Genomic DNA, 46,200 nt, shown 5'->3' on the forward strand with positions numbered 1-46,200 from the left:
CACCTGCGCGGCCTGCGCACCGATGCTTGCGATCAGCAGTGCGACGGCGAGCAGCACGCGCGCGCTCATGCGGCGTCGCCGATGCTGCGCTGGGCGGTGAGAAAGCGCTGCACGAACGGATCGGCCGGCTGTTCCAGCAGGCTGCGCGCACTGCCCTGCTGCACCACCTGGCCGGCCCGCATCAGCACCAGGGTGTCGGCCAGGTAGGCCGCTTCGGCGACGTCGTGGGTCACCAGTACCACGGTCTTGTGGAGCTGGGCGAACAGCGCACGCATCTGCGCCTGCAGGTCGTAACGCACGATCGGGTCGAGCGCGCCCAGCGGCTCGTCCAGCAACAAGGCCGGTGGATCCAGCATCAGCGCCCGGATCAATCCCACGCGCTGGCGCTGACCACCGGAGAGCTCGGCCGGATAGCGCGCCAGCAGCTCTGCCGGCAACTGGCATAGCGCGCACAAGGTCTGCAGGCGTTGATCGATGCGTTGCCGGGTCCAGCCCAGCGTCTGCGCCAGCAACACCACGTTGCCGCGTGCATCCAGATGCGGAAACAGCCCGCCTTCCTGGATCACATAGCCGATGCGCTGGCGCTGCGCCTGGAGGCTGGCGCGTTGCAGCGGCGCGCCATCGAAGGCGACCGTGCCGCTGTCCGGCCACTCCAGCCCGACCAGCATCCGCAGCACGGTGGACTTGCCGGCGCCGCTGGGGCCGATCAAGGCAGTGGTGATGCCGCTGGCAAAATGCAGCGAAACGGTGTCGAGGGCAATGGCCTGGCCGTAGCGACGGCTGACCTGATCGAGAGTGAACATGCGCTCGAGCTTGCCGAACGCAACGTCAGACGCGCGCGAAGGTGCGCATCAGCGCGGTGGCGCCAGCAATTCGCGTGCGCTCAGGTAGCCGTCGCCATTGGCGTCCTGCCGCGCAAAACGCTCGATCAGCGTGGCGCGATGCGCGGCGCGGGTAATCGGCTTGCCGCGTCGGCCAGGCAGTTCATCGCCCTGCAGCACACCGTCGTGGTCCAGGTCGCGCTGATCGAAGGCGTAGCTCATCCACGCAAGGTATTCATCGCGGCCGACGCGGCCATCGCCATCGGTATCCATGCGCTGCAGATATTGCTGGCTGTCCTGCACCTGCACCTGCGCCTGCGCTTGCGCGAACACGGCCGGCCCGCACACACCACATGCCATTAGCAGGCCACGCGCGATCAAACCAAGCGATCCGCGCGCGCGCATCAGCGCGCGTGCCATCATCCTTACGACCCACTCAGCGCATAACCTTTCAGCCGCGCCGCATAGGCCTGCAACGCGGCATTGCCGCTGGCTTCGGCCTCGTGACACCACTGCTGCAGGTGCTTGAGCCGTTCGGATGCGTCATGGCTGCGCGCCTCCAGCACGGCGGTCAGGCGCGCGCGATACTCCACCAGCGTGCGCATGCGCGGGCGCTCGGCCACCCAGTGCTGCAGTTGCGCACGCGCATCGGGCTTGAGCCAACGCCCGTCATCGACCAGGCCCTTGCGCAGGCGCCGCGGCAGCAACTGCCGCAACTTGGCGCCGGTGGCCGCGGCTTCTTCGCGCAGCGCCGGGGTGAACACATTGCGCTGGTAGTCGGTCATGGCCTGGAAGCGATGCGAGAGCAAGGCCTTGAGCGTGTCGGCATCGGGCACGGCGATGTTGGGACGGATGTCCAGCGACGGCGCCACGCGCAGCACCTTGGCCAGACCGATCGCCTGCAGCCCGCGAATGGCGACCCAGCCGATATCCAGCTCCCAGCGCCGCATCGAGAACCGCGCCGAACTCGGGAACGCATGATGGTTGTTGTGCAATTCTTCGCCACCGATCCACAGCGCCCACGGCGTGAGGTTGGTGGAGGTGTCGGCCGATTCGAAATTGCGATAGCCCCACCAGTGACCCAGGCCGTTGACCACGCCGGCGGCCCAGAACGGAATCCACGCCATCTGGATCGCCCACAGCGCGATGCCGGGCAGGCCGAACAGCACGGCATCGATCACCAGCAACGCGATCGGGCCTGCATTGGCATGCGGGGTGTACAGATGCCGCTCGATCCAGTCGGTGGGAGCGCCCTTGCCGTACTGCTCGATGTCGGCACGCTGCGCGCGCGCTTCGCGGTACAGCTCCACGCCACGCCAGAACACCTGGCCGATGCCCTTGGTCTGCGGGCTGTGCGGGTCTTCCTCGGTCTCGACCTTGGCGTGATGCTTGCGATGGATCGCCACCCATTCGCGGGTGATCATCGAGGTGGTCAGCCAGGTCCAGAAGCGGAAGAAATGCGCCACCACCGGATGGAAGTCCACACCACGATGGGCCTGGCTGCGATGCAGGTACAAGGTCACCGCAAAGATGGTGAGCTGGGTGAACACCAGCAGCACCGCCAGCATGCCCCACACGCCCAGCCCAGCCACGCCGGAGGTCAGAACGTCGATGATCGGGTCGGACAACATCGGCATCTCCACAGCGGCGCCATTGGGTTGGATCGATAGAGACATGATGGGGGCGATGACGGCAAACTTCACCCTCCGGATGCGTAGGGTGCTCCCTACATTTCTAAAGCGGTTCACACGCTCCCTTTCCCCACTGCGCCTGATGTCGCCCGTATGACGGTTACCGCCCAGATGTCCACCGATCCTGCTGCTGTTGCGAACGCCATCCCGTTGATCGAGCTCGACCAGGCCAGCGTGATGCGCGGCCAGGTGCGCGTGCTGCGTGCGCTCAATCTGCGCATTGCGCTGGGGCAGCACACCGCCATCCTCGGCCCCAATGGCTGCGGCAAGTCCTCCTTCATCAAACTGATCACCCGCGAGCTGTATCCGCTGGTGCGCGCCGATGGCCAGCCGGCGGTGAAAGTGCTCGGGCAGACGCGCTGGCAGGTGGATCGCCTGCGCTCGCAGCTGGGCATCGTCACCGGCGACCTCAGCGTCAACCTGGCCGACATGCCGGGGCTGGATGTGGAGAGCGCGGTGCTGTCCGGTTTCTTCGCCAGCTATGTGGTGCCACCGCATCGCGAGATCAGCGACGACATGCGCACCCGGGCACGTGAGGCATTGGCACTGGCGCGCGCCCTGCCGTTGCTGGACCGGCAATTTGCCGAACTGTCGGCCGGCGAAACCCGCCGCGTGCTGATCGCGCGCGCACTGGTGAACCGCCCACAGGCGCTGCTGCTGGACGAGCCGTCCACCGGCCTGGACCTGGTGGCGCGACAGCACCTGCTCGACACCATGCGTCACCTGGCCCGGCAAGGCATCACGCTGATCCTGGTGACCCATCACATCGAGGAAATCGTGCCGGAGATCGCGCGGGTGATCCTGCTGCGGGCCGGCACCGTCGTGGCCGATGGTCCGCGCGATGCGCTGCTCACCGACGCCCGCCTGTCGGACGTGTTCGGCGGCCCGGTGCGGGTGCAGCGCGACGGCGAGCGCTATTGGGCGACGGTAGGCGAGTAAGGGCCACCCGCCGCGCGGTGGCGCGCAGGCCGGTGCCTTGCGCAAGCTGCCCGACGACACCCGGCAGCGATGCGCTCACCGCAGCGAAGGCTCGGTGCTGGGCGGACTGGGCCGGTTGCTGGATGGGGATAACCGGTCTCGATGGCCGGGTCGGGGCGAGGATACGCGGCGAAGCCACGCCTGGAACGCGATGACACCGGGCTTGGCAGGCACCCTCATCCGGCGCTGCGCGCCACCTTCTCCCGGTGGGAGAAGGGACAGCCATTGCTTGCTGCAACTGCAGTCTGCGCACGTTCCAGTCACCTCCAGCGCCGACCAGGCAGCGCAGCCACAGTGACGGCACGCGTGTATTCTCCCTCGCCTTCCATCCAACAGTCCGTCGCCATGACCGCGCTCCGCCGCCCCCGCTTTCTCGCCTCGATGTCCTTGCTCGGTCTGCTCTGCGCCTGCGGCGGCGAGCCGCGTCCGGCGGCACCGGCGCCGGTCGTGCAGGCACCGTCTGCCGGCGCGGCCAAGCCGGTGAAGATCGGCGTGGCGCTCGGTGGCGGCGCGGCCAAGGGCTTTGCGCATATCGGCGTGATCAAGATGCTCGAGGCCAACGGCTTTGCGCCGGTGGTGGTGTCGGGCACCAGCGCCGGCAGCGTGGTCGGGGCGCTGTATGCCAGCGGCATGGATGCATTCCAGATGCAGGAAAAGGCCGTCGCGCTCGACCAAACCAGCATCCGCGATGTGCGGATCTTCTCCGGCGGCCTGGTGCAGGGCCAGAAGCTGCAGGACTACGTCAACGCGCAGCTCGGCGGCAGGCCGATCGACAAATTGCGCAAGCCGTTCGCGGCGGTCGCCACACGGCTGGAAGACGGCGAACGCACCGTGTTCGTGCGTGGCAATGCTGGCCAGGCGGTGCGTGCGTCCAGCAGCATTCCTGGCGTGTTCGAGCCGGTGACCATCGGCCAATATCACTATGTGGACGGCGGCGTGGTCAGCCCGGTGCCGGTGGATGCGGCGCGCCAGCTCGGCGCCGAATTCGTGGTGGCGGTGGACATCTCCAGCAAGGCCAGCGGCAAGAATCCCGGCGATCTGCTCGGCACCGTCAACCAGTCGATCTCGATCATGGGCCAGCGCCTGGGCGAGGCCGAACTCAAGCGTGCCGATGTGGTGATCCGCCCGAAGGTCAGCGACATCGGCTCGGCCGATTTCAACCAGCGTGGTGCGGCCATCCTGGAAGGCGAGCGGGCCGCGATGGCGGCAATGCCGCAGATCCGCGCCAAGATCGCGCAGTTGCAGGCGCAGCGCAGCGGTGCCACCCGCACTGCAGCCGAGCAGGCTGCGGCCGCCAAGGCAGAGGCGTATCGGCGCTGTCTGCAGGAGCGCTCGCGCTGGCAGAAACTGCGCGGCAAGGACGAGGCCTGCGTGGCGCCGTGAGGGCGATGCAGTGCGAGGAAATGCGGAGGTGATGCGGGTACCACGCGCGGCCATGCGGAGCTGAGCGGGGGAGGTGCGCCTGTTGCGAGACGCGCGCTTTTAAAGCCGATGCGTCGGGCAACTGCATTTGTTGATGCCTGGTGCCGATGCACCGAGCGTGTGCCGGACAGGGTCGCGACCAGGTCCGCTCCTACGGTGGCGCGGCGGTTCCTTCGGGTGCGCTGGAGACCTGCCGGACAGGGTCGCGGCCAGGTCCGCTCCTACGGTGGCGCGGCGGTTCCTTCGGGTGCGCTGGAGACCTGCCGGACAGGGTCGCGGCCGGGTCCGCTCCTACGGTGGCGCGGCGATTCCTTCGGGTGCGCTGGGGACCTGCCGGACAGGGTCGCGGCCAGGTCCGCTCCTACGATGGCGGGCGTTTTCGGGTGCAGTGGCCAACGGCACGGCCAGCGCCGCTCTTGTAGGAGCGGCCCTGGCCGCGAGGCGTTACCCGTAGCAGCGCCTGGACTTCATGGGCAACGCCTCAATCCCGGACTTCACCGGCAACGCCTCAATAGCGCCAGCGCAACGACACGCTGACAAACCGCGGCTCGCCGTAGTTCTGGTAATCCAGGTTGGCCCAGTAGGTCTTGTCGAAGGCATTGCGTACCGCCAGCGTGGCGGTCCATTGCTCGCTGATGCGGTAGTTGGCGTTGAAATGCACCAGTGCGTACGGGTTCTGCACCACCGTCACCGGGGTGGTGGCGCCGGTGCCGTCGCCGGTGGGGCGCTCGATGTTGAAGCCGCGCACCGCGCTCTGCCAGCTGACGCCGCCGCCGATGCTCAGGCGCTCCCAGGCACCGGGCAGGCGCAGCTGCGTGGACAGCTGCAGATAATCCTCGGGCAGATTGGCGTAGATCGCAGCGGTGGGCGGGCGCGTCACCTTGACGTGGGTAAAGCCGGCATTGACGGTCCAGCCGGGCAGGATCTCGCCGTTGACATCCATTTCCCAGCCACGGCTCTTGGTGCCGTTGATGCCGATGTAGGCCGAATTGCCGTCCGGCAGCGAGGATTCGGGCTGGGTCATGTCGCGCACGGCGAAGTTGTCCTGCTTGGCCTCGAACACGGCGGCAGTAGCCATCGCATGACCATCGAACAACTGCGCCTTGATGCCGGCCTCCAGGTTGGAGCCTTCCACCGGGGCGAGCAGGTTGTTGTCCTTGTCGCGGTAATTCTGCGGATTGAAGATTTCGGTATAGCTGGCGTAGAGCGACACCTCCGGCACGATGTCGTAGACCAGTCCCACGTATGGGGTGACTTCGTCGCTTACTTCGTAGCGGCCGCTGGTGCCGGTGTAGGCGCCACTGGCGTCGAAGGCCTGGGTGCGGGTCTCCCAGGAACTCAGGCGTGCGCCGGCAATCAGCGACAGCGGGTCGGCCAGACGCAACCGGGTGGAGGCATACACGCCGCGCTGCGTGGTGCGCGCTTCGCTGCGGCGGCCGGTGCGCGCATAGGTCACTTCGGGAATATCCCCATCCCAGTTGCGGATGTCGGGGATGAAATAGCAACGTTCGCCGTCGCAGGTGGCCCAGTCATCGGGATAGGTCTGCGCGACGCCGTAGGAGGTCGACTGCAGATCCTGCCAGCTGCCGCCGACCACCACATCGTGCTGGCGGCCGAACAACGAGAAACCGCCGGACAGGTACACGTCCACGCCATCGCGCGCATCGCTGGTTTCGCCGACGCCGGTGCGCAGGAACATACCGCTGCCGTCGGCGGCCGGATAGCCGGCGCCATAGACGCGCAGGCTCTGTACATCGCCCTTGGTGTGCGCATAGTTGACGCGCAGCAACCAGTCCTCGCCGAAGCGCTGCTCCAGGTTGGCGAAGGCGGTGCTGGTTTCGCGCTGCCAACGGCTCCACTTGGGCGCCAGGTTGGTGGAGCGCGGCAGGTTGGCCGGCGAACCATCGGCGGCGAAGAACGGCACCGTGCCCCAGGTCGAGCCGATCGGGCTGTTGTCCTGCCGCTGATACCCGACGGTGAGCGTGGTGCTGTCGGTCAGGTCGCCTTCCAGCACCGCCATGCCCGACATCTTGTTGTCGTGGTAACGGTCGTAGTAGTAGTCGCGATCCTGCCAGGCGGCCACCACGCGGCTGCGCCAGCGCCCGTCTTCGGTCAGCGGCGCATTGACGTCGGCCTGCATGCGGCGGAAATCCCAGGTGCCCGCGCTCACCGCAAACGAGGCGTCGAAGTCCTTGCCCGGGCGCTTGCGCAGCAGGTTGACCGTGGCCGAGGGGATGCCGGCGCCGGTGAGCAGGCCGTTGGCGCCGCGGATCACCTCGATGCGGTCGTAGAAGACCGTGTCGTATTCCTGGTTGGTCGAACCGCTGTAGGTGGGCAGGCCATCGACCTGGAAGTCGGTGATCTGGAAGCCACGCGCGAAATACAGCGGGCGCTGGGTGTCGTAGAACGACACGTTGACACCGGTGACGTTGCGCATCACGTCGTCAATGCTGAACAGCGATTGCTCTTCCAGCCGCTGCAGCCCGATCACGCTCACCGATTGCGGCGTTTCCTGCAGGGTCAGCGGCAGGCGCGTGGTGGTGGCCGGCTGCGCGCGGCTCACCGCGCCGTTGACGTTGACCTGGTCAAGCGTCTTGGCGTTGCTTGCATCGGCGACGGCATCGTCGGCACGGGCAGCGCAGGGCGTCAGCGCCAACGCGCACAGCAAGGCAGCGGACAACGTGGCCAGAGGAGCGGAAATCGCGGGCATTGGAGGGTTCTCATCGATCGGTGCGGGACGCGTGGCGTCACGGGGCAGGAAAGCGCAGGCATGCGTGGCGCGTCCCACTCGGGCGACGAGCTGGCTGGCCCTGCCGGGCTGGCGGATCGACGAGAAGACATGCCGGACGCGGCCGGATGTTACGCAAATGTAAATCGTTATCGTTTGAGAGGCAAGTCACATTGCGCGCCTGCCTGTCCTGCAACCCGCCCGATCACCCCAGATGCGAAAGCGGCAAACCTTCCGGCGCTTTCACCGTGCGCAGCACGAAGCTGGAATTGACGTCGGACACGCCGGTGGCGTTGAGCAGGCGGTCGAGCAGAAAGCGCGAAAAATGCTCCAGATCGCGCACCTGCACCTGCAGCAGATAATCCATGTCGCCGGTGAGCGCCCAACAGGCCACCACCTCGTCCCAGCCGCGCACGCCATCGGCGAAATGCTCGATATCGGCCTGGCCGTGCTGCTCCAGCTGCACCCGCACGAAGGCCTGCAGCCCCAGCCCCAGCGCCTTGGCATCCAGGCGCGCGCCGTAGCCGGCGATGATGCCGGCCGCCTCCAGCCGCTGGGTGCGGCGCAGGCAGGCCGAGGCCGACAGGTTGACCTGCACCGCCAACTCCGCATTGCTGCTGCGGCCCTGCGTCTGCAGCAGGGCCAGCAGGCGTAGATCGGTGCGGTCCAGGGCGATTGGCTGGTCCATATGTTGCGCAGCAGCAGAGAATGACGCACGAATCTTGCGCCTTGAAGCACTCATCACGCAAGATTCGCAATCCCGTTGCGCGACCATCGGGCTAAGGTGAGCGCTGATCATCGGGAACTGCCGCCGCATGAACACCGCACCGCAACGCGTCGAGAATCAGCTCACCGACAAGGGCTATGTGCCGGTCTACACCACCGCCGTGATCGAGCAGCCGTGGGATGGCTACAGCGCCGACGACCACGCCACCTGGGGCACCCTGTATCGCCGCCAGCGCGCGTTGCTGCTGGACCGCGCCTGCGACGAATTCCTGCAGGCGCAGGATGCGATGGGCATGGACGACACGCACATCCCGCGTTTCGATGCGCTCAATGCGGTGCTGCAGGCGGCCACCGGCTGGACCCTGGTCGGCGTGCAGGGCCTGCTGCCGGAGCTGGATTTCTTCGAGCATCTGGCCAACAAGCGCTTCCCGGTGACGTGGTGGATCCGCCGCCCCGAGCAGATCGACTACATCGCCGAACCAGACCTGTTCCACGACCTGTTCGGGCACGTGCCGCTGCTGATGAATCCGCTGTTTGCCGACTTCATGCAGGCCTACGGCCGTGGCGGGGTCAAGGCGCACGGCATCGGCGCGGACGCGCTGCAGAACCTCACCCGCCTGTACTGGTACACGGTGGAATTCGGCCTGATCGCCACGCCGCAGGGGCTGCGCATCTTTGGTGCCGGCATCGTGTCGTCCAAGGGCGAATCGCTGCATTCGCTGGAATCGCCGGCGCCCAACCGGATCGGCTTCGACCTGCAACGCATCATGCGCACACGCTACCGCATCGACAGCTTCCAGAAGACCTACTTCGTCATCGACAGCTTTGCGCAATTGATGCGCGCCACCGCGCCGGACTTCACCCCGATCTATGCCGATCTTGCGCGGCAGGCACAGGTGCCGGCCGGCGAGGTGCTGGACACCGATCGGGTCCTCCAGCGCGGCAGCGGCGAAGGCTGGAGGACAGACGGCGACGTGTGAGGCGGCACCGACTCGACACCATCGCCGACGCAGACTATGGTCAAACCTCCCCACACCGCCTTCGCGCAATGGACCTGACGCAGCTTCGCATCCGGCGCTTGGAGCTGGACGACACCCGCCTGCTGTTCACCCTGGCCAACGGCATCCGCATCGACGAGCCGATCCAGGCGCATCGGCTGTTGTTCAAGGCATCGCCGCCGCAGCGCGCGCAATGGCAGCTCACCGACGACGGCTTCGGGGTGAACTGGCCGGCGGTGGCGCCGCCCACCGCAGACGGGCTGCTCAACATGCCCGAGCTGTTGTGGCGCCGGCGCAGCGCACGCGCACAAACCAAGCTGAGCGCGCTGCGCGGACGCAGGGATGCCTTGTCGCCGGGCGAGCGCGAGCTGGTGGCCTTGGCACGGCTGGATGCGGACATGAGCGAGAGCGGCTATGCACGCTATTTCGACCGCTGGGATGCCGCCACCCGGCGCGACGCATTGCAGGGGCTGGGCGCGATGGGCGCGGCGCAGGCGCGCCAGGCGATCGAAGGCCTGGGCGCGGTGTTCGAACGCCTGGAAGAAGATCCCGACCTGCTCAGCATCGAAGACATCCTCGATGCCATGAGCGAGACCGACCGCCAGCGCGTGGATGGCTGGGAAGAGGTCTACTACCGCCGCTCCGGCGAACTGGCCCGGCTGGGGCTGACCCACTACGGGGTCGACAAGGCCTAAGCACGCGGGCGCTCGGCGCCGGACAAGCGCGGACGCTATGCAGTGATGCCGCGCATCGACGATGCAAGCGCTGTGAGGTGCATACACCGACTGTCCGTCGTGGGCTTGCGAACGCCGGGCAGACTCACTGGCTGCGCGGCGGTCGTGGGCCACGCGGACGCCGGCCCAATGGCAGGGACAGCGTGAAGGTGCAGCCCCTGCCGATCCCGGCGCTGCTGGCGACGACGCTACCGCCGTGCGCCTGGACGATCTGCCGCACCACCGCCAGGCCGATGCCCAGGCCTGCGCCGTTGAATCCGATCGCGTGACTGTCCTGCATGAACGGCTCGAAGATGCGCTGCAGCGCGTCGCTGCCGATGCCGATGCCGTTGTCGCTGACCACGATGACGGCGCGGCGTCCGTGCAGGCTCAGCTGCAGGCCGATGCTGCCGCCTTCGGGGGTGTATTTGGAGGCGTTGTCCAGCAGGTTGCGCAGCACCTGCGACAGGCGGACACCGTCGCCGCGCAGCAGGGTCGGCTGCGGCGGCAATCGCAGCGTGAACGACTGCTTACGTGCGGTGATCAGTGGCGCACACGCCGCCGCGGCGGCCTCGACAACCGCATGCAGATCGATGGATTGCTTGAGGATGCACAGTTTTCCGGTGCGCACGCGCGACAGGTCGAGCAGATCGCCGATCAGGCGCGTCATGTGGTGCACCTCGTGCTCGATGATGTGCCGCATCCGCAGCAACTCCGCGCTGGGCAAGCTGTTGAGCATCGAACTGGCGAGCAGGATCGGGGTCAGCGGATTACGCAATTCATGCGCGACGAAGGCGAGCATCTGGTTCTGTCGTCGCGCCCCTTGCTCGGCCGCTGCATGCAACTGCTGGGCACTCAGCGCAGCCAGAATCAAGGCGCTGTTGGCCTCACGCAACATGTCGTGCGGATCGTCCGGCAGCGGTCGCGGGTCCGCAGCGGCCAGCGCCGGATCGGGGTGCTCCAGTTCCAAGGCGACGCAATCGCGATAGAACATGAAACGCGCCGCGACATTGCGCTTGGCGCAGTACATCGCATCGTCCGCGTGCTGCAGCAGCGTCATCCCGGTCTCGCCATCGTCCGGATACATGCTGATGCCGATACTCGCGCCCAGGTGCAGCTCGTGCTTGTCGACCAGGCAGGGCGCGTCCAGGCTTTGCACCAGCTCGCTGGTAATCGCCGCAGCCGCGTCGTGGCTGTCGACACCATCCAGCAACACCACGAATTCGTCGCCGCCGTAGCGCGCCACGATGCCCGAGGGCGCCGCTGCCGCAGTGAGCCGCTGCGCGGCCAGACGCAGGAATTCGTCGCCGGTGCTGTGTCCGAACAGATCGTTGATACGCTTGAAATCGTTCAGATCCACAAACAGCAGGGCGATCCGCGTGCCCTGGTGCTGCGCGGCGGCGATGGACTGCTCCAGCCGTTCGAACAGCAGCGCGCGATTCGGCAATTGCGTCAACGGATCGCGGTTGGCGTTGTGCGCCGCCTCGCGCAACGCATGCGCGTGATCGTCCAGCTTGGTGTGCGCCAGCAACGATGACAGCACCAGCTGTTCGTTGGCGGCCTGCAGGTCGGTGTGCAGCGCGGACGGCAATTGGCTCTTCAGACTCGCCAGGTCCTGATGCAGATGCTGCAGTTGCAGCCTGACGCGGCGTGTCTGGCGCCACAGCTCCGACAGCTCGCGCCTGGCGAGATCCGTGTCGGCGTTGCGGGGCGGCTGTTCCATGCTCATCCGCCGTCGGCGGCGCCCGGCTTGCGCGTGGACCTGCCGCTGAGCAGGCCTTCCTGCTGCAGCAACGGCGCACCGAGATGCAGACCGGCCTGATCGATATGGAATTCGCGCAGCTCGTCCGAATGCGCACTGCCCCGCACCTTGACCACCGCCAGGATGCGCCGCAGCCGGCTGTCCACTTCGACGTAGCGTTGCACGATGATCGCGTCGGTCATGAACGCCGTACCGTAGGGGCTGAACCGCAAATCGGTGTAACGGTCCTCCAGTTCTGAGGTCATCAACACGGTCACGCCGGTGCCGGCCAGGGCCACCACCAGGCGCGACAGCGATTCGCGGAAGTCCTCGCGGAAGGTGGGCGCCAGCGCCAGCTCGAATGCGGACAGCGAATCGATCACCACGCGCGTGGCGCCAAGCCGAGCGATTTGCTGCAACAGCAGCGTCAGGATCTCGTCGATCGACAGGTCCGGCGCGCGGCTGTCCACCACCCCGACCTGACCGCTGGCGATCAACGCCGACAGCGCCGGCATGCGCGAACGTGGGCCATGCTGTTCGAATCGCGCCAGTACCCCGGTCTCGCCATTGCGCACGCCTTCGATCAGGAAGGCCGCTGCAAGCAGGCTCTTGCCCGACCCGGACGGCCCGGCCACCAGCAGCGAATAGCCCTGCGGCAATCCGCCACCGAGCATGGCATCGAGCCCGTCGATTCCCATGCCCAGACGCGGTGCCACGCGCGCCGGCAACGCGTCCTGGCGGCCGCTTACACTGGGGATGGGTGCGAACACGCGCAGGCCTGCGCTGTCGATGCGGAAACTGTGCAAGCCCGGCAGGGACGGCCTGCCGCGCATCTTCATGACCTCCAGCTTGCGCACCATCGAGTTGCGCTGCACGCTCTGGCGCAGCCAGATCAGCCCGTCGGCAACCGTGAACACCGGGTTGGCATCGGTCTCCACGAAGTACTCGCCGATCAGGAAGGTGGTGGATTGCCAGCTGGTCATCAGCATGCCCAGCTGCTGCACGAAACGCTGCAGGTTGTTGTGCACGTTGCCGTCGGCATTGCTGGCCAGCACCACCGAACGGAACGAATCCACGAACACCATCGCCGGCCGATGCGCCTGCACCTCGGCCACGATGCGCAGCAGCACCTTGTCCAGATCGCCGGCCAGGGTTTCTTCGGACAGATTGATGAAATGGATCGCGCTGTTGATCGCCTCGGCATCGAAGAAGTCGAACTGCTGCTGATAGCGCAGCATCTTCAAGGGCGGCTCGCCCAGCACGGTGAAATACAGTGCAGGACGCTCGGGCGTTGCCAGTGCGAACATCAGCTGATGCGCCAGCGTGGTCTTGCCGCATCCGGGTGGGCCGGCGATGAGATTGAACGAAAACTCGGGCAGTCCTCCACCCAGCACCTCATCGAGCCCCGGTACGCCGGTCTGCAGGCAATGAATGGCGACTTTGCTGCTCATGGAATGTCCTGCGCGGAAAGTCCGCTGGAAAAAGAGACCCAGACCGAGCGCAACAACCGCTCGGTCAAGGTTGGGCCGATCATGCTGACCAGCACCTCATGGAAGGTGTGCACGAAGGCAGCGCCGCCAGCAGCGGCCACCTCCGTACTCTGTCGACTCAGCACAACGCCGGCGGTCTCGACGGCATTACGGTCATCGGACGCCTCGGCCGCAACGAAGGCCTCGTCCAACCAAGGAAAATCGTCCTTGGTCAGAAACAGCGCACGCCAGAACAGCGCCGCGACACCGCGCTGCCCAAGGATGGGAGTCAGCACCTTTTCGATTTGCTGCAACATCGCCACGACAGTGGACGCGATCGTCGATGCTTCAGCACCCGCAGCGACCTGTCGTTCGAGAATCGCTACGGCTGCGGCTAGTGCAGGATGATCCATGCCTATGCGCGGGCCTGCATGAGTGTCGGTCCACTGTATACCTTTCTCGCAGTCGCAACCCGATTGCGAAACAGGCAGGCGCATGGCCTGCTCGCCCACACGCTGTGCATGCTGCACGCGACAGCGGACCCATGCAGTCTGTCCGGCAATGTGCATCAGCCAGGCTGATGCGCAGTACTCGGACGCCACAACGCAGTGCAGCCGCCTGCTGGCGCCAGCCGTATTCGTGGTCTGATCGTGCTAAACAGCGATTCGTGCGTGCGCGATGAGTTGCGAGGCTTACCTGGCTCGCCGCCTACCCCGCAATGCAGACAACCTGCGGCCGCTGACTACGCGTCTGACGCACTGTCACCGCAATGCATCGGTGCTGACGCTGCAACGGTTGCGTGTGCGTCGCGCAGCGTTCGTCGCGTGCTGGCAAGCGATGATGCGGCTGGCTCACAGCCGGCATTGCGCATCGTCCACGCCCGGGACGCGCTCCCATTGCCAGGTATCCACCTGCTCGCCGCGTGGCAGATGTCCACGTCGACCGCCCTGCCGTCGCGGCGCAAGCGCAAGTGCAGGCGCTGCGTCTGATTGCCCCGGATGCGGTCCTGCGGTACCGGGCGCACGCGCTCAGCGCCATAGCGTACCCCGCCTGCGCAGCCGCCGACGCCGCCGTCAGTCCGCGCACGATGCGCCTGGGTTCGGCCAGCACCGCCGGCTCGAATTCCGGCACATAGCGCCGCAGTGGCTTGCTGGTCGTGCGGAAGCACGGCCCGAAGGCGTCCGATGCCGGCGGCGGCGCAGTTCCGGCCAGGACGGCATGGAAGTCCTGCACCGCCGTGTCGCCGAGCTCTGCCTTCCGCACGGCCTCTCAATCCGCCTGGGTCGCCTCGCGCTGCTGCCCGATCGCCAGCAGCGCACGCAGCAGATCATCCAGCGATCGCTTGCGCAGCGCATCGTTGTGATCTTGTGCGCCTCGGAGATCTGCGAGTGCGTGCAATGACCAACGCGTCGCCACGCGCCTTCAGAAGTGACGCATCGACTGCTTCGCGCTCACCCCAACCCCGCTCCGCGCCCCGGCCCACGCCTTGCAGCGTGGGCGCTCCAAGGCACGCGCGCCGATGGCGCGCCAGCCCTGCCTTTTCACCCCAACGGGTGAGGGGCTCTGGCGTTGCGGGTGCTGGTCAAGCTGCGGCAGCGGCGGCAGCTTCGGGCTTGCCGAGTACACCGGCAACGAAGGCGCGAATCTCGGCATCCTGTGCGTTGTCGAAGAAGCACTGCTGGAAACGCTCGCCACCGACGGCCTGCTTGATCAGTTCCGGGTCGATGGCGCGCAGGCCGTCCAGGTAGGACTTGGCGGTGGCCTGCTTGAGCTGGGTCAGGATGCCGGCGTTGGCGGCCTGCGATTCGCGACGCTCGGCCGGGTAACCCAGGCCGCGCTCGCCGCTGAAGGCCTTTTCGAAGATGTAGCGCACGTTGATTTCCGCGCCCCAGCCGTAGCCCTTGGCGAATGCCAGCGACAGCGCGTTGCCGTTGTTGACCTGGGCGAACAGGTAGGCGTCGGTCGGCTCGATGCAATAGCCGCAGAACACGCCCGGATGCGCGTTGAGCGACATCATCGCGCCCTGGCCGGTGCCGCAGCCGGCGACGACGAAGTCCACGGCCTTGGAGTTCAGCAGCAGGCTGGCGACGATGCCCAGGTGGATATAGGTCAGGCGATGGTCGTCGTCGCCGTGCATGCCGACGTTGAAGACGCTGTGGCCCTGCTCGCCGGCGACGTCGTTGAGCTGCTGCAGGATCACCGGGTTCTTGCCGGCCTGACTGAACTCATTCATGAGTGCGATTTTCATGGGAATGCTCCGATTGGTTTGGGGAAGTTGTTGCGACTGTGGAGTCGGGTGGGTGCGCGGGCCTGGATGCGGTCTTGATTCGCTTCCCGGGTGCCTTGTCGGTGAGGGATCAGGGCTCTGAAGAAGCGTTGCCGGGCATGCGGTGCGCGGTTGATTGATGTACCTGCATACCGGCCCTCATCCGCCCTTCGGGCACCTTCTCCCGGAGGGAGAAGGGACCGGGTGGGTTTGACTCAGCGTGCCAGCCAGCCGCCGTCGACCGGGATGATGGCGCCGTTGACGTAGTCCGAGGCGCTGCTGGCCAGGAACACCGCGGTGCCGCCGAGATCGGCCGGCACGCCCCAGCGCGCGGCCGGGATGCGGTCCAGGATGGCTTTGTTGCGGTCCTGGTCGGCACGCAGCTGGGCGGTGTTGTCGGTGGCCATGTAGCCGGGCGCGATGGCATTGGTGGTCACGCCCTTGCTGGCCCATTCGTTGGCCAGCAGGCGGGTGATGCCGGCGATGCCCGACTTGCTGGCGGTGTAGGACGGCACGCGGATGCCGCCCTGGAACGACAGCATCGAGGCGATGTTGATGATCTTGCCGCTGCCCTGGGCGATGAAATGGCGGCCGGCGGCCTGCGCCATGAAGAAGGCCGATTTCAAATTGACGTTCATCACGTCGTCCCAATCCTGCTCGCTGAAATCCACCGCGTCGGTGCGGCGGATCAGGCCGGCGTTGTTGACCAGGATGTCCAGGCGGCCCAGGCCGTCCAGCGTTTCCTTGAGGATGCGCTCGACCGGTTCGACGCTGATCAGGTTGGCCTGGATGGCGATGAAGCGGCGGCCCAGGCCCTTGACCAGTTCTTCGGTCTCGGTCGGCGCCTGGATGCCGGCAGCGGCGATGTCGGCGCCCGCCTGTGCCAGTGCCAGCGCGATGCCCTGGCCCAAGCCCGTGTTGGCACCGGTGACCAGTGCGACCTTGCCTTCGAGACTGAACGGATTGCTCATTACCTTATCGCTCCTGCTGGGTGTGCCACGTTGGATGAGTGCGCGCGGCCGCGCGATGCGCGGCCGCTGGCATGGGGTGGAGCTGGCGCGTTGATGGCGCTGGCGCATCGACGCGGTGAGTGCGGTGCTGCGCGGCACGCATGGCCTTACTTGAGCTGGCAGATGTCCAGCACGTGCATGTCGGTGTAATCCAGGTTTTCCCCGCCCATCGCCCAGATGAAGGCGTAGTTGCTGGTGCCGGCGCCCATGTGGATGGACCACGGCGGCGACACCACCGCTTCGTTGTTCTGGATCACGATGTGGCGCTGCGCGTGAGGCTCGCCCATGAAGTGATAGACGCGGTCGTTGGCGCCGAGATCGAAGTAGAAATACACCTCGCTGCGGCGGTCGTGCAGATGCGGCGGCATGGTGTTCCAGACGCTGCCCGGCTTGAGCACGGTCAGGCCCAGCAACAGCTGCGAGGACTGGCAGGTGGCCGGCACGATGTACTGGTAGATGGTGCGCTCGTTGCTGGTTTCCAGCGCGCCGCGCTCCAGCGCCACGGCATCCTTGATCGAGAGTTGTTTGGTCTGGAAGCGCGCATGCGCCGGCGTCGACGCCAGATAGAACCTGGCCGGGTTGGCGGCATCGTCCGAGGCGAAGCTGACATCGGTGCTGCCCATCGCCACGTACAGGCCGTCCTTCGGCCCGAGCGTGTAGACGGTGCCGTCCACGGTCACGCTGCCGGTGCCGGCGCCGACATTGAGGATGCCCAGCTCGCGGCGCTCCAGGAACGGATGGCCGGCGGCAGACGCCGGTTCGGTCTGCCTGGGCAGTTCCAGCGTGGTGCCGACCGGTGCTGCGCCACCGAGCACGAAGCGCTCGTAGTGGGTGTATTTGAGCGTGACCGCATCGTCGACGAACAGGCCATCGAGCAGATAGAGCTCGCGCAGGTCGTCGTTGCTGGCGCCCTTGATGGCGTCGGGATGGGTGGCGTAGTGGGTCTTGCAGTACAGGGACATGCGCGATCTCCGGTGCCAAGCGCGGGGGGGGTTGGCTTGCACCGGGCCATTCTACCGGCTCTGGTTAACCGGTGTCATTGCGCAGTGCACGATGGCGGTTTTGGTGGTGCGGCGGCCCCTTCCTCCTCCCTGCGGGAGAAGGTGGCGCGCAGCGCCGGATGAGGGTGCGAGGCCGCGCGCCGTGTTGAAGAGCGCGGCCTGGCGGTCGGTGCGCTTTTGCGCGGTCAGTTCATCCCGAGCTTTTTTCAGATGGCTGTCTGCTGCCGTTTCAGATGGCTGTCTGCCGCCTTGCCCTCACCCCAACCCCTCTCCCGCAGGCGGGAGAGGGGCTTCACGGCAGCGATCGGCGGACTGCCTTCCCCCGCCTGCGGGGGGAGGTGCCCGAAGGGCGGATGGGGCAAGCCGTTGGCCGAACGCGCCAGCTGTTCTCACCTCGACGGCACAATGTCCTGCAAGGTGGAGCGGAAGCCAGCACCGCGTGGGCGCGACGCGCGGCCCTCAAATCTTCCGGCGCGGCACGGCACGGCGCGGCGCGGTGCTCAATCTTCCGGCGGTTGGCAGGAGTCGCGCACGATCAGGTGCGGGCGCACGCTGGCGGTGGGGAGTTGGGGGGCGTTGTCGGGCTGGATCAGCATCGCGGCGGCGGTGCGGCCGGTGTCGCGGGTGTGGCGGCGCACCGAGGTCAGCGGCGGCCACAGCCGGGAGGCCAGCGAGCTGTCGTCGTAGCCGATCACCGAGAGCTGGCGCGGGATGTTGATGCCGGCGCGCAGCGCGACCTTGTAGATACCGGCGGCCATTTCGTCGTTACCGGTGAAGATGGCGGTGGGGCGTTTCTTGCCCAGCAGCAGCTTTTCGGCCGCGGCCACGCCCGATTCGAAGGTGTAGCCGGCTTCGACGATGCGCTCGGGCGGTAGTTCGATGCCGCGCCGGGTCAGCGCGTCGGCAAATCCCGAAGTGCGCTCGATCGAGGAACGGTAGGCGCTGGGGCCGGTGACCAGCGCGATGTCGCGATGGCCGAGCGAGAGCAGGTAATCGGCGGCCTCGGCGGCGCCGTCGCGGTCGTGGGTGATCACCGTCTGCGAGGTGGCGTCCAGCGCGACCGAGGCGATGCGGGTGTAGCGGCAGCCGATCTCGGCCAACATGTCGGCCAGCGCCTGGTCCTCGGAGGCGCGTGGCACCAGGATCACGCCGTGCAGCTTCTGCGCCTGGGCGAAGCGGCGCACGCCTTCGATGTAGCCGGGGCTGCGGCTGTCGCAGGGGTGCACCACCAGCTCGAAGCTGGAGCCACGCAGCGCGTCCAGCGCGCCGTACTGCATGTCCACGATGTACTGCGCGGTGGGGTTGTCGTAGACCATGCCGATCAGGAACGAGCGCCGGAACGCCAGCCCGCGGGCGAGCGGGTCGGGCGCGTAGCCGACCTCGCGCATCAGCGCCTCGACCTTCTCGCGGGTGTCCTGCCGCACCAGCGGCGAGTTGTTGATGATCCGCGAAACGGTCTTCTTGGAGACTCCGGACATCCGGGCGATGTCGTTGATCGTGGCTACCTTGCCCTTCGGCAGGCCAGGCATTCCCTCTTCGGGCATCTTGCGGGCGGGCATAGCGGTCAACCGTTCGAGTTGAATGGATTCTACCGGCCAGCGGGCCGGCAGGCCGTCGCAGGCCTGCCGATGTCCCGCGTCCGCACCATCGAGGCAGGCTGCGGCCCGGTGCGCCGCGGCGTGCCTGGCAGTGCAGAACGGTCAGTCCAGGGCGCGGTAGCGGAAGTTGCGGAACTCCACCTGGCCCTGCCCGGCGGCGTACAGCGCCGGTTTCAGTGCCAGGAACTTGCCGGCCACGTTGTGGTGGTAGCCGGACACCTCCATCTGCACCGGGTACTTGGTCCAGGTGGTGCCGTCGGTGCTGCTGTGAATGGTGACGATGTGGCGGTTGTTGGTGACGCGCAGCCACAAGGTGCCACCGGTCGCACTGGGGGCCAGCGTGCCGGGGCGTTCCTCGCCGTAGCGGTGCATGACGAAGTTCTCGCCGTTGCTGCCGACCCCGGCATAGAGCTTGTCGCTGTAGAACAGCAGCGCCCCGCCCTGCCCGCCCGGTGCCACGGTCATCTGCACCTCGAACTGGTAGGCCTGGTCGGGCGCGATCAGCGTCAGCGGCGAGGCGTCGCGCGGGGCGCTGCCCTTGCCCTGCAGGCGCAGCACGCCATCGCCTACGGTGAGCCGCCTGGCTTCGTCGGCGGCCGGATTGAAGAACGACCACTGCGGGCCCAGCGTGCTGGCGCGGAAGTCGTCCGACAACGCCAGCCCATGCGGCAAGGCCTGCCCGCTGGGCTTTTTCAGCGGCGTGCCCAGGTCGCCGCCCTTGGCGACGAACCAGCCGTCCGGGGTCCACTCGATCGGGTCGAGCAAGGCCTGCCGGCCCAGCGTCCAGTAGCCGTGTTCGTAACCGTGATAGAGCATCCACCAGCGCTGGTCGGTGCCTTCCACCAGGGTGGCGTGGCCGCGCGACCACCACGGCTCGTCGGCGCTCCTGGTGCGGGTGATCGGGTTGTTGGGCGCGTTCTGCCAGGGGCCGTGGATCGAGCGCGAACGCGCGGTGATCACCATGTGCCCGGTCGGCGGGCCGGCGGTGCCGCCCACTGCGGTGGTCATGTAGTACCAGCCGTTGTGGCGGGTGATCTTGGGGCCTTCCTGCGCGTAGCCTTCCACGTCCCAGCTTTCCGGGTACTTCCAACCGTCGTAGACATGCTTGGGCGTGCCGACCACCTTCAGGCCGTCGTCGGAGAGCTGCACGTAATCGCCACCACTCAGGAACAGGTAGCGCTTGCCGTCCTCGCCCACCGCATGGCCGGGGTCGATGTACTTGCCCAGGCCGATGTCGATCGGCTTGCTCCACGGGCCCCTGATGTCGTCGGCCCAGACCACGAAGTTGCTGCGCTCGCCCTGGTCGCCGCGCCGCGCCGGGAAGTAGATGTAATAGCGCTTGCCGTGCTTGATCAGGTCCGGCGCCCAGATCGCGCCGACGTTCTGGCTGATGGCGTGGCCCAGCGGCTGCCAGTTGACCAGATCGCGCGAATGCCAGATCGGCAGTCCCGGATAGGCATCGAACGAGGACAGGGTGAGGTAGTAGTCCTCGCCATCCTTGAGCACCGACGGGTCGGGGTGATCGCCCGCCAGCACCGGGTTGAGGAAGGTGCTGTTGCCCTGGTCGGCGACACGCTGGTGTTCGATGCCGCGCTTCCAGTCGGCCGCGGCACCGAGACCTGCGCACAGCAGCAGGCCGCCGGCCAGCAGCCGACGCAGACACGTTGAAGCGATACGCACACGCATGCTTGCTCCTTGTCCCCGCACGGCGGGGCGATGCGGCGGCCGACGCCTGGAGCGTCGGCCACATGGATGACGGCGAACCACCCGCCAGCAGCGGCGCTGCGAACAGCGCCTGCAGCCTCGCCGGGCGGTTGTCAGGCGAAGGTCGGCGCGCGGACATCGCGCTGCACGCGCGGTGCAGGCCGATGCCGTGCACCGACGACGCCCGCCTGACGGACGCCGTCGGGATCGCGGTCGTTTACGCGCGCAGTGCGCGTGGCAACCACAGCGACAGTTCGGGGAAGAACGCCACGATCAGCAGCACGCACAATGCCGCCAGCCAGAACGGCCAGATGGTGCGCATGCTCTGGGCGATGGTGATCTGCCCGATCGAGGTGCCGATGAACAGCACCGAGCCGATCGGCGGGGTGATCAGGCCGATGCCACCGGCCAGCACCATCACCAGACCGAAATGGATCGGGTCGATGCCGTAGGCCTTGACCACCGGCAGGAAGATCGGCGTGCAGATCAGGATCTTCGGTGCCAGGTCCATGAACATGCCCAGCAGCAACAGCATCACCACGATCATCAGCAGCACGGTGTTCTTGCTGTCGGCGATGGCCTGCAGGAACTTCACCGCCGCCGCCGGCACCTGCAGGTAGGCCAGCAACCAGCCGAATACCGCCGCGGTGGCGATCACGAACAGGATCACGCCGGTGGTGCGCGCCGCATGCGTGACCGCGGCGAAGAACTCGGCCCAGCGCAGCTGCCGATACAACAGCGCGGTGACGATCAAGGCGTACACCACCGCGATCGCCGCGCTCTCCACCGCGGTGAAGATGCCGGCACGGATGCCGATGAAGATCAGCGCCACCAGGCCCAGGCCCGGCAATGCGCCGATCAGGCGCAGCGCCACCGCACGCCAACCGGGGAACGGCTCGGTGCCGTAGCCGCGATGGCGCGCCACCGCATAGCCGGTGACCATCATTGCTGCGGTCATCAGCAGCGCGGGGAAGATACCGGCGGCGAACAGGTCGGCGATCGACAGCCCGCCGCCAGCCGCGGCCGAGAACAAAATCAGGTTATGCGAGGGCGGTACCAGCAACGCCACCAGCGCGGCGGTCATGCTCACGTTGACCGCGTAGTCGCGGTCGTACCCGCGCTTGATCATCTGCGGGATCATGGTGCCGCCAACCGCCGAGACATCGGCGATCGCCGAGCCGGAGACGCCGCCGAAGAACAGCGACGACAACACGCTGACCTGGCCCAGGCCACCACGCACCCGCCCCACCAGCGAGGAGGCCAGCGCGATCAGGCGTTCGGAGATACCGCCGCGCAGCATCAACTCGCCGGCGAAGATAAACAGCGGGATGGCGATCAACGACGCCGAGCCGCTGCCGGCGGAAATCTGCTGCACCAGCACCACCGTGGGCAGGTCCAGATACAGCAGCGTGGCCAGTGCGGCCGCGCCCAGCGCATACGCCACCGGCACGCCGATCAGCAGCAGCACCACGAAGGTTCCCAACAACATGGCGATGCCCATCAGCGCACTCCTCCGGCCTGGATCGGGCGCAGCACACGCCACAGCTTGTACAAGGCAAAGAGCACCATCAGCGCGCCGCCGATCGACAGCGGCAGGTAGTTGATGCTCTGCGGCATCTGCGCGCCGGCCATCTTGATGTCCAGGCCATCGAGCAGCAGCGCCGCGCTCCACCACGCCAGCACCGCACCGATGGACATGATCATCAACGGGCGGATCAGGTCGAACACCCTGCGCACCAGCGGCGGCACGTGTTCGCCCAGCAGGTAGAAGCCGAAGTGGCGGTTGGTATGCACGCCGGCGGCCGCGCCCAGGCTCAAGGCGGTGCTGAGCAACAGCAGCGTCACCGGCTCGGTCCAGCTGGGCGAGTCGTTGAGCACGTAGCGGGTGAACACCTGCCAGCCCTGCACGACCACCAGGCCCAGCAGCGCGATGGAGGCCACGCCAACGGCGGTATCGGAAACGCGGTCCAGCGCGCGCTGCAACGGCGCGACCGGGACGGCGGCGGTCTCGGGTTCGGTCATCGGGTCACCTCTATGCAAAATCGCGGATGCGGCGGTACAGCGCTTCGATCTCCGGCTGCTTGCGGTATTCGGCCAGCAGCGGCGCGGCGGCGGCGCGGAACGCCGGCATGTCGACCTGGTTGAACTTCACGCCATAGTCGATCACCTGCTTGCGCGCGACGGTCTCCGAGGCATCCCACAGAGTGCGCATCACCGGCACCGAGGCGCGTGCCAGTTCCACCACCAGGCCGCGGTCGGCCGGGCGCAGCGATTCGAAACTCTGCCGCGACATCACCAGGATGTCCGGCGCGTAGGAATGCTCGCTCTGCGACCAGTAATGCGCGGCTTCGAAATGCCGGCTGGACTGGAAGCTGCGCAGGTTGTTTTCCGCACCGTCGATCATGTGCGTTTCCATCGCCGAGAACGTCTCGCCCAGCGACATGGGGGTGGGATTGGCGCCCAGCATGCGCATCAGCTTGAGGAAGATGTCCGACGAGGCCACGCGCAGTTTCAGGCCCTTGAGATCTTCCGGGCGGTGCAGCGGATGCTTGGTGTTGTAGAAGCAGCGCGCACCGGAATCGTAGATCGCCAGGCCAACCAGATCGCGCTGCTCGAAGCTGCGCAGCACGCTGTCGCCGACATGGCCGTCGATGGCGCGGCGCAGATGCGGCACCGAGTCGAACACGTACGGCAGGCACAACGCCTGGGTCAGCGGAAAGGCGTTGTTCAATGCGCCCGAGTACACGCGGGTGATGTCGATGGCGCCAAAGCGCGCCATGTCGATCGCCTCAGACTCGCGGCCCAACTGGCCGGAGTGGTACTGGCGCAGCCTGAGCCGGCCGTTGCTGCGTTGCTCCAGCTGCTTGCCGAACCAGCGCACCGCTTCCACGGTGGGGTAGTCGCCGACGTGCACGTCGGTGGCAGTGAGCAGCTGCCCGCCGGGAATCAGCGTGGTGGCACCCGCGCCCAGCCAGGGGCTGGCCGCGGCGGCACCGAGCCCGGCACCGAGGAAATGTCTGCGTGTGATCATTGGCGCCCTCCCAAGCGTCTGGTCACTGGGTCCGGCGTTACTTGGCGGACACAGCCGTACAGGAAATGTCGCCGATGCCGGCGAAGCGAATCAGGGCATGCTGTCCCACTTCGATGTCATGGATACCGGTGGCATTGCCCGTGGCAATGAGATCACCGCGCTTGAGCGGACGCCCACGCTGGGCCGAACGGCTGAGCGCAAACGCGTAGGCGGCGCGCAGTCCGCCCGGCAACGTGGTGGCCCCACCGGTGCCGACCACCTGATCGTCGATCAGGGTTTCGGCGGTCAGCGCGGACTCGTCGCGCGCCAGCCAATCGGTCACTTCCGGGCCCAGAATCAGGCCATTGTTGTTGCCGAAGTCGGAGATCACCACGCGCGGGCCCAGCTTGTTAATGGTGGCCAGCGGGCTGCTGGCGATCTCCACGCCGATGAACAAGGTGGCCGGCAGGTGTGCCGCCTCGTCCGGGGTGAAGTGGGTCTGCCCGGACGGCGCGTCCGCGTCCAGGCGTAGCACGTACTCGGCCTCGACCGCGCCGAAGCCGCCTTCATAGATCGGGAACTCGGTTGTTCCACCGGTAGCATTCCAGAGCTTGTGCGAGAAGATCGGGCCAAGCAGGCGCTCGTCGCCGGAATGGTCGCGGCGCTCGGCGGCGATATAGCCCACTTTCCAGCCGATCACCTGGTCGTCCCACTGGCTGATGGCGATATCCTGCACCTGGTAAGCAGTGACCAGATCGTCGGGGATCTGCCCGGGAAAGTCCGGCAGCGATGCCCCTGCACGGCGTGCCTCCACAAAGCGCTGCGCGATCTGCGACAGCGAGGATGTGGATGTTGGTGGGGTGGCGGCGTCGTTGCTCAAGGGTGTCTCCCTGATAGGTGTTTTTGTTGCACTGCCAATCGACAGTGGCACGGTGTGCTGTATATGGTAAACCGGTGTCATTGGCAATGTGCAGTGCGGCAAAACTGGCCGCAGGAACGAAGCAACCCTGGGAGGGGTGAATGGAACAGACAAGCCAGACGCGCGTGTTTGCCGCGTTTTCGAGCATCGTGCGCCGGTGCATGACCGTGGTGGTCATGGGAACGCTGCTGGCAGGGCCGGTGCTGGCCGCCGAGGCACCCGGCGCCGAGACCGCAGCCGAGCAGGCCAGCCGGATCCCGCTGTGGCCCAAGGGGCTGGCACCGGGTGACCAGGCGCTGCAGCAGCCGCAACGCATCGTCCAACGCAGCGCCGACCCTGCCCTGCCCGATCGCTACATCCAGCAGATCAGCACGCCTTATCTGGTGGTCTACCGGCCCAAGCGGCCGAATGGCACCGCGCTGCTGGTCACCCCCGGCGGCGGCTACCAGCGCATCGTGCTCGACAACGAAGGCAGCGCGCTGGTGCCGAGCTTCGTCGACCAAGCCGGCATCACCCTGTTCGTGCTGCGCTACCGGCTGCCCGGCGAAGGCCACCCGAACGGTGCCGACGTGCCACTGGCCGATGCACAGCGCGCGCTGCGGCTGATCCGCGCCAATGCCGCCCGCTACGGCATCGACACCCAGCGGGTCGGGGTGATGGGCTTTTCGGCCGGCGGCCATGTCGCCGCCAGCCTGGGCACCCGCTACGCCGCGCAGGTCTACTCCAAGGTGGATGCGGCCGATGCGCTGAGCGCGCGGCCGGATTTTGAACTGCTGATCTACCCGGTCATCGACATGGACAGCGCCAACACGCACCCGGGCTCGCGCGAGCGCCTGCTCGGCAGCAGTCCAGGCGCTGAGCAGGTGCGCGCGTATTCGCCGCAACTGCATGTGGATGCACGCACCCCGCCCAGCTTTCTGCTGCATGCGCAGGACGACACCGTGGTGCCGGTGCGCAACAGCCTGCTGATGCACGACGCGCTGCTGCGCGCCGGCGTGGCGAGCGAGCTGCATGTCTTCCCGCAGGGCGGCCATGGCTTCGGCACCGCCAGCGGCACCGGCCTGACCGTGGCCGTATGGCCGCAGCTGGCGCAGGCCTGGATCGCGCATGTCACCAGGGCGCAGGCGCCTGCATCTGCATCTGCACCGGCACCGGCACCGGCACCAGCGCAGGACCTGGCGCGATGACAGCGCGGTCCACGCACGACGCGCGCCGACGCACGCTGCTGCGTGGCGGCCTGCTTGCCACTGCCGCGGCAGCGCTGCCCGGCTTCGCCGGCGCGGCCGCATTGCCGCCGCCACGCGAGGACAGCGCGCCGCTGGCACGCGTGCGTGGCGGTGCGCTACACGGCTATCGCGACCAGGGCATCTGCGTGTTCAAGGGCATCCCGTACGGCGGCGACACCGCCGCGCGGCGCTTTCAGGCACCTGTGCAGGAAATGCCTTGGCAGGACGTGCGCGATGCCGGCGCCTACGGTGCGGCCGCGCCGCAACTCAAGGCCAGCGAACCCACCAGCGAGGACTGCCTGTTTCTCAACGTGTGGACGCCGGGCCTGCGCGATGGCGGCAAGCGGCCGATCCTGTTCTATATCCACGGCGGCGGCTACACCACCGGCTCCGGCAGCGACCCGCTGTACGACGGCGTGCGCCTGTGCAAGCGCGGCGATGTGGTGGTGATCACCGTCAATCACCGGCTCAACCTGTTCGGCTATTTGTCATTGGCGCAGCTGGGCGATGCCGGCTTTGCCGACTCCGGCAATGCCGGGCAGCTGGACCTGATCCAGGCACTGCACTGGGTGCGCCAGCACGCGGGCGAATTCGGCGGCGATGCCGGCAACGTCACCGTGTTCGGCCAGTCCGGTGGCGGCGCCAAGATCGCCACCCTGATGGCGATGACGGCCGCGCACGGCCTGTTCCACCGCGCCTGGACCATGAGCGGGCAACAGGTCACCGTGGCAGGCCCGCGCGCGGCCACCCAGCGTGCGCAGTTGCTGCTGGATGCGTTGAAACTTGCGCCGGGCGCGCTTGCGCGCATCCGCACGCTACCGGTTGCGCAGCTGCTGGCTGCCGCGCAGCTGCGCGATCCCTCGCGGGTGGAAAACAGCGCGCTGTACTTCGGCCCGGTGCTGGATGCACGCAATGTGCCGGTGCATCCGTTCTGGCCGACCGCGCCGCTGCAATCGGCCAGGATTCCGCTGGTGATCGGCAACACCCGCGACGAGACGCGCGCGTTTCTCGGCAACGACGCGAAGAACTTCGCATTGAGCTGGGACGAGCTGCCGGCCAGGCTGGAAAGCCAGCAATACGTCGACCTGCTGCCGCAGGTGGTGATTGCAGAATATCGCCGGCTGTATCCGCAGTACTCGCCCTCTGATGTGTTCTTTGCGGCGACCACCGCCGGCCGCTCGTGGCGCGGCGCGGTCGAGGAGGCCGAAGCGCGTGCACGCCAGGGCGCACCGACCTGGGTGTATCAACTGGACTGGGGCTCGCCGCTGGATGGCGGCAAATTCGGCGCCTTCCACACGCTGGATATTCCGCTGGTCTTCGACACCATTGCGCAGCCCGGCTCGCGCACCGGCGACGATGCGGCCGCGCAGCAGATGGCCGAGCAGATGAGCGAAGCGCTGCTCGCCTTCGCACGCCATGGCGACCCGAATCATCGCGGCCTGCCGCATTGGAAGCCGTATTCGTTGCAATGGCGCGAGACGCTGCTGTTCGATACACCGAGCCGGCTGGAGCACGACCCGCGCGGTGGCGAGCGCAGGCTGTATCAGCAAGCGCCTTTCATTCAACGCGGCACGTTCTGAGCGCTTTGGTGGTCAGGCGCGACCTCGAGCGCGGGCTGATTGCCATCCCCGGCGGCACGGTCTGGCGTTGCTTGTTTGCGCCGATCAATGCGCGGCTCGGGTTGTCGTGCTTGAGGTCTTCTGACCGCCTTTGGTCCTCCGACTGACTTTCGTTCTTTGATCACTCTTCGTCTCTGGTGACTCATGCGCTTCCCGTCTCTTGCACCGCTGGTCCTGCTGGCAGCAACCGCTACACCCGCTGCACACGCTGTTGAGGCACCGCCTGCCGAGGCATCACCTGCAACCGTGCCCGCGTCCGGCATGCCAGCGACCGGCAAGCCGTTGGCCGCCAGCAAGATCGTGCTGGTCGGCGATTCCACCACCGCCGTGCAAGGTGGCTGGGGGCCGAGCTTCTGCGCGCAGCATGTGACCTCGTTCCTGAGCTGCCTCAATCTGGCGCGCGGCGGCCGCAGCACCTCCAACTACCGTACCGAAGGGTCGTGGCAGATCGCGCTGAAGGAGCTGCGCAGTGGCGGTTATCGAGAGGTCTATGTGCTGATCCAGTTCGGTCACAACGACCAACCCGGCAAACCGGGGCGTTCCACCGACCTGACGACCGAATTCCCCGCCAACCTGCGCCGGTATGTGGCCGAGGCGCGCGCCGCCGGTGCGATTCCGGTGCTGGTCACGCCATTGACGCGGCGGCAGTTCGAGCGCGGCCAATTAGTGGATGACCTTGGCCCGTGGGCGGAGGCCACGCGCAAGGTTGCGCAGGAACTACAGGTGCCGCTGATCGACCTGCATGCGCGCAGTCGTGCGCTGGTGCAGGGCATGGGCCCTGTCTTGGCGATGCGGCTGGCGCAGCGGCCTGCCGATCCCGCGCAAGTGCTTGCAGCGCAATCGGGCACCACGATTGGCAAGACGCCGGTGCAGGCATTGCATGCGTCGTCGTCGTCGTCGTCAAAGATTGCGGCAGCGGGCAGCGTCCCTGCCGCCGCACAGGACAATGCCAGCGCCGAGCCGATGGGCCAGGCCAAACTCGCGTTCGACTACACCCATCTTGGTGCGGACGGCGCGGATCTGTTCGCGGCGATTGTTGCCGACGAGTTGGCAAAGCACGTACCTGGGTTACGGCCGCTGTTGATTCCGTAATGTGTAACTTGTCTGGTTTGTGATCTTTCTGGATAACGAGCGCTGAGAATGTTCGCGCTGGATGTTGTCTTACTGGTGGCGTGGCCCGAAATGCGCTTCGCCTGCAAGGGCGTTGTCCGCCTTTAGCCTTGGCTTTTCGCTTGGCCCGTACCCTCACCCCAACCCCTCTCCCGCAGGGAGAGGGGCTTTGTTCCCTTCTCCCGACGGGAGAAGGTGGCGCGCAGCACCGGATGAGGGTGCGGGCGGAGCCTGGTGTCTTCCATCACTCGGGACTATTTCGCCCCGCATCGCGACTACACGTCGTCGCTCACGCTTGCTGCCTTCCATCGCACGCGCCCGTGTTCGCACCGGCATCCTCACCACGCACCGCTCCATAGCTCAAGCAGGCACTGGCGCATCCGCTTCGATCACCTGCTCGCGCTTGAGCTCTTCCCACACCGCTGCCGGAATCGCCACGCGCATCGAGGCCGCATTCGCATGCGCCTGCTCGGGCGTGCGCGCACCCGGAATTACCGCGGACACCACCTTCGGCGCGGCGGCAAATTGCAGCGACACCGTGCGCAGATCCACGCCGTGGCGCTCGCAGATGGCCAGCGCTTTCTGGCGCTTGGCCGGCGCCCATTCCGGCACGGTGCCGTCGTAGAGATACCGCTCGCGGCCGGCCAGATAGCCCGCCAACAGCGGCGCACCGACGACGACCGAGGCGCCATGCTTTGCGATCTTCGGGAAGGTGTCGTGCAGCGCATGCGCGTGGTCGAGCAGCGAATACTGGCAGGCCAGCAGGAAGATGTCCGGATCGGCTTCTTCGATCGCACGCAAGGCCGGCTCGGGGCGATTGACGCCAAAGCCCCAGGCCTTGATCAGGCCCTCCTTGCGCATCTTGGTCAGCTCGGGCATCGCGCCTTTCACCGCCTCGGCAAAACGCTGTTCCCACGGCATGCCGAGGTCTTTCTCGTTCTCCGGCGACAGGTCGTGGATATAGGCGATATCGATCTGCGACACGCCCAGCCGCTGCAGGCTGTCTTCGATCGAGCGACGCACCCCGGAGGCGCTGTAGTCGTAGCGGTAGTCGAAGGGCGACGGCTGCTGCCACATCGTCTTCGGCGGCTTGTCGGTGGCGGTGAGCAGGCGCCCGACCTTGGTCGACAGCACGTAGTCGTCTCCAGCGTGATTGTGCAGATGGTGACCGGTACGGCGCTCGGACAGGCCCAGGCCGTACCACGGCGAGGTATCGAAGTAACGCACGCCCGACTCCCACGCCGCAGCCAGGGTCGCTTCGCTTTGCGCATCGCTGGTGGGCGCAAACCCGTTGCCGATCGCCACACCGCCAAAGCCAAGTCGGCTCGCGGGCCGATAACGCGCGCCCTTGCTTGCGGGATTGGTCGGCAACGCAGCGGCGGCGGCCTTGCCGCGGGTGGGCATCACGCTGCCGGGCGCGGAGGTCTGCGCCAGCAACGGGGCAGCGGCCAATGCGGCGGTGCCGGCAGCGGCGGCGGAAAGAAACTGGCGACGGGTATTCATGGGGGAAATCCTTGCAACGACTCGATGCACAAGGATGGTCCCGCCTGCGTGCAGACAAGGTCAGCGCAGGGACCGCGAGCCTACACATGCAGGCAACGAATGGCTCGCGTGCAGGTTTGAGCAAGCAGGCACGTCAGCGCAGGTTGTCAGCGGTCGCTGCTGGTGGTCATCGCATGCACCGCACGCTCAGGACATGCAGAAGTTGCCTGCGTGCCGGGCCGGTGCACTTCATCGCATGGCATTGTCTGAGAGCGGCTAACAAAACGTAGCTATCGTCAGGTGGGTGCGGACGGCGCACTCAGAACCGCAGTGCACGCATGGCACATGCCAATTCCGAGCACCGGCCGCGCTCGCCTGAAGGTGGTGCAGTCGCTTTACTAGCCGCTCCAGATCCCTGCGCAAGTCCCTGTTGCACGGATCCAACTTCCATCAGCGTATTTCCAGCAATTGCAGCTGCGCACGCGGCGGGCCATCGCCCAGCCACAGCGTGCCCACACTGACCGGCAAGCTGAAGCGACGCGGCCCGGCGCTGCCAGGATTGATGTACAGCACACCGTCGCGCGTCTGTATCGATGGCTTGTGCGAATGTCCGCTGATGATCACAGCGGCAGCAACATCTGTTGCCAGCGTTTTCAGATCATGCAGCACATGGATGCGCACGCCTGCGATCAGCAGATCCAGCGTCTCCGGAAGCTGCGCTGCCCAGGGCGTGTTATCGATATTGCCGGCGATCGCATGCAACGGTGCCAGCGCGCCCAGCGCGGTGAGGATCTGTGGTTTGCCCACATCGCCGGCATGGATGATCGCCGCGCAGCCCTGCAACGCAGCCACGGCCTCAGGCCGCAGCAGGCCGTGCGTGTCGGAGATCAGGCCAATGCGTAAGGCTGCAGCCGTCATCGGTTGTGGGGGAAGGTAGCAGCGCCGGACCAGCTGTCCGGCGCTGTATGCGCTACCTCAGCCCTGCGGCGTCAGCACGATGACGCCCAGCGGCGGCAACAGCAGCGGCAGCGACTGCCCATGGCCGTGCATGGACTGCTGCTCGGCGCTCACCACACCGCCATTGCCCAGATTCGCGCCACCGTAGATGCCGGCATCGCTGTTGAACACCTCGCGCCACTGGCCGCCCTGCGGCACCCCGATGCGGTAGCCGTGCTGCACGATCGGGGTGAAGTTGATCACCACCAGCACCGGGGCGTCGCCGCGCTTGCCCTTGCGCAGGAACGCGACCACGCTGTTGGCCGCGTCATCGCCCACCACCCACGCAAACCCGGCCGGATCGTCATCCTGCGCGTGCAGCGCGGGGTATTCGACATACAGCCGGTTCAAGTCACGCACCAGGGTCTGCACGCCGCGATGGCGTGGGTCGTCCAGCAGGTGCCAGGGAATGCCGCCGTCGTGGTTCCACTCGGTGGGCTGGCCGAACTCGCAGCCCATGAACAGCAACTTGCGCCCGGGGTGGGTGAACATGTACCCCAGGTAGGCGCGCAGGTTGGCGAAACGCTGCCAATCGTCGCCCGGCATGCGGCCCAGCAACGAGCCCTTGCCGTGCACCACTTCGTCGTGCGAGATCGGCAGCACGAAACGCTCCGAATACGCATAGACCATGCTGAAGGTCAGCTCGCCATGGTGGTAACGGCGGTAGATCGGATCCAGCGCGGCGTAATGCAGGGTGTCGTGCATCCAGCCCATGTTCCACTTGTAGTGGAAGCCCAGGCCGCCGTGCGCCACGTCGGCAGTGACGCCGGGGAACGCGGTGGATTCCTCGGCAATCATCACCGCGCCCGGGGTGTGCTCGCGCACCACTTCGTTGAGCCGGCGCAGGAAGGCGATGGTCTCGTAGTTCTCGCGCCCGCCATGGATATTGGGCACCCACTCGCCGGCATTGCGGCTGTAGTCGCGGTACAGCATCGAGGCCACCGCATCCACGCGCAGGCCATCGACATGGAAGCGCTGCAGGAACTCCAGCGCACTGGCGATCAGGAACCCGGACACCTCGCGCCGCCCGTGGTTGTAGATCAGCGTATTCCAGTCGCGATGGAAGCCTTCGCGCGGGTCGGCATGTTCGTACAGCGCGGTGCCGTCGAAATGCGCCAGGCCGTGGGCGTCGGTGGGGAAATGCGCCGGCACCCAGTCGACGATCACGCCGATGCCTTCGCGGTGGCAGCGATCGACGAAACGGGCAAAGCCATCCGGCGAGCCGAAGCGCGCAGTCGGCGCGAACAGGCCCAGCGGCTGGTAGCCCCACGAGCCGCCGAACGGATGCTCGGTCACCGGCATCAGCTCGACATGGGTGAAGCCCATGTCCGCCACGTACGGAATCAGGCGGTCGGCCAGGCCATCCCAGTCCAGGTCCACGCCTTCCTCGCGCAACCAGGAACCGGCATGGATCTCGTAGATGCTCATCGGTGCGTCGTGCGCCTGACGGCGCGCGCGCGTGGCCATCCAGCCGTCATCGCTCCACTGATGCGGGGTGGGGTCGGCCACGATCGAGGCGGTGCCCGGTGCCAGCTCGGCACGCCGCGCCACCGGGTCGGCCTTGGCCGGCAATTCATTCCCCTGCGGGCCGCGCAGCTGGTACTTGTAGTGCGCCCCCGGGCCGACATCGGGCACGAACAGCTCCCACACGCCGGACTGGTGCCGCAGCCGCATCGGATGCCTGCGTGCGTCCCAGCTGTTGAAGTCGCCCACCACCGCCACGCGCGTGGCATTGGGCGCCCACACCGCAAAGCGCGTGCCGCGTACGCCATCGACCTCGATCACGTTGGCGCCGAGTGCATCGGCCAGCTGCAGGTGGTGGCCCTCGCTGATCAGATGCAGGTCGAAGTCGCTGAGCTGCGGGCCGAACGCATACGGGTCGGCGGTGTCCTGCTCGCCGCCGGGCCAGCCGATGCGCAGGCGGTAGCCGCCTTGCGCCGGCAACGCACCGGCGAACAGGCCCGGCTCCGGGCCCGCGTCCAGCGCGATGACCTGACCATCGTCGAGCACGGCGTTGACGTAGTCGGCACCCGGTTGATAGGTGCGCAGCAGCCGACCGCTGTCGGTCGGGTGCGCGCCAAGAATGGCGAATGCGTCGCCATGGCGTGCCTCGGCCAGGGCGCGGGTCGCGCCGGGATCCCATCGATTGGTCACTGCTGTCATCACTCCACTCATCATGTGTCTCCCGCACCAGCGCGCGCATGGTGCAGGATGCGTCGCAAGCCCTCGATCGGCACCATCAACCAGCCAGGGCGGTTGGCCGCCTCGTAGCGCACCTCGTAACAGGCCTTCTCCACCAGGAACAGCAAGGTGGCCGCATTGAACGCCGCCGGCGCGATCCACGGGTGCGTGCTGGCATCGAGCACGGCATGGTACGCATCCAGAAACGCCTGTGTGGAGCGGCGGCGGAACTGCACCAGGAACTCGTCCAGATGCGTGTCCACGCCCACGCCCGCGCGTGCGGCGGTGCCTTCCTCGCCACGTGCCGACACTTCGCTGGCGTAATCGAGCGAGCGCAGGAAGCCGGCCACATCGCGCAGCGGGCTGGCCTTGGCGCGCCGTTCGGACAGCGGCTTGGCCGGCTCGCCTTCGAAGTCGATCAGCACCACATCGTCGAAGGCCACCAGGATCTGGCCCAGGTGGAAGTCGCCATGCACGCGGGTCAGCAAGGAATCGGCCAGCACGCTCGGCGCCTGGGCAAGCAGGGCATCCAGCTGCGGGCGCTCGGCCAGCACCGCCTGCAGCGCTTCGCGTTCGGTCGCATCGTCGCTGCCGGCCAGACGCGTAGTGACCGTGTCCCACATCTCCTCGACCTGGCGTGCGACGCCGGCCACCACATCGTTGGCGGCCGGCAGGTCGATGCGCTGCGGGGCGAAGTCGGCGTCGTCGGTGTCGCGCGACAAGGCCTCGTGCAACTCGGCCAGGCGCTTGCCGACCACCGCCGCGAAGGCGTCGTAGCCGGCAATGGCTTCGGCGCGCGATTCGTCGGTCTGCGCGGTGGCGTACTCGTCGAAGCTGCGCGCCAGATGGTCCAGCGTCCAGCGCCAGGCATCGCCCTGGTTGCGGATGAAGCCCTGCAGCAGCGCGATCGTGGTGATGGTGCCCTGCGCGTCGATGCGGCTGACGCTGCCCAGCAAGGGCGCGGCGTTGGCGTAGCCCATCTCGGTCAGGCGACGGCCGATCTCGATCTCCGGGTTGGCACCATTGGCCACGTGCCGCAGCAGCTTGAACACCGCCTTGTCGGCAACCACCAGCGAGCTGTTGCTCTGCTCGGCCGACAGCCAGCGGATGTCAGGATCCTGCGGAATATCCAGCGTGGCCAATGCCGGTGTCGCTTCGAAGCGCACCTGTCCCTGCTGCGAGGCATCGTCGCCCTCGCAGAAGTCCAGCGCGGCATTGTCGCGCAAGGCGTCAATCACCCCGCGCACCATCGGCTTGAGTGCGAAGGCATCGGTGAGATACCCCACCTCGCGGCCCTGGCGCACGCGCGCCAGCGCCAGCTGCTCGGCCAGCGTGCTGGGGTGGTCGCGCTCCCACACGATGCCGATCGGCAGCATGTAGCTCTCGTGGCGGCCATCTTCCAGCTCCGCGTCAAGCTCCAGCAGGCTCATCGGCTCATTGCCCGGCAGCGGCGTGCGCCGCGAGATGCGCACGTGCTTCAGTGCCTGATCCTTGGCCGAGAACCAGCGCCGCGCCGACAACCAGGCCGGCAGGATTTCGCTTTCCAACGTGGTCAGATGCGGCAGCAATGCATTGCTCTCGTCGGTATCGCTACGCAACACCAGCGTGCGGTAATCCGGCAACGGTACCGGGCTGGGCACATGCCAATCCGGCAAGGTGCCTTCGCTGACCAGCTGGAACGCGTAGAAGCCGAACGGCGGCACCGTGAGCAAGTAGGTCAGCCGCCCGACCGGCGGGAAGCTGCCGCCGCCGATGATGTCCACCGGCACGCGGCCCTCGAACTCGGACAGGTCCAACTCCACCGCCTGCAGCGTGTGCGACAGGTTGGCCACGCACAGCACCGTCTCGTCCTGGTAGCAACGCAGGTAGGCCAGCATGCGGCGGTTGCCTGGGTACAGGAAGCGCAGGGTGCCGCGGCCGAAGGCCTGGTAGCGCTTGCGCACGCTGAGCACGCGGCGGGTCCAGGTCAGCAGCGAATGCTGGTCGCGGATCTGCGCTTCCACATTCACCGCCTGGAACCCGTACAGCGGGTCCATCACTGGCGGCAACACAAGCTGCGCCGGGTCGGCGCGCGAGAAACCGCCATTGCGGTCGATCGACCACTGCATCGGCGTGCGCACGCCATCGCGGTCGCCCAGATGGATGTTGTCGCCCATGCCGATCTCGTCGCCGTAATACAGCACCGGCGTGCCGGGCATGGTCAGCAACAGGGAGGTCATCAATTCGATGCGGCGGCGGTCGCGCTCCAGCAGCGGCGCCAGCCGGCGCCGGATGCCCAGATTGATGCGTGCGCGGCGATCGGAGGCATAGGTCTGCCACAGATAATCGCGCTCCGAGTCGGTGACCATTTCCAGCGTCAATTCATCGTGGTTGCGCAGGAAGATCGCCCACTGGCAGCTCTCCGGAATCTCCGGGGTCTGGCGCATGATGTCGGTGATCGGGAAGCGGTCTTCGCGCGCGATCGCCATGTACATGCGCGGCATCAGCGGGAAGTGGAACGCCATATGGCATTCGTCGGCGTTCTGGCCGAAGTACTGCTGGGTGTCTTCCGGCCACATGTTGGCCTCGGCCAGCAGCATGCGATCCGGGTATTCGGCATCCAGGGTGGCGCGGATCTTGCGCAGGATCGCGTGGGTTTCCGGCAGGTTTTCGTTGGAGGTGCCCGAGCGCTCGATCAGGTAGGGCACCGCATCCAGACGCAGGCCGTCCACGCCGCGGTCCAGCCAGAAGCGCATCACTTCCAGCACCGCTTCCAGCACGGCCGGGTTGTCGAAGTTCAGGTCCGGCTGGTGCGAATAGAAGCGATGCCAGAAGTACTGCCCGGCCACCGGGTCCCAGGTCCAGTTGGACTTTTCGGTGTCGCAGAAGATGATCCGCGTGCCTTCGTATTCCTGGTCGGTGTCCGACCACACATAGAAGTCGCGCTCCGGCGAGCCAGCCGGCGCGTTGCGTGCGCGCTGGAACCAGGAATGCTGATCGGAGGTGTGGTTGATCACCAGTTCGGTGACAATGCGGATGCCGCGTGCATGTGCCTGCGCAACCAGCTGCTCGAAATCTTCGATGCTGCCGTAGTCCGGATGCACTGCCATGTATTCGGCAATGTCGTAGCCGTCATCGCGGCGTGGGCTGGGGTAGAACGGCAGCAGCCAGATGGTGTCCACGCCGAGTTCGGCGATGTAATCCAGCTTGGAAATCAGCCCCGGGAAATCGCCGATGCCATCGTCGTTGGAGTCGAAGAACGACTTGACGTGCACCTGATAAATGATCGCGTCTTTGTACCAAAGCTGATCTGCCACCACCGCGGACTGTTCCGCGTCGGCTTGTAACGATGGGACTGCATTCATGCGACCTCTCCTGCGCGGATGCGCCATAACGCGAACGGCCGCGTCGCATCTAACCGGATGTGTTGCTGTTTTCCCTGCCATGTGAAGCGATGGCCGTCCCACAGATCGTCCACCGCCACGCTGGCGTGATCGGGCAGGCCCAACTCCCACAATGGAATTTCGATGTCCGCGTCCTGACCCGCCTGCGGATCCAGGTTGATCGCCACCAGCACCATGCTGCGGCTGCGCGACAGGTAGCCGGCATCCAGGAACTTGCCGAAGTACAGCACCTGGTCGTTGTGCGCCTGGTAGAAGCGCGTCCCCAGGTGCGACTGCAGTTCCGGATGCATGCGGCGCAGCTGATTGAAGCGGGTGATCTCATCGACGATGTCGCCGGGCGCACGCTCGGGCCAGGCGCGCAGCTGGAACTTCTCCGAGTCCAGATACTCTTCCTTGCCTGGCGCCAGCGGCGTGGCCTCGCACAGTTCGAAGCCCTGGTACATGCCCCATAGCCCCGACAGCGTGGTCGCCAGCGCGGCGCGGATCAGGTGCCCGTTACGCCCGCTGGTCTGCAGGAACAGCGGATTGATGTCCGGCGTATTGACGAAGAAGTGCGGGCGGAAGCATTCGCGCGGCACGCCCTGGTTCAACTCTTCCACGTATTCCTGCAGCTCGTGCTTGTGGTTGCGCCAGGTGAAGTAGGTGTAGGACTGCGAGAAGCCGCACTTGGCCAGCCGGTACATCATCTTCGGCCGGGTAAAGGCCTCCGACAGGAACACCACGTCCGGCCGGCGCCCGCGAATGTCGGCAATCAACCACTCCCAGAACGGGAACGGCTTGGTATGCGGGTTGTCGACACGGAACAGCGTCACGCCCTCGTTGACCCAGAACAGCACCGCATCGCGCAGCGTGTTCCACAGGTCCGGCACTGCACCGCTGGCGTAGAAATCGACGTTGACGATGTCCTGGTATTTCTTCGGCGGGTTCTCCGCATACGGAATCGAACCATCCGCGCGCCAGGTGAACCAGTCCTTGTGCTCCTTCAACCACGGGTGATCCGGCGCGCACTGGATGGCGAAATCCAGCGCCACTTCCAGCCCATGCGCACGCGCGGCCTGGACCAGGCGGCGAAAGCCGTCGAGCCCGCCGAGCTCGGCATGCACCTCGGTATGCCCGCCATCGCTGGCGCCGATCGCGTACGGGCTACCCGGCTCGCCATCGACCGCAGTGACCGAGTTGTTGCGGCCCTTGCGATTGTTCAACCCGATGGGGTGGATCGGCGGCATGTACAGCACGTCGAAGTGCATCGCGCGGATATGCGCCAGCCGCTCGATCACATCGTCGAAGGTACCGTGCCGTTGCGGGTCGCCACTTTGCGAGCGCGGGAACAATTCGTACCAGCTGGCAAAATGCGCCGCACGCCGCTCCGATTCCACCCGAAAGGTCACCGGGGTTTCGGAGCGGAACGGCTTGTCGTCGGCTGCTGCCATCGCCTGCGCGGTGTCCGGCTCCAGCACGATCGCCAGCTGCTGCAGCGGCTCGCTCTGCGCACCGATGCGGGTCAGGATGGCCTGCAGGCGCTCGGCCAACGCACCGGTGCTGCGTGCGTGCGCGGCCTGCACCACGGCCACCGCTTCCTGCACATCCACCGGCAGTACCATATTGGCGGCGCGCTTCTTTTCCAGATCCGCATGCAGGGTGGCGAACACATCGCGCCAACCTTCGACGCGGAATTCATAGGTGCCGATGCGCTCCAGCGGGAACTCCGCGCGCCAGCGGTCGTTGCCCAACGCACGCATCGGCGCGCTGGCCCAGGTCTTGGCATCGGCCGGGCGCCACAGCACCGCGACCGCGATACGGTCGTGCCCGTCGCAGAACGCATCGGCCTCCACGCAGATGCGGTCGCCCACGGTGCGCTTGACCGGGAAGCGGCCGTGATCGACCGACGGCGTCACCGATTCGATGCACACACGCGGCCAGGCGGCTGCGGTCTGTGCGCGCGGACGCATGCGCGGCACCGCCAGCACATGCCGCGCCGGCACGCTGCGGTATACCCGCACCTCGCCCGGCTCCAGCGCTTCCAGCGTCGCACCGGAGAGCGTGCTGCCGTCTTCGCCCACCAGCGCTTCGGCATCGCCAAGCAGGCGCAACAGATCCGGCGCCGGGACCGGCACCACATGATCGGCATCGCCATTGATCAACAACAGCGACGGCAAACCGCCCAATGGCTCGATGGCCACCGCCGTCAGGCCGGTGCCCTCGCGCAGCAGCGGGCGCAGCCGCAGGCCGGCATTGCTGGGCGTCATACCATCGCGCGCCCTGATCGACAACGGCAACGTCTCCAGCTGCGTCTCGTCCAGCAGCCACGCCCCGCCCAATGCCTGGGCCAGTTGCCAATGTTGTCCAGGAGTGGCCGCAGGCTTGCCATCGGGCGCGCCCACCACCGCGACGACCTGCGACGCCAACGCGCGCAGTGCGGTGTCTTCATCGAAGAACCAGCTGCCGCGGCCATCCCACCAGGCGAGCGAGGAGAACGCCGCATCGAAACCGGCACCGGCCAGCTGCTGCAAGGCCTCGATGCCCAGGCCCGGTGTCCAGGCCGCAAACACCACCTCCGGTGCCTGCGCATGCACGCGTGCGATCAGCTCGCGCCAGCGCTGCGCCGGCACCTGCTGCGGCTGCAACAGGCGGAAGCCGGCCACACCTTGCGATGCCCACTCCAGCAGGCGCGCGCTCCACCATTCCACCAGCGCCGCACCTTCCTGCGCATAGGTGAAGCGTGCCTCGGCCACTTCGGGCGTGGCGCGCGGCTGGCGCGGATCCGGTACCGCCGTGCTGCGCGCACGGAACCATTGCGGGTTGTCGCGTACCACCGCGCTGTCGCCACCCACTTCATCCAGGCGCACGTCGAGCAGCAGCTTCACGCCGGCACGGTGCGCGGCCTGCACCACCTCGCGCAGGCGCTGTGCGTCTGCCTCGCTGGCACCAGCAACCTCACTCAGCCGGCCTTGGGCGTCGCGCGCAAACGGCGGCGCGAGCACCACATGATCAAAGCCCGCCTCGCGCGCTGACTTGCAGCGCTGCTCCAGCCCGGCCTGCTCGGCAGTTGCCTCGTTGAGAACACAGATCCGCATGGCGCCCCCTCAGCCGACCACGGCGCATACGCGCGCCGTGACAAAGAACGCGACACGGGCCGACCCACCCCGCAGATCCACCGGCGCTCGGTCACGACGCACCAGTCCAACTCCCGTCCGGATCGACCCGTCTCTACCCGATCCCTGGTCGACCCTTCCTACCGTGACTGCACTCATGCGCAACTCCGCAACGATTCTTGACCGCTGCAGTCAAGCACCCTGCCTGCGAATTTCATGTGTCGGTGGAATTGACGAAAATCAAACAAGCCCGGCTGTGGTGAGGGCTGAGGCGGCACTGGCCAACTCCCAAGCGTTGTAGGCTATGGCTTCAACCTGCAAGGAGAGCAAGGATGCGGAGCTACGTCATGGCGGCGCTGCTGGCCATCGCCACAGTTGCAACGGCAAAGGATCAGAAGCTGAGCCCGAGCCGTGCCGGAGAGATCGTAGGGCTTTGGCAAGATGTCAGCGCCAACGACGACATCGTCAAGGAGGACTACGCCGGCTTCGTGCAGGTTGTCGACTTGGACAAGGATGGAGTCGATGAGATCGTCTATCTGAGTTCTTCGTATTGCTCGGGTTCCACGTCCGACTGCCCCAACAGCATCGATGTATTGCGCAAGCATCCCCCCGGGAAGGCACCCAACGTCAGCGCTCCGATCGACGCATGGGATACCAGGGCACGCAAGACCGGTTATACGCCAGACGCCAGCGAGCAGATTCCTGGCGAAGTGATGACTCTTGCAGTCCAAGGCAATCGCATCGAGGTCGTGTTCGTCGTGCAGGAGAACTCGCCGATCTGCAAACCGGAACAACCCAATCCGGACGGGTCGCAGCGCTGTCCCGCCCCCGGCCGCTACAGCTGGACGTACACCTGGAAGCCAGGCGCCCTGGCGCGCATTACCGGCGCTGGCAGCTATGAACCACACGTCCCCAAGACCCATTTCCCCGAGCAGCTGCGAGGCGCCTGGGTCACCGCAGGGATCGCCTGCCGCGACGCCGAGACAGCCGACCCCAAGCACCTCATCCAGTTCGGCTGGGATCACATGACCGGCAAGGGCGAAGACCTCTGGCCCAACGCGGTCATGCTGCTGGCACGCACACCATGGACATGGCGCATCGTCACCGCGTCTGCCAACGCGCCGGAGAAGGACGTTCCTGCAGTCTTCATCCTCAGCCAGATGGAAGACCGCCTGATCATTGCAGAGCAAACGCGCGTCAGAACCTTTGATCGGTGCCGCTGAGTGGGACGTCGGTTGCCATCGCGTTTACGGCAACGCGAGGTGCGCTCGAACGCATCGCCAGAGAACGTTTGATCAACGCCCGCGCATGCATATCAAATAAACCCGAGCCCGCTCTTCGGCGATTATGTCGGCTCCTATGATGTAACTAGTGCCGGGAAGCGTTGCGAGCAATCAATCGTGAACCACTAACGAGACGTGGCAGACCGTCGATCTGCCACGCCCACGCTTACATCGCCTTCTTGATGGCTTCCGCCTTCGCAAGGTGCTGCTCGACGTGCGTCTTGGTCTCGGTCAGGTGCTGCTTGACCAGCGCGGTCGACGCCACCGTCATCATCTGCGTCTGGATCAGCTGCAGCGCGTCCTTGTGCCCGGCGATCATTGCATCGATATAGGCCGCCGCGTAGTCCTTGCCGGACGTCTGCCCCAGCGTGGACAGGTCCTGCTCGCCCTTGCTCTCCAGCTTCTTGACGTCCGGTGTTTCGGCCAGCGTCCCCAGCGCCTTGGTCTTTTCCAGGTTCTCGGTGTGCTCCTTCTCCATCATCTTCGCGTACTCGAGCACCGCGCCGGTGACCTTCTTGTCCTGCGCCTGCTTCGCTGCGGCGATCTCGTGGTTGTCCACCGCCCCGAGCAAGCCAAGGGCGATGTCGTCTCCGGAACTCGCGCGCGCCGCGCCTTCCGGCGCCGGGCTGGCTTCGCCGACAGGCGGTGTGGTCGGGGTCGCCACACCACCGGTCGGCGTCGGTTCGGTGGACGCGGCAGGCGCTGCGGCCTCCTTGTCGGCATCCGGCTTGCAGCCAGCGAGCGCCAGCGCCGCCACGATGGACAGGACCAACAGTGATTGTTTCATGCTCCACTCCCTCTCGATTGGAGACAGCAGCATCTGCCTGCCCAGGTGAAGAAGGCTCATACACGTCCACTGCGTTACTCGGATGCACGCATCGCCTGCGGGGCGAATGCGCAACGCCGCACCATGCGCGGCACCACGCCGCAATCGGCGGCGCGCCCTTGCGTGCAGGCGTGGAACTGGAGGTGGGTCAAGCGCGGCTGCGGTACACGTGGCATGTAGTGACACAGTGCATGTGGTAACACGGCCCTGCTGAAAGACGGCCCGGTTTGCCGCACACTACCGCGCCACATTTGGAGTGATTGCCATGCATAAGGCCTGGATGCTTGCCCTGTTGGGCGTTTCGCCATTGCTCCACGCCGCACCTGCCGCCGACGATGCCACCTGCCGCAACGGGTTGTTCACCAGCGCGCCGGTGGCATTCTCCCTCGGCAAGGTCATCCCGCCGCGCCTGTACCTGCTCAAGGACACCGATGGTTGCCCGGATACGGGCGGGGCCGCATGCCAGGGGCGCGCCTACGTGGTCAAGAACGATATCGTCCTGACGGCGCAGCGCCGCAATGCCTATGTCTGCGTGCTCTATCCCAACAAGGGAGGCGGCAATGCCGGTTGGGTCGCACAGTCCAGCCTGCAGATGCAACCAAGCGCGGCCACGCCCACACCGCAGGCGTGGAACGGCCACTGGCACGACGGCGACAACACGCTGCAATTGACCACCAACGCCGACGGCAGCATCACCGTCAACGGCGATGCGTACTGGCCCAGCGCCTTTCCCGACCCGGAACAGACGCCGGGCGGTCCGCACACCGGCTCGGTCACCGCGCGCGGCTATCCAGAAGGCAACCGCGTCGAGGTCAACGAGGACACGTGCAAGGTGCGCCTGCAATTGCTGGGCGACATGCTGCTGGCCGACGACAACCTGGAATGCGGCGGAATGAACGTGTCCTTCGGTGGGGTGTATCGAAAGAAGCCATAGCAAACGCAGGCATCCTGTGCGCCACTCCCGCAGAGGACGGCGCACACGTGGTTGCGCAAACTCCGAGCACTGGCCGCTCCCAACGCAGCCCCACGCGCCCCCGCCTCACAGAAGCAGGCACGCCATCGAGGACCGCGCGGCATAAAAGCCGATGCGAGGTGGCGCAGTGCGGTTTCCGTTGGCCTGCACCGGCCTGAACGGATTCTGGCTCGCTCGACCCCGCAATCGGGCCAATGCACGGCAGCAGCAGGACGGGCCAGATCACCTGGCCAGCGGTGGCGCACCACGTGGACCGGAGTCATCTATCATTGCCGATTGCTGTTTTGAAGGAATTGCGTTGAGACGTCCCGCCCCACGCCCGCTGCACGCATTTCTGTTTCTTTCCGTGGCGTTGCTTGCCGCTTGCAGCATGAACACCACCACCAACACGCCGCCGCCATCGGTGGACACTACCGCCAACGCAAATTACTGCATCGGGCGGCTTGCCGTGACGTCCAACCTGCCCCTGCATTTTCTGGGGAGTTCCGCGCAGTTTTACTGGGGCGACATCGATACCTACCGCGAGGACGCGGCCAGCTATGCGCAGCGCCTGCTGGCCGCACAAGCGCCGGCCAGCGATGGCCGGGTACGCCAGCTGATCAAGCCCGTGGAAACACTGGCACAGGACGATGGCAGGATCATCGTCGCACACGCGGAAGACGCGTTGCCGCTCGACCCGAATGTCGTACAGGTCACCGGCTTCGCCCATCGCGATGGCACCACGTTTCGTTTCCAGAAGACCGCCATCAGCCGCCTGCAGGACATCACCGAACGGCGCACCAAGGACATCCTGGCCTCGATCACCAGTAGCGCATCGCCCTTCCCGCCAGCGGCGCAATCCCGGCAGGGGTTTTGCGTCATGCACGGTGCTGTCAATCTGGTCCCTGGGCACGACTGGCACGAAGCATCCAGGGCTGAGGGAGAATTCACCCTGCAGGAAACGCGCTACCGTTTCAGTCTGCGTTCGCGCTACCTGCGCTCGCTGTCGTTGAACGCGCAGGAAGTGACAAACCAGCGCGACCTGCTACTGGCACTGGCGGGCGCCGTACCGGACTCCGGCTTGGCACCGATCAGTGAACTGTCAGGTGCCGCCGGCACCCCATCGCAAGGCAGTGCCCGCCTGCTCGAGATGACGACAGCCGACGGCAAGCAACAGGTCTACGAGTGGCACATGCCGGCCGTCAGTACAGCACCCAATACGCCAGCAACGTTTCTCTACATCTGGCCAGCGTCCGGGCAAGCGTCAGCGCAGGACCAAGCCAAGTTCAGAAGCTGGGTCGTGGCCCATCCGCAGCAGACCACACCGCTGTTGCAGATACAGCAACTAGCCAGCAGCGTTGAACAGCAGCAGGCGACGCCAGCAGTAGAAGAGAGCAGGCTGGTGTACCGGATGCAGCTGCATTACCACGGCGACCAGGCTGCCGGCGGGCGCCATTATGTGATCTACAAGGATGGCCAGAAGGTCGATGATGGATTCAGTGATGCGCACGGTTTTACCAAGGCGCACAACGCGGATTACGACCAGATATGGACAACCAAGGTGCTCAACAAATGAGTACCTGCTTCGGTGCGGCGCACCCTGATTTATAACCAATCACGCTGGAGAAGACCGGTAACCATCCGGTCAACCCATCCTCCTGAGACCGGCGCTGAAGACAGGCATCCAGGTAAGACGTCTCGCTTTCGAAAGTGTAGGCGTTCGAGCAGCATATCCGGGCTTTCAAGCGCACTATGGTTACCAGCCTTTCGGAATCCGCTACGCTCAACCCCAATACGTGGACACGAGACAGGCAATGAAGCTGACCGCTGCGCAAATCCGTTCGACGCCTGGCGAAATCGAAGAAAACATCAGTAAGCACCTCGATGTCATTCGCCTGGCTGCGAGCAAGGGTGCGGATGTGCTGGTCTTTCCCGAGCTGTCCCTCACCGGTTACGAACCCGGATTGGCGCAGGCGCTGGCGGTGCAGCCGGCTGATCAACGCTTTGATCGATTTCAGCTGGCAAGTGACCGTTACGGCATGCTCATCACCATTGGCGTACCCACGGAGGGGGCGAAAGGCACCGAAATCAGCATGATCTGTTTCCAACCAGGGTTGGCGCGCACCACCTACTCCAAACAGCAGCTACATCCCGACGAGTTACCGTTCTTCACCGCCGGTGATGAGCAGCTTGTTCTCAGACACGCAGATCAGGTGCTGGCGCCTGCCATTTGCTACGAGTCACTGCAGGCAAGCCATGCAGAACAAGCCGCAGACTCAGGCGCTCATGTTTACCTGGCAAGCGTGGCCAAATCCGAGAGAGGCGTGGCATCGGCCTACAGCCACTATCCGACGATTGCAAAAACGCATTCCATGACTGTCTTGATGGCAAACTGTGTAGGCCCCGCCGACACCTTCATAGGAGCGGGCCGGTCTGCCATCTGGAGCAGTAACGGTGACCTCGTTTGCAGCGGTGATGCCTTCCAGGAGGCATTGGTGGCGTACGACACGAGGGATGGAGAAGCGAGCGTCTTCAGATTGCCTTGAGGTCGGACCAAGACCAACGAGAGGCGGCCCTGTCTGTGCGGTGACATTCGGCAATCCCACTTGCCCGCTGCGTCGGCAGCTGCGCGAGGACATCCGCGGCGGCGGGTTTGCTTGACTGCATTATCAGGACGCAACGACCTGGGGATATGAGTCCTTTGCGCTGTTGAGCTCAACGGCCAACTTCCCTACCTTGGACAGTAGCTTGCCGATATCCTGCTCAGGATCAGCGTAAAAATAATCGATGCAAAAGCGAAGCGACGTACCAAACTGCTCGCCGATGGGTGGAAGCGCAACACTCCTGATCTGCATCGGCTCGCCCGCTCGCGCCGAATCGCGTACCCACCAGGAAATGAACTCGAGTGCCTTGAGGCCTTTCGGATCGCGCGTGATACCAAAGTTGACGGAGATGACAAGCTCGTTGTCCAAGCCTCCCCTTGTGCGCTTCAACGCGCCGAGCGGCAGGTCGGCATACGGAAGAAGACCGAAGTCGCTTTCCGTGACATCAGAAAGATCCACCTTGTCCACCGCTGCATCGGTAATGCCGGGAATGGACGCAATGGCATCTTGCAGCTTTTGTACTTCAGGCGGCATTTCAGCTCCAAAAAGGTTGATTCGGACGATCGTCGTCGAAGCGCTGCTTGCCGTCGATTCCTTACAGCCTAGGGAACCTCTGAACAAAGCACAGCAGATGCGCGACACTATTGCCACA

Annotated in this window: 37 protein-coding genes and 1 other RNA gene (1 of these 38 cut by a window edge); 12 read left to right on the forward strand and 26 right to left on the reverse strand. The window is 66.1% G+C overall.

The features are described from left to right. From XaplCFBP3123_RS20115 to XaplCFBP3123_RS20130, 4 genes are all read right to left on the reverse strand, one after another. On the reverse strand, positions 1-69 hold the 5' portion of the coding sequence (locus XaplCFBP3123_RS20115; RefSeq protein ID WP_104535630.1) for a glycine betaine ABC transporter substrate-binding protein. 1,404 nt of this gene lie to the left of the window's left edge; 69 of the gene's 1,473 nt are visible here — the first part of the coding sequence; its start codon is at positions 67-69; its stop codon lies beyond the left edge, outside the window. Further along, positions 66-803 carry an ATP-binding cassette domain-containing protein gene (locus XaplCFBP3123_RS20120; protein ID WP_104535631.1) on the reverse strand — a complete coding sequence of 246 codons (738 nt, stop codon included), beginning with the start codon at positions 801-803 and terminating at the stop codon, positions 66-68. The genes XaplCFBP3123_RS20115 and XaplCFBP3123_RS20120 overlap by 4 nt, the downstream gene beginning before the upstream one ends. 48 nt (positions 804-851) lie before the next feature. After that, positions 852-1,181, reverse strand: coding sequence for a calcium-dependent protein kinase 21 (locus XaplCFBP3123_RS20125; RefSeq protein WP_253254264.1), 330 nt, complete (start codon positions 1,179-1,181; stop codon positions 852-854). Positions 1,182-1,246: 65 nt separating this feature from the next. Further along, positions 1,247-2,452 (reverse strand): DesA family fatty acid desaturase, encoded by a 1,206-nt coding sequence (locus XaplCFBP3123_RS20130; protein ID WP_104535663.1) that lies wholly within the window; start codon positions 2,450-2,452, stop codon positions 1,247-1,249. Between the two features lie 153 nt (positions 2,453-2,605). Here XaplCFBP3123_RS20130 and XaplCFBP3123_RS20135 point away from each other — a divergent pair, with 153 nt between their 5' ends. Both XaplCFBP3123_RS20135 and XaplCFBP3123_RS20140 read left to right on the forward strand, forming a co-directional pair. Continuing rightward, positions 2,606-3,451 carry an ABC transporter ATP-binding protein gene (locus XaplCFBP3123_RS20135; protein WP_104535632.1) on the forward strand — a complete coding sequence of 282 codons (846 nt, stop codon included), beginning with the start codon at positions 2,606-2,608 and terminating at the stop codon, positions 3,449-3,451. Between the two features lie 384 nt (positions 3,452-3,835). Further along, complete coding sequence (locus XaplCFBP3123_RS20140) at positions 3,836-4,873, forward strand: patatin-like phospholipase family protein (RefSeq protein WP_104535633.1); 1,038 nt, start codon at positions 3,836-3,838, stop codon at positions 4,871-4,873. Between the two features lie 547 nt (positions 4,874-5,420). Here XaplCFBP3123_RS20140 and XaplCFBP3123_RS20145 read toward each other — a convergent pair. Next, entirely contained in the window at positions 5,421-7,622 is a 2,202-nt protein-coding gene (locus XaplCFBP3123_RS20145; RefSeq protein WP_104535634.1) for a TonB-dependent siderophore receptor, read from the reverse strand. Between the two features lie 223 nt (positions 7,623-7,845). After that, on the reverse strand, positions 7,846-8,328 hold the full coding sequence (locus tag XaplCFBP3123_RS20150; protein WP_016901223.1) for an Lrp/AsnC family transcriptional regulator: 483 nt from the start codon (positions 8,326-8,328) through the stop codon (positions 7,846-7,848). A 127-nt stretch (positions 8,329-8,455) separates the two neighbouring features. On the opposite strand from XaplCFBP3123_RS20150, the gene phhA reads away from it, so the two are divergent. Both phhA and XaplCFBP3123_RS20160 read left to right on the forward strand, forming a co-directional pair. Then, positions 8,456-9,346 (forward strand): phenylalanine 4-monooxygenase, encoded by an 891-nt coding sequence (gene phhA / locus XaplCFBP3123_RS20155; RefSeq protein WP_104535635.1) that lies wholly within the window; start codon positions 8,456-8,458, stop codon positions 9,344-9,346. Between the two features lie 68 nt (positions 9,347-9,414). Continuing rightward, positions 9,415-10,059 (forward strand): DMP19 family protein, encoded by a 645-nt coding sequence (locus XaplCFBP3123_RS20160; protein WP_104535636.1) that lies wholly within the window; start codon positions 9,415-9,417, stop codon positions 10,057-10,059. Positions 10,060-10,183: 124 nt separating this feature from the next. Here XaplCFBP3123_RS20160 and XaplCFBP3123_RS20165 read toward each other — a convergent pair whose 3' ends face one another. Genes XaplCFBP3123_RS20165 through XaplCFBP3123_RS20175 form a run of 3 tightly spaced genes read right to left on the reverse strand, consistent with a single transcriptional unit; the run spans position 10,184 to position 13,799 of the window. Next, positions 10,184-11,800, reverse strand: coding sequence for a diguanylate cyclase domain-containing protein (locus XaplCFBP3123_RS20165; RefSeq protein WP_104535637.1), 1,617 nt, complete (start codon positions 11,798-11,800; stop codon positions 10,184-10,186). Positions 11,801-11,802: 2 nt separating this feature from the next. Then, positions 11,803-13,269 carry an ATPase domain-containing protein gene (locus XaplCFBP3123_RS20170; RefSeq protein ID WP_104535638.1) on the reverse strand — a complete coding sequence of 489 codons (1,467 nt, stop codon included), beginning with the start codon at positions 13,267-13,269 and terminating at the stop codon, positions 11,803-11,805. Continuing rightward, positions 13,266-13,799 carry a hypothetical protein gene (locus XaplCFBP3123_RS20175; protein ID WP_253254265.1) on the reverse strand — a complete coding sequence of 178 codons (534 nt, stop codon included), beginning with the start codon at positions 13,797-13,799 and terminating at the stop codon, positions 13,266-13,268. The genes XaplCFBP3123_RS20170 and XaplCFBP3123_RS20175 overlap by 4 nt, the downstream gene beginning before the upstream one ends. Positions 13,800-14,505: 706 nt before the next feature. On the opposite strand from XaplCFBP3123_RS20175, the gene XaplCFBP3123_RS21575 reads away from it, so the two are divergent. After that, complete coding sequence (locus XaplCFBP3123_RS21575; protein ID WP_172453408.1) at positions 14,506-14,688, forward strand: hypothetical protein; 183 nt, start codon at positions 14,506-14,508, stop codon at positions 14,686-14,688. Positions 14,689-14,869: 181 nt separating this feature from the next. Here XaplCFBP3123_RS21575 and XaplCFBP3123_RS20185 read toward each other — a convergent pair whose 3' ends face one another. The 9 genes from XaplCFBP3123_RS20185 to XaplCFBP3123_RS20230 form a co-directional block, all read right to left on the reverse strand. Beyond that, entirely contained in the window at positions 14,870-15,535 is a 666-nt protein-coding gene (locus tag XaplCFBP3123_RS20185) for an RpiB/LacA/LacB family sugar-phosphate isomerase (RefSeq protein WP_104535640.1), read from the reverse strand. A 233-nt stretch (positions 15,536-15,768) separates the two neighbouring features. After that, entirely contained in the window at positions 15,769-16,524 is a 756-nt protein-coding gene (gene kduD, locus XaplCFBP3123_RS20190) for a 2-dehydro-3-deoxy-D-gluconate 5-dehydrogenase KduD (protein WP_054592011.1), read from the reverse strand. A gap of 146 nt (positions 16,525-16,670) precedes the next feature. Further along, complete coding sequence (kduI, locus tag XaplCFBP3123_RS20195) at positions 16,671-17,525, reverse strand: 5-dehydro-4-deoxy-D-glucuronate isomerase (RefSeq protein ID WP_104535641.1); 855 nt, start codon at positions 17,523-17,525, stop codon at positions 16,671-16,673. Between the two features lie 539 nt (positions 17,526-18,064). Beyond that, positions 18,065-19,123: a LacI family DNA-binding transcriptional regulator gene (locus XaplCFBP3123_RS20205; protein ID WP_172453409.1), complete on the reverse strand. Its 1,059-nt coding sequence runs from the start codon at positions 19,121-19,123 to the stop codon at positions 18,065-18,067. Positions 19,124-19,264: 141 nt separating this feature from the next. After that, positions 19,265-20,848 (reverse strand): family 43 glycosylhydrolase, encoded by a 1,584-nt coding sequence (locus XaplCFBP3123_RS20210; protein WP_104535643.1) that lies wholly within the window; start codon positions 20,846-20,848, stop codon positions 19,265-19,267. Positions 20,849-21,083: 235 nt separating this feature from the next. Continuing rightward, complete coding sequence (locus XaplCFBP3123_RS20215; RefSeq protein WP_104535644.1) at positions 21,084-22,367, reverse strand: TRAP transporter large permease; 1,284 nt, start codon at positions 22,365-22,367, stop codon at positions 21,084-21,086. Next, entirely contained in the window at positions 22,367-22,888 is a 522-nt protein-coding gene (locus XaplCFBP3123_RS20220; protein WP_172453410.1) for a TRAP transporter small permease, read from the reverse strand. Before XaplCFBP3123_RS20220 ends, XaplCFBP3123_RS20215 begins: the two co-directional genes overlap by 1 nt. A 10-nt stretch (positions 22,889-22,898) precedes the next feature. Then, positions 22,899-23,897 (reverse strand): TRAP transporter substrate-binding protein, encoded by a 999-nt coding sequence (locus XaplCFBP3123_RS20225; protein ID WP_104535645.1) that lies wholly within the window; start codon positions 23,895-23,897, stop codon positions 22,899-22,901. 37 nt (positions 23,898-23,934) lie between these two features. Continuing rightward, positions 23,935-24,756, reverse strand: a complete 822-nt coding sequence (locus XaplCFBP3123_RS20230; protein WP_104535646.1) for a 2-keto-4-pentenoate hydratase — start codon at positions 24,754-24,756, stop codon at positions 23,935-23,937. A gap of 140 nt (positions 24,757-24,896) precedes the next feature. Here XaplCFBP3123_RS20230 and XaplCFBP3123_RS20235 point away from each other — a divergent pair, with 140 nt between their 5' ends. The 3 genes from XaplCFBP3123_RS20235 (at position 24,897) to XaplCFBP3123_RS20245 (ending at position 28,732) form a co-directional block, all read left to right on the forward strand. After that, positions 24,897-25,982 (forward strand): alpha/beta hydrolase, encoded by a 1,086-nt coding sequence (locus XaplCFBP3123_RS20235; protein WP_104535647.1) that lies wholly within the window; start codon positions 24,897-24,899, stop codon positions 25,980-25,982. After that, a complete protein-coding gene (locus tag XaplCFBP3123_RS20240; protein WP_104535666.1) occupies positions 25,979-27,601 on the forward strand; it encodes a carboxylesterase/lipase family protein in 1,623 nt (540 codons plus the stop codon). Before XaplCFBP3123_RS20235 ends, XaplCFBP3123_RS20240 begins: the two co-directional genes overlap by 4 nt. A gap of 183 nt (positions 27,602-27,784) precedes the next feature. Next, positions 27,785-28,732, forward strand: a complete 948-nt coding sequence (locus XaplCFBP3123_RS20245) for a rhamnogalacturonan acetylesterase (protein WP_104535648.1) — start codon at positions 27,785-27,787, stop codon at positions 28,730-28,732. 378 nt (positions 28,733-29,110) lie between these two features. Here XaplCFBP3123_RS20245 and XaplCFBP3123_RS20250 read toward each other — a convergent pair whose 3' ends face one another. The 6 genes from XaplCFBP3123_RS20250 to XaplCFBP3123_RS20275 form a co-directional block, all read right to left on the reverse strand. Then, the gene (locus tag XaplCFBP3123_RS20250; RefSeq protein WP_104535649.1) at positions 29,111-30,253 is read right to left on the reverse strand and encodes an aldo/keto reductase; all 1,143 of its coding nucleotides are present in this window, start codon (positions 30,251-30,253) and stop codon (positions 29,111-29,113) included. Positions 30,254-30,506: 253 nt separating this feature from the next. Continuing rightward, positions 30,507-30,579: non-coding RNA, sX9 sRNA (locus XaplCFBP3123_RS20255), on the reverse strand. Between the two features lie 103 nt (positions 30,580-30,682). Further along, a complete protein-coding gene (locus XaplCFBP3123_RS20260) occupies positions 30,683-31,150 on the reverse strand; it encodes a metallophosphoesterase family protein (RefSeq protein WP_104535650.1) in 468 nt (155 codons plus the stop codon). Between the two features lie 57 nt (positions 31,151-31,207). After that, a complete protein-coding gene (gene glgB, locus XaplCFBP3123_RS20265) occupies positions 31,208-33,391 on the reverse strand; it encodes a 1,4-alpha-glucan branching protein GlgB (RefSeq protein ID WP_104535667.1) in 2,184 nt (727 codons plus the stop codon). An 11-nt stretch (positions 33,392-33,402) separates the two neighbouring features. After that, positions 33,403-36,753 (reverse strand): maltose alpha-D-glucosyltransferase, encoded by a 3,351-nt coding sequence (gene treS / locus XaplCFBP3123_RS20270; protein ID WP_104535651.1) that lies wholly within the window; start codon positions 36,751-36,753, stop codon positions 33,403-33,405. Beyond that, the gene (locus XaplCFBP3123_RS20275; RefSeq protein WP_104535652.1) at positions 36,750-39,866 is read right to left on the reverse strand and encodes a maltotransferase domain-containing protein; all 3,117 of its coding nucleotides are present in this window, start codon (positions 39,864-39,866) and stop codon (positions 36,750-36,752) included. Before XaplCFBP3123_RS20275 ends, treS begins: the two co-directional genes overlap by 4 nt. 365 nt (positions 39,867-40,231) lie before the next feature. Here XaplCFBP3123_RS20275 and XaplCFBP3123_RS20280 point away from each other — a divergent pair, with 365 nt between their 5' ends. Continuing rightward, positions 40,232-41,107: a hypothetical protein gene (locus tag XaplCFBP3123_RS20280; RefSeq protein WP_104535653.1), complete on the forward strand. Its 876-nt coding sequence runs from the start codon at positions 40,232-40,234 to the stop codon at positions 41,105-41,107. A 226-nt stretch (positions 41,108-41,333) separates the two neighbouring features. Here XaplCFBP3123_RS20280 and XaplCFBP3123_RS20285 read toward each other — a convergent pair whose 3' ends face one another. Continuing rightward, entirely contained in the window at positions 41,334-41,954 is a 621-nt protein-coding gene (locus tag XaplCFBP3123_RS20285; protein ID WP_104535654.1) for a DUF4142 domain-containing protein, read from the reverse strand. 304 nt (positions 41,955-42,258) lie between these two features. Between XaplCFBP3123_RS20285 and XaplCFBP3123_RS20290 the strand changes: the two genes are divergently transcribed. From XaplCFBP3123_RS20290 to XaplCFBP3123_RS20300, 3 genes are all read left to right on the forward strand, one after another. Beyond that, complete coding sequence (locus tag XaplCFBP3123_RS20290) at positions 42,259-42,927, forward strand: hypothetical protein (protein WP_104535655.1); 669 nt, start codon at positions 42,259-42,261, stop codon at positions 42,925-42,927. Between the two features lie 409 nt (positions 42,928-43,336). Next, complete coding sequence (locus XaplCFBP3123_RS21775; protein ID WP_253254266.1) at positions 43,337-44,521, forward strand: hypothetical protein; 1,185 nt, start codon at positions 43,337-43,339, stop codon at positions 44,519-44,521. A 238-nt stretch (positions 44,522-44,759) separates the two neighbouring features. Continuing rightward, positions 44,760-45,491 carry a carbon-nitrogen hydrolase family protein gene (locus XaplCFBP3123_RS20300; protein ID WP_172453412.1) on the forward strand — a complete coding sequence of 244 codons (732 nt, stop codon included), beginning with the start codon at positions 44,760-44,762 and terminating at the stop codon, positions 45,489-45,491. 123 nt (positions 45,492-45,614) lie between these two features. Here XaplCFBP3123_RS20300 and XaplCFBP3123_RS20305 read toward each other — a convergent pair. Beyond that, a partial coding sequence (locus XaplCFBP3123_RS20305) for a hypothetical protein (protein ID WP_253254267.1) occupies positions 45,615-46,200 on the reverse strand: 586 nt, incomplete at its 5' end.

It is taken from the genome of Xanthomonas arboricola pv. populi, assembly GCF_002939945.1.
Lineage (GTDB): Bacteria > Pseudomonadota > Gammaproteobacteria > Xanthomonadales > Xanthomonadaceae > Xanthomonas > Xanthomonas arboricola_A.

Excerpts from the sequence above, each read along its gene's own strand:
- XaplCFBP3123_RS20120 (WP_104535631.1), bottom strand. The coding sequence starts at position 803 with ATGTTCACTCTCGATCAGGTCAGCCGTCGCTACGGCCAGGCCATTGCC.
- XaplCFBP3123_RS20125 (WP_253254264.1), bottom strand. The coding sequence starts at position 1,181 with ATGGCATGTGGTGTGTGCGGGCCGGCCGTGTTCGCGCAAGCGCAGGCG.
- XaplCFBP3123_RS20130 (WP_104535663.1), bottom strand. The coding sequence starts at position 2,452 with ATGTTGTCCGACCCGATCATCGACGTTCTGACCTCCGGCGTGGCTGGG.
- XaplCFBP3123_RS20135 (WP_104535632.1), top strand. The coding sequence starts at position 2,606 with ATGACGGTTACCGCCCAGATGTCCACCGATCCTGCTGCTGTTGCGAAC.
- XaplCFBP3123_RS20140 (WP_104535633.1), top strand. The coding sequence starts at position 3,836 with ATGACCGCGCTCCGCCGCCCCCGCTTTCTCGCCTCGATGTCCTTGCTC.
- XaplCFBP3123_RS20145 (WP_104535634.1), bottom strand. The coding sequence starts at position 7,622 with ATGCCCGCGATTTCCGCTCCTCTGGCCACGTTGTCCGCTGCCTTGCTG.
- XaplCFBP3123_RS20150 (WP_016901223.1), bottom strand. The coding sequence starts at position 8,328 with ATGGACCAGCCAATCGCCCTGGACCGCACCGATCTACGCCTGCTGGCC.
- phhA (WP_104535635.1), top strand. The coding sequence starts at position 8,456 with ATGAACACCGCACCGCAACGCGTCGAGAATCAGCTCACCGACAAGGGC.
- XaplCFBP3123_RS20160 (WP_104535636.1), top strand. The coding sequence starts at position 9,415 with ATGGACCTGACGCAGCTTCGCATCCGGCGCTTGGAGCTGGACGACACC.
- XaplCFBP3123_RS20165 (WP_104535637.1), bottom strand. The coding sequence starts at position 11,800 with ATGGAACAGCCGCCCCGCAACGCCGACACGGATCTCGCCAGGCGCGAG.
- XaplCFBP3123_RS20170 (WP_104535638.1), bottom strand. The coding sequence starts at position 13,269 with ATGAGCAGCAAAGTCGCCATTCATTGCCTGCAGACCGGCGTACCGGGG.
- XaplCFBP3123_RS21575 (WP_172453408.1), top strand. The coding sequence starts at position 14,506 with ATGGAAGTCCTGCACCGCCGTGTCGCCGAGCTCTGCCTTCCGCACGGC.
- XaplCFBP3123_RS20185 (WP_104535640.1), bottom strand. The coding sequence starts at position 15,535 with ATGAAAATCGCACTCATGAATGAGTTCAGTCAGGCCGGCAAGAACCCG.
- kduD (WP_054592011.1), bottom strand. The coding sequence starts at position 16,524 with ATGAGCAATCCGTTCAGTCTCGAAGGCAAGGTCGCACTGGTCACCGGT.
- kduI (WP_104535641.1), bottom strand. The coding sequence starts at position 17,525 with ATGTCCCTGTACTGCAAGACCCACTACGCCACCCATCCCGACGCCATC.
- XaplCFBP3123_RS20205 (WP_172453409.1), bottom strand. The coding sequence starts at position 19,123 with ATGCCCGCCCGCAAGATGCCCGAAGAGGGAATGCCTGGCCTGCCGAAG.
- XaplCFBP3123_RS20210 (WP_104535643.1), bottom strand. The coding sequence starts at position 20,848 with ATGCGTGTGCGTATCGCTTCAACGTGTCTGCGTCGGCTGCTGGCCGGC.
- XaplCFBP3123_RS20215 (WP_104535644.1), bottom strand. The coding sequence starts at position 22,367 with ATGGGCATCGCCATGTTGTTGGGAACCTTCGTGGTGCTGCTGCTGATC.
- XaplCFBP3123_RS20220 (WP_172453410.1), bottom strand. The coding sequence starts at position 22,888 with ATGACCGAACCCGAGACCGCCGCCGTCCCGGTCGCGCCGTTGCAGCGC.
- XaplCFBP3123_RS20225 (WP_104535645.1), bottom strand. The coding sequence starts at position 23,897 with ATGATCACACGCAGACATTTCCTCGGTGCCGGGCTCGGTGCCGCCGCG.
- XaplCFBP3123_RS20235 (WP_104535647.1), top strand. The coding sequence starts at position 24,897 with ATGGAACAGACAAGCCAGACGCGCGTGTTTGCCGCGTTTTCGAGCATC.
- XaplCFBP3123_RS20240 (WP_104535666.1), top strand. The coding sequence starts at position 25,979 with ATGACAGCGCGGTCCACGCACGACGCGCGCCGACGCACGCTGCTGCGT.
- XaplCFBP3123_RS20245 (WP_104535648.1), top strand. The coding sequence starts at position 27,785 with ATGCGCTTCCCGTCTCTTGCACCGCTGGTCCTGCTGGCAGCAACCGCT.
- XaplCFBP3123_RS20250 (WP_104535649.1), bottom strand. The coding sequence starts at position 30,253 with ATGAATACCCGTCGCCAGTTTCTTTCCGCCGCCGCTGCCGGCACCGCC.
- XaplCFBP3123_RS20260 (WP_104535650.1), bottom strand. The coding sequence starts at position 31,150 with ATGACGGCTGCAGCCTTACGCATTGGCCTGATCTCCGACACGCACGGC.
- glgB (WP_104535667.1), bottom strand. The coding sequence starts at position 33,391 with ATGACAGCAGTGACCAATCGATGGGATCCCGGCGCGACCCGCGCCCTG.
- treS (WP_104535651.1), bottom strand. The coding sequence starts at position 36,753 with ATGAATGCAGTCCCATCGTTACAAGCCGACGCGGAACAGTCCGCGGTG.
- XaplCFBP3123_RS20275 (WP_104535652.1), bottom strand. The coding sequence starts at position 39,866 with ATGCGGATCTGTGTTCTCAACGAGGCAACTGCCGAGCAGGCCGGGCTG.
- XaplCFBP3123_RS20280 (WP_104535653.1), top strand. The coding sequence starts at position 40,232 with ATGGCGGCGCTGCTGGCCATCGCCACAGTTGCAACGGCAAAGGATCAG.
- XaplCFBP3123_RS20285 (WP_104535654.1), bottom strand. The coding sequence starts at position 41,954 with ATGAAACAATCACTGTTGGTCCTGTCCATCGTGGCGGCGCTGGCGCTC.
- XaplCFBP3123_RS20290 (WP_104535655.1), top strand. The coding sequence starts at position 42,259 with ATGCATAAGGCCTGGATGCTTGCCCTGTTGGGCGTTTCGCCATTGCTC.
- XaplCFBP3123_RS21775 (WP_253254266.1), top strand. The coding sequence starts at position 43,337 with ATGAACACCACCACCAACACGCCGCCGCCATCGGTGGACACTACCGCC.
- XaplCFBP3123_RS20300 (WP_172453412.1), top strand. The coding sequence starts at position 44,760 with ATGAAGCTGACCGCTGCGCAAATCCGTTCGACGCCTGGCGAAATCGAA.